The organism is Pseudomonas fluorescens (genome assembly GCF_900636825.1).
Taxonomy (GTDB): Bacteria; Pseudomonadota; Gammaproteobacteria; order Pseudomonadales; family Pseudomonadaceae; genus Aquipseudomonas; species Aquipseudomonas fluorescens_BG.
On record NZ_LR134318.1, the window covers coordinates 3,245,567 to 3,303,237 of the forward strand.

A 57,671-nucleotide genomic window follows, 5' to 3' on the forward strand; every position below is an offset into this window, starting at 1 on the left:
TGGCTGCAACCGCAGCAGGCCGACATCACAACTGCGGTCGGCAGCATTTTCCAAAGTACAACTGTCGACATCCCAGCCTACCGCGCGTAATCCAGGCAGGAGGCGATGACAGTCGTCGCATGGGTCCACTACTAGTAAACGTCTTGATGCAGGCGCTTCACTCATGACTGTTCCTTGGCGCCAAATATTAGAAATGATTGTAAAAACAGTCATTTGGCAGACCCGACTGTAACATTAGCAAGATTTTGACAGCGCCTTGTATCGATTGCTTATAGGCATACAATCAAACTCGTTATAAGAAACACGGTTATTAGTTAGCTATCGATTAATTCGCTGGCTTCCACCTTTCGCGCAGCTTTCAAAACCCGTGTGAATAACGCCAAAACGAAAGAAACTTGAAATTTCTTTTAATCATGTGTGACCTGTCCCCGGGTTGCGTGCATCAGTACAAGTAACCAGCCGAACGGTAAGCCCAACCGACGGCAGATCATTTGATTGGGCACGACAGAGAGAAGAACCATGACCGCCCCGCTCCGTTTCAACGAAGCTCTTCTGATTGCCAACCACGCTTTCAAACCTTTTCAATGCGTGGCCTGGGCGCCACAAGACGGCAATGGCGAACTAAGCCTGACCGTCGTCGACCGCACCAATTCCCACATTGGCCGCAAACAGATTCCAAGCAGCGCTTATTCCGATCCGGCGCAGCTTGAACAATTGTTGCAACAGGCTCGCGCCGAACTCAGCGAAGAAGGTTACAACCTGCAATCGTGGTCGATGCCGCACTAATAATGACAAAGCGCGGATAACCTCAGTGTTATCCGCGCTTTTTTATTAGTTGCGTGGCAAGTGCTTGGCAAGCTTGCGACTGGTTCAAAAAGACATTGTTCTGGCACAGTGCGACTCGTTAACCCGGTTGTACTTCACCGCCTACAGGGATTGAATGTTCGGCTCATGCAGTTGCCGCCCGCTTCGGGTTTCGGTCGACTCGCAAGGAGACGCGTGCATGTCTAACCTGAATGCGACTGCGCTACCGCAGCCAACCCACAACGCCGGCCAACTAGACACTGGTTTCGCCGGTACCGGCATCGCCCAAGTCTACTTTGCCGGGTGCATTTCCAGCATGACCCAAGGGGTCACTCTCGATCAGCAAGGTCGCGTGCTGGTCGCCGCCAAGGTCACGACACCAAATGGCAGTTGTTTTGGCCTCGCACGCCTGCTGGACGACGGTTCCGCTGATCTGCAATTCGGGCATCAGGGCAGCGTCATCGGCCAGTTTTCACACGGTTTCGAAAGTATGGCCGGCAGAGTCCGTGAGTTGCCGGACGGTCGAATTCTGCTGGCGGGCCTGCATTATGAGAACGCCCATCGCACCCTGCCCGCTCTCGCTGTTTTCGATGCCCTCGGCCGCCCGGATCGCACCTTCGGCGACAACGGCTTTGTCGTCGTGCGTTTGCCCGGCGACTTGTCGATGGGCAATCGCGATATCTGGCTGCCACCCGGTGTCCCGGGCGCTGAGGCTTGTGACATCGTGGTGCAGGACGACGGTTGCATCCTGCTCATCGCCAATCATCATTTCGAACTCGCCGATCACGCCGGTCTGCTGATCCGCCTCACGCCTGATGGCAACCTTGACGAAACATTCAATGGCCGTGGCTTTGTGATGATCCGTCATCTGTTGCTCAACACCTGGCTAAGCAGCCTGTTGGTGCAGGAGGATGGGCGAATCGTCGTTTGTGGTTCAATCGATCTGCCACAGGAAGGCCTGCTGGCGCGGTACCTGGCGGATGGCCGGCTCGACGAAACGTTTGCCATCGATGGCTTCATGGCGTTCAAGGCACATGGGCGCAGCGTGCTGGTCAGTCAGGTGCTGGAATCCGCGGGGCGTCTGCATTGTTTCGGCAGCAGCCGCGACCCGATCCGTTGCCTGGCCTTGAGTCTGCACGGCAATGGCCGCGCGGACTTCCACTGCAATGCCGGCCATCCAAACATCCTCGATATCGGCCACAGCGGTTGCCAATGGAACGCTGCACAGCGCACCGCCGACGGTGACCTGATCGCCGTCGGCTCGACCATTGGCGGAGTCGAAGCCGATTTCATCGTCGCGCGTTTTCGCGCCGACGGTCATCTCGACGATACGTTCGGCAATGGCCTTGGCTGGTTGCGCACACGCCTGGGCCGCAGTCTGGACACTGCGACCTGCGTGGACATGCAAGCCGGCGGCAAGATTGTGGTGGGTGGCTATTCGCTCGATGGCTGTTATCGCGCAGTCGTGGCGCGTTATCTGACGTGATCGAGAGACGCGTCCTACACTTGATCTTCTTCGACACATCCGGCAACTTGCGCGCTTCTTAATACAAGGAGCTACCGATGTCCGGTTCAATGGCCCAGGCGTTCGCGCAAAACTTTCTCGGACACTCCCCACGCTGGTACAAGGCGACCATCGTCGGGTTTCTGATCCTTAATGCCCTGGTGCTATTTACCGTCGGCCCGGTGGCTGCCGGCTGGTTGCTGGTCATCGAATTCATCTTCACCCTCGCCATGGCGCTTAAGTGCTATCCGCTGATGCCCGGCGGATTGCTGCTGGTGGAAGCGCTGCTGTTGAAGATGACCACACCGCAGGCGCTTTACGATGAGTTGGCGCACAACTTTCCGGTGATTCTGCTGCTGATGTTCATGGTGGCCGGCATCTACTTCATGAAGGATCTGTTGCTGTACCTGTTTTCGCGGTTGCTGCTGGGCGTACGCTCGAAAGCGATGCTGGCCTTGATGTTCTGCTTTCTGTCGGCGTTTCTCTCGGCGTTTCTCGATGCGCTGACGGTGACGGCGGTGATCATCAGTGCGGCGGTGGGTTTCTATTCGGTGTATCACCGCGTCGCGTCCGGCAACGATCCGCGCCAGGACAGTGAGTTCGGTGACGACCAACAACTGCCAAAACTGCATTACGAAGACCTTGAGCAGTTCCGCGCATTTTTGCGCAGCCTGTTGATGCACGGCGCGGTCGGAACTGCGCTGGGCGGCGTTTGCACGCTGGTCGGCGAGCCGCAGAATTTGCTGATCGGCCATGAAATGGGCTGGCATTTTGGCGAGTTCTTTCAGAAAGTCGCCCCGGTTTCAATGCCGGTCCTCGCGGCGGGACTGGTAACTTGCGTCCTGCTGGAGAAACTGCGCTGGTTCGGCTACGGCACGCTGCTGCCCGACAACGTTCGCGCCGTGCTGGCCAATTACGCTGCCGAAGACAACGCTGAACGTACCCCGCGTCAGCGCGCCGCGCTGTTGGTGCAAGCGGGCGCCGCTCTGGTCCTGATCGGCTGCCTGGCGTTCCATTTGGCCGAAGTCGGCCTGATCGGATTGATGGTGATCGTATTGATTACGGCGTTTACCGGCATCACTGACGAGCATCGCCTGGGCAGCGCATTCAAAGACGCCATGCCGTTCACCGCCCTGCTGGTGGTGTTTTTTGCGGTGGTCGCGGTGATTCACGATCAACAGTTGTTCGCACCGCTGATTCATTGGGTGCTGACGTTGCCGGTCGAGCAACAACCGGGCATGTTGTTCATTGCCAACGGCGTGTTGTCGGCGATCAGCGACAACGTATTCGTGGCGACGATTTACATCACTGAAGTGAAACAAGCGTTTCTCGCCGGGCACATGAGCCGCGAGCACTTCGAGACTTTGGCAATCGCGATCAACACCGGCACCAACCTGCCGAGCGTCGCGACGCCGAACGGTCAGGCCGCGTTTCTGTTTCTGCTGACCTCGGCGATTGCGCCGCTGGTGCGTTTGTCGTACGGGCGCATGGTGTGGATGGCGGTGCCGTACACCGTGGTGATGGGCTTGCTTGGTTGGTATGCCGTGAGTTACTGGCTGTAACCACTGCCCACTGTAGGAGCTGACGAAGGCTGCGATCTTTTGATCTTGAACTGCCAAAGCACAATCAAAAGATCGCAGCCTCGTTTCACTCGTCAGCTCCTACAAAGCCCAGTCGAGGTAGGAGCTGCCGAAGGCTGCGATCTTTTGATCTTGAACTGCCAAGGCACAATCAAAAGATCGCAGCCTCGTTTCACTCGTCAGCTCCTACAAAGTCCAGTCGAGGTAGGAGCTGCCGAAGGCTGCGATCTTTTGATCTTGAACTGTCGAAGCACAATCAAAAGATCGCAGCCTCGTTTCACTCGTCAGCTCCTACAACGTCCAGTCGAGGTAGGAACTGCCGAAGGCTGCGATCTTTTGATCTTGAACTGTCAAAGCACAATCAAAAGATCGCAGCCTCGTTTCACTCGTCAGCTCCTACAGAGCCCAGTCGAGGTAAAAGCTGCCGAAGGCTGCGATCTTTTGATCTTGAACTGTCGAAGCACAATCAAAAGATCGCAGCCTCGTTTCACTCGTCAGCTCCTACAAAGTCCAGTTGAGGTAGGAGCTGCCGAAGGCTGCGATCTTTTGATCTTGAACTGTCGAAGCACAATCAAAAGATCGCAGCCTCGTTTCACTCGTCAGCTCCTACAACGTCCAGTCGAGGTAGGAGCTGCCGAAGGCTGCGATCTTTTGATCTTGAACTGTCAAAGCACAATCAAAAGATCGCAGCCTCGTTTCACTCGTCAGCTCCTACAACGTCCAGTCGAGGCAGGAGCTGCCGAAGGCTGCGATGTTTTGATCTTGAACTGTCGAAGCACAATCAAAAGATCGCAGCCTCGTTTCACTCGTCAGCTCCTACAACGTCCAGTCGAGGCAGGAGCTGCCGAAGGCTGCGATCTTTTGATCTTGGCTGCCGAAACACAATCAAAAGATCGCAGCCTCGTTTCCTCGTCAGCTCCTACAAAGTCCAGTCGAGGTAGGAGCTGCTGAAGGCTGCGATCTTTTGGTCTTGAACTGTCGAAGCACAATCAACAGATCGCAGCCTCGTTTCACTCGTCAGCTCCTACAGAATTCAGTCGAGGTAGGAGCTGCCGAAGGCTGCGATCTTTTGATATTGAACCGCCAAAGCACAATCAAAAGATCGCAGCCTCGTTTCACTCGTCAGCTCCTACAAAGTCCGGTCGAGGCAGCTCCTACCAAGGTTTCAGTGCACAAGGATGTATTTTTCGATGGCCTGGGCCACGCCGTCTTCGGTATTCGGCGCGGTGACGACGTCGGCCTGGCGCTTCACGGCCTCTTCGGCCTGGCCCATGGCAATCGACAATCCCGCACAGTTGAACATCGCCGGGTCGTTGCCGCCGTCGCCGATGGCGGCGGTTTGCTCCAGTGGCACGCCGAGGTATTCGGCGATGGTGGTCAGCGCTGTGCCTTTGTTGGCCTCCAGCGCCGTCACGTCGAGGTACACCGGTTGCGAGCGCGAGACCTGCGCCATGCCGTTGACCTTAGGCAACAACTGCGCCTCCAGCTCAATCAACAAATCGGTGTTGTTGCTCGTCGCGACGATCTTGTCGATATGTTCCAGATACGGTTCGAAGCTCTCCACCACCACCGGCGGATAGCCTAGCCCGTGCTGCTCACGCGGCACCATCGGCCCGTGCGGGTCCTTGAGCAACCAGTCGCCGCCGCTGAACACCCAGATTTCCACGTCCGGCTGATCGGCAAACAATGCCAGTGCGATCAGCGCAGTGGTCGCCGGCAAATAATGCGCCGCCAACAGCGTGCCGTCAGGATTGACGATAGTCCCGCCATTGAATGCCGCCGTCGGCAGATCGACGCCCAGGGCCTCGATCTGCTGCAACATGGCTTTCGGTGGCCGGCCCGTGGCGAGGCTGAACAATACGCCCGCTTCGCGTAACGAACGCACGGCGTCTATGGTGCGCTGACTCAGCGTGTGATCGGGAAGCAACAGCGTGCCGTCCATGTCGCTGAGCAGAAACCGGATGGGTTGTTTCGGCAAGTCACTCATCCGAGGCCATGCCAGACGCGACCGTCGCGCGTCAGCAGGTCTTCGGCAGCCTGCGGGCCATCTTCACCGGCAGCGTAAGTCTGCACGCTCGCATCCTGTTGCCAGGCGTCGAGGAACGGCTGCACCGCGCGCCAGCCGTTCTCGATGTTGTCGGCGCGCTGGAACAGGGTCTGGTCGCCGGTCAGGCAATCGTAGATCAGCGTTTCGTAGCCGGTCGATGGTTGCATCTCGAAGAAATCCTTGTAGGCAAATCCCAGTTCGATGTTGGCCATGTTCAGCGCCGGGCCCGGGCGCTTGGCCAGCAGGTCGAACCACATGCCTTCGTTCGGCTGGATCTGGATGCGCAAATACGTTGGCTGCAACTCGTCCACTTCAGTGTCGCGGAACTGCGCGTACGGCGCCGGTTTGAAGCAGATGACGATCTCGGTGTCGCGCACGCTCATGCGTTTGCCGGTGCGCAGGTAGAACGGCACGCCGACCCAACGCCAATTGTCGATCATCACCTTCAGCGCCACATACGTTTCCGTGGTGCTGTCAGGCGAAACATTGGCCTCTTCGCGGTAACCCGTTAACGGCTTGCCATCACGCTCGCCGGCCGTGTACTGACCGCGAACCGAATTGGCCCGCGCCTCTTCCGTCGTCCATGGACGGATAGCGCCGACCACCTTGGCCTTCTCGCCACGCACCGCGTCGGCGCCGAACGCCGCGGGCGGCTCCATGGCGACCATGGCCAGCAACTGGAACAGGTGATTGGGCACCATGTCGCGCAGTGCGCCGGTGTGTTCGTAAAAACTGCCACGGGTTTCGACGCCGACGGTTTCGGCAGCAGTGATCTGCACGTGGTCGATGTAGTGGTTGTTCCAGAAGGCTTCGAACAGGCTGTTGGAGAACCGGCTGACCAGAATGTTCTGCACGGTTTCCTTGCCCAGGTAGTGGTCGATCCGATAGATCTGTTTCTCGCTCATCACTTTGAGCAGGCAAGCGTTCAAGGCCTCGGCGGTGTGCAGATCGGAGCCGAACGGCTTCTCGATCACCACCCGTCGGAATGCTTCCGGTGTTTCTTCAAGCAAACCGGCGCTGCCGAGGCGGCGAACCACTTCACTGAAGAAACGCGGCGCGGTGGCCAGGTAGAACACCGCATTGCCGGTGCCGCTGTCGGCGATTTTCGCCGCCAGGGCTGAATAAGTGCTGTCGTCGAGGAAATCGCCCTCGACGTAGCTGATGCCTTTGGCGAGTTTGGCCCACAAGGCCGGATCAAGCATCTGATCGGCCTTGCCGACTTTCGCCGCCACTTCGCTGCGGATGAAGTCTTCGAGCTTCAGCGCGAAGGCTTCATCGGTGATTGCGTTGTGGTCAACCCCGACGATCCGCAGATTTTCGTCAAGCAGGCCGTCGCGACTGAGGTTGTACAGCGCCGGCATCAGCAAACGCTTGACCAGGTCGCCGTGGGCACCGAACAGAAACAGCGTGGTCGGTGGTGCGGGTTCTGCTTTGGACTTTCTGCGGATCGTACGGGTCATTTCTTGGCAATCTCCACGTGGCCACCGAAGCCGAAGCGTTGTGCAGAAAGGATCTTGTCGCCGAAAGTGCCCTGGCCGCGCGAGCGGTAACGCGAGAACAGCGAGTTCGACAGCACCGGTACCGGCACCGCTTGCTCCATGGCGGCTTCGATGGTCCATTGGCCTTCGCCGCTGTCAGCGACGGAGCCGGAGAAACCGTCGAGTTTCGGATCGCTCGCCAGTGCATCGGCCGTGAGATCCAGCAACCACGACGAAACCACGCTGCCACGACGCCAGACTTCGGCAATGTCGGCCACATTCAGATCGAAACGCTGATCTTCCGGCAGGCGTTCGCTGGATTTGGTCTTGAGAATGTCAAAGCCTTCGGCAAACGCGGCCATCATTCCGTACTCGATGCCGTTGTGGATCATCTTCACGAAGTGGCCGGCGCCAGCAGGACCGGCGTGGATGTAGCCATGTTCGGCGCGATGATCATCGGACTTGCGATCCTTGGTGCGCGGAATGTCGCCCATGCCCGGTGCCAGTGCGGCAAACAGCGGATCGAGGCGCTGCACGGTTTCGGCGTCACCGCCGATCATCATGCAGTAGCCGCGCTCCAGACCCCAGACGCCGCCGGAGGTACCGACGTCGATGTAATGCAGGCCCTTTTCGTTGAGGGCTTTGGCGCGACGAATGTCATCCTTATAGTTGGTGTTGCCGCCGTCGATGATGGTATCGCCGGGTTCAAGCAAAGTGCTCAGGGTGTAGATGGTGTCTTCGGTCGGTGCGCCAGCGGGCAACATGACCCAGATGGCGCGCGGCTTGTCGAGGCCGGCAACCAGTGCTGGCAGATCGGCTACGCCGGTGGAGCCCTCGGCGACCAGGTTATCGATGAAAGCGGTATTGCGGTCGTAAACAACGGTGGTGTGACCGTTGAGCATCAGACGTCGCGCAATATTGCCGCCCATGCGGCCCAGTCCAATAATCCCGAGTTGCATGTGCTGATGCTCCTTACTACAAATAAATGTGTGTCATTGGTTATAGCCCAACGCGACTGTTGGAGGTTAGTCCAGAGCGTTGCGATGAAGTTTCCGGGCATTGTGCCCGATCCAGAGTGATAACGCCCCGAATCCTGCCGAAGACACACCGACCATGAAAAATAAAAAAGTTCCCTTCCAGGGCAAAAGAAATCAAAATTGGCGCCGATAGTAAGTCAAGCGCCTCGGAACGAGGAGTGACTTACAGTTGATGCACGCCATTTGCGAGGTGAGCAATGGGCACAGTACACACAGCAATGCCGCCACAAACCCTTTACGTCACAATTCGCCGCGACGAACTGCGCCAGTTGAAAGACGAGCGCGATCAGCTCAAGCAAGAGTTGGCGCAATTGCGCGCGCTGACCCAGGGCGCCCAGCCCAAGCCGTTCCCGGTTGTCCAGCGTCAACCCCACGCCTGATCCCTCGCCAGCTTCGGGAGCGACCTGCGTCGTTCCCGACATGATCCAGCCCCCCTGCGAAACTAACAAAGTTTTCACATTGCCTTAGCGATACTCCCGCGCATTCTGGCCGGGCGTGTGCGTTCGGCCTCCGTTCGTCGGTTTCATGGATGCGGTCCGGCGGTTGATATGACGACACGCTGGAGTGCTGAATGGCATTGTTCAAACGCAGCAAAACGACTGCGACAGGTTTCGACTGGGCCGGTTTTCTCTGGCTGTTCGTGTTCTTCTGGTATTTCTCGGGCATTACCCAACTGCTGATCCAACTGACCGGTACTTCCGGTTTCACCGGGTTCCGCCAGGCGTTTGTGATGAGCGCAATCTGGCTGGCGCCGATGCTGCTGTTTCCCAAGCGCACCAAGGTGCTCGCCGCCGTCATCGGCATTGTCCTGTGGGCCTGCTCCATGGCCAGCCTGGGTTACTTCTTCATCTATCAGCAAGAGTTTTCCCAGAGCGTGATTTTCATCATGTTCGAATCTAACGTCTCGGAAGCCGGCGAGTACATGACCCAGTACTTTGCCTGGTGGATGGTGCCGGCATTCCTCGCGCACACCTTGTTCGCTTATTTCCTCTGGACCCGTCTGCGTCCGGTGTATCTGCCGCGTGGCCGCGCGCTGGTGGCGGCCACGGCGATCGTGGTGGCCGTCGTCGGTTACCCGCTGGTCAAGCAAACCATGCGCACCGGCAGTTTCGCTGAAGGGTTCGAGAAATTCGAAACCCGTATCGAACCGGCCGTGCCGTGGCAAATGGCGGTGGCTTACCACCGTTATCAGGAAACTCTGGCCGACATGCAGGGCATGCTGCACAACGCGAGCAAGATCGCGCCGCTGAAAAATCTCAAGGACGTTGCGGCCAATCAACCGGCGACGCTGGTGCTGGTGATCGGCGAATCGACAAACCGCCAGCGCATGAGTCTCTACGGCTACCCGCGCAAAACCACACCTGAACTGGACAAGCTCAAGGATCAGCTGGCGGTGTTCGACAACGTCATCACGCCGCGTCCTTACACCATCGAGGCGTTGCAGCAGGTGCTGACGTTTGCCGACGAAGAACATCCAGACCTCTATCTTTCCACGCCGTCGTTGGTCAGTGTGATGAAACAGGCCGGCTACAAGACGTTCTGGATCACCAATCAGCAAACCATGACCAAGCGCAACACCATGCTCACGACATTCTCTGAACAGGCCGACGAGCAGGTGTACCTGAACAACAACCGCAACCAGAACGCCGCGCAGTACGACGGCGACGTGATCGAGCCGTTCAACAAGGCGTTGACCGATGCGGCGCCGCGCAAGCTGATCGTTGTCCACTTGCTCGGCACGCACATGAGTTATCAATATCGTTATCCGCCGAGCTTCGACAAGTTCCAGGATCGCGAAGGCGTGCCTGCCACCCTGCGTGACGATCAGGTGCCGACATACAACAGTTACGACAATGCCGTGCTGTACAACGATTTCGTGGTGTCCAGCCTGATCAAGGACTACGCCAAGTCCGATCCGAACGGTTTCCTGCTGTACCTCTCCGATCACGGTGAAGACGTGTTCGACTCGGTCGGCCATGGCACGCTGGGTCGCAACGAAAACAAACCGACCGCGCCGATGTACACCATCCCGTTCATGGCCTGGGCCTCGCCGAAGTGGAAGGAAAACCATGACTGGAGCTTCGCCGCAGATTTGAGCCGCCCGTACAGCAGCTCGCAGTTCATCCATACCTGGGCGGATCTGGCTGGATTGAGCGCGGATGAGCTGGATCGCAGTCGCAGCCTGGTCAGTGACAGCTTCACGCAGCGCCCGCTGATGATCGGCAACCCCTACGAACGCCAACAGCGACCACTCATCGACTTCAGTTTGATGAAGCCGAAGAAACCGGCCGCCAACGCAACAGAAGTCGTGCAGCAATAAACGCCCTCAAGACCTGCATACGCTGATCAGCGTATGCAGGTCTTCAGCCGATGTTCGCAGTGGAAACACCTTGTAAAACCTCCGCGATTCGGATGTTAACCCCCTGTTAATTCCTCCCGTTGAAACTCGGCTTTCGAGTTTTGCTTCATGGACGAAACGACTCCCACTTGTTCAGTCGGAGGCACCATGAAAATCATCACCGCTCTGCTCACCACGTTAATTGCCCTTGGCTCCGCCAGCGCTTTTGCTGAAGGCGGCGCCGAACGCATGCGTTACTACTACGACAATTTCCCGGTTCACCACGCGCAAAGCGAACAGGCCAGCGACGCCAACGCGAAAGGAATCCGCGTTCCCGCCGATCAGACCGCGCAGGTCACCGAGTCGTATCGCGACTGAGATTCATCGAGCAACCGATGGACCTTTCGCGGCTCCGCTCTGGCCCGAAAGACGACAGTTGGGCGCCCTACCGGGCGCCTTTTTTTACGCCTGCAGTTCCTTGATCCAGAACAGCATGCGCCCGTGATCCGGGTCGAACATGCCTGGCGCGAAGCCGAATTTGCCGTAGGCATTCTGCGCAACGGCATTGCCTTCGAGCACTTCCAGCGTGATCTTGCAGCAGCCGCGCTGGCGGGCAATATCTTCGACCTTGCGCAGCATTTTCTGGCTCAAGCCCAAGCCGCGGAATTTGCCCACCACGGCGACATCGTGCACGTTGATCAGCGGTTTGCAGGCGAGGTGGAAAACCCTTCGAAACAATTGACCAATCCAGCCGGCTCGCCATCGACGAAAGCCAGCACACTGAACGCATGGGGGCGTCGCGCGAGTTCTTCCGGCAAGCGCCGCAGCAACTTCGGGGCGATCGGATGGCCACCGCCCATGGGGTCTTCTGCGTAATGGTTGAGCACAATACCGATGGCCTCGGCGTGCGTTGGATTGCTGTAGCTGGCCTGAATTACAAGAATTTCTGCGGAATCCATTTCCATCCCCGAACACATGAGCCCCGGCGCGCAAAGTGCGCGCTGACAGGCTGCTCGACCTTAGCGCGGCGGTGATCGGCCAGGCAACCCACTGCACGCTAAAGATCAAAAGATCAAAAGATCAAAAGATCGCAGCGTGCCGCAGCTCCTACGCGATCATCGCGAGGCTGAGGTTTATGTAGGAGCTGTCGAGTGCAACGAGGCTGCGATCTTTTCAAGATCAAAAGACCGCAGCGCCCACACGATCATCGAGAGGCTGAGGTTTGCGTAGGAGCTGTCGAGTGCAACGAGGCTGCGATCTTTTCAAGATCAAAAGACCGCAGCGCCCACACGATCATCGCGAGACGGAGATTTGTGTAGGAGCTGTCGAGTGCAACGAGGCTGCGATCTTTGCTTTTCAACGGCCCCAGATCAGTTCTTCAGTCCAGCCCAGTTCGGCGAAATCCTCGGCGCGCAACGCCGCTTCACCCGCACAGAAAAATTCATCCAGCTGCGGCGGTTTTACCGACGTATCGCTGAGCATCGCGTGCACCTGTCCACGATGATGAATCTGGTGTTCAAACAGATGCGAGAGCAAACGCAAACGGCTGTCGTGCTGCGGTGTCTCGCGGGCGATGGTGACGATGCGCGACAGGTCGGCGTCGCGCAGCTGCTCGCAATAGGCGATCAGGCGCCGATCAACATGAGCCTGTTCGTCGCGCAACGGGCGAGCAGCGGTGAACGGCTCATCCAGATTGAAGAACACGTAGCAATCGGGATGCGGTTCGGCGCCGCGCAGCTCCCGTCCCAGCGCATCAACGTAGAACCAGTCGCAGGTCAGAATGTGATTGAGGGTCAGGCGAATGCTCGGAAAGAAACTCACCCGCGGCGCCGTCAGTTCAGTGTCGTCGAGTTGCGTCCAGGCCTTGGCCAATCGGTGATTGGCCCAGGCATTCTGATAGGCCATGGTCAACAAATGGTGGGACAGCGGTTGATTCATGGTTGCGCCCTCTTCCCTCACTTTTCGGCGAAGCGCTGCAGCTGCATCTCCTGCAAACGGCTGAGCGTACGGCGAAACGCAAACTCCAGATAACCCTCGGTATACAGCGCAGCCATCGGCACCTGCGCCTCAACGTAAAGCGGCACCTTGCGGTCATAGCACTCGTCGACCAGAGCAATAAAACGCCGCACGCCATCGTCATGCACTGACAATTGCGGCAGTTCGCGATCCCCGGCGACCACCCGTTCAGCGCCGTCTTCGGTGCCCCGGGCGATGCGCCCTTCGCGCTTCTGTGCGCTGAGATTCGGCACATCGCTCAACAGAATAGCCCGGTACGTGTCGCACAGCGTGATGAAATCCATGGCGGCGAATGGCTGCTCGCACAGATCGGCATAGCGGCACCACAGCACCGATTCGCTGGCCTTGATGACATTGAGCACGCGATGCCCGACCGATACGGGTTGCTGGCTGGCCGCGCATCCCTGCGTCAGCGTTTGAAACACTTCTTCGAGTGCGCTGACCGAGCCCGGCATCGCCACAAAGAAGCGCTGCTCAATGGCGCCCGGATGCAAACGATGATCCTCGGCGCCATTGACCGGCACAACTTGCATATGTGCCTTGATCGCCGCAATCGCCGGGGTGAACCGGTCGCGATTGAAGCCGTCAGCGTAGAGATCGTCCGGTGGCAGATTCGAGGTGCAAACCACCACCATGCCCTCCTCGAACATCACCTGGAACAAACGGCCAAGAATGATCGCATCGCCGATGTCATTGACGAACAGCTCATCGAAACACAACACACGCACTTCGGCGGCCAGTTCCCTTGCCAGCGCCCGCAATGGGTCGGCGATCCCGCTCAACTGGAACGAGCGCTGGTGCACCCAGCCCATGAAGTGATGGAAATGCTGACGCCGCGACGGCACCCGCAAGCTTTGGTAGAACTGATCCATCAGCCACGTCTTGCCGCGTCCGACCGGGCCCCACAAGTAAACGCCGGCAACCGAACGTTCGCCAGCGTGCAAGGCTTCGTGACATTTTTGCAACGCCCAGACGGCGTGCTCCTGAGCTTCATCCTGAATGAAGCCGTTGTGCTCGATGGCATGCTGCCAAGCGCTGAGGGGGGAGTCGAAAGTCATGCGCGGCAGTATGCCACGGCCGCAATCAACGGGGGCTTCGACCGTTTGGCAACTATGGCTTGACGATAAATATTACCGGCATCATATTGAGTAATATTTCGCCCATAATTTTCTCCAGGAGTATCGCCATGCACTACAAAGTCTTCGGCCGTAAAACCGGCTTGCGCGTCTCGGAACTGGCGCTGGGCGCTGGCAACTTCGGCACGGGTTGGGGCCATGGCGCCGAGCGGGACGAGGCCAAACGTATCTTTGATGGCTACCTCGAGGCGGGCGGCAACTTCATCGACACCGCCAATGGCTATCAGGGCGGGCAATCGGAATCGATGCTCAGCGAGTTCATCGCCACGGAGCGCGATCGTCTGGTGATCGCCACCAAATACACGATGGGTACTACACCGGCAGACGGTATTTCCCACACTGGCAACAACCGCAAGAACATGGTGCGTGCCGTCGAGGAAAGCCTGAAGCGCCTGAAAACCGATCACATTGATCTGTTCTGGGCGCATATCAGCGATGGCGTGACGCCCATGGAAGAAATCCTGCGCGGGCTTGATGACCTGGTTCGCGCGGGGAAAATTCACTACGCCGGACTGTCGAACTTCCCGGCATGGCGCATCGCCCGTGCCGACGTGCTTGCAGAGGTGCGTGGGTTTGCGCCGATTGCAGCGATTCAGGTCGAGTACAGCCTGGCCGAACGCAGCGCTGAACGCGAATTGCTGCCGATGGCTGAAGCGCTCGGTTTGGCCGCCACACTGTGGTCGTCACTGGGCGGCGGCTTCCTCACTGGCAAATATCGCAACAGCGACGACAACACCCGCGCCGCCAAACTCGGCATGTTGGTGCATGCGGAAAAAAGCGCCCGGGAAACCGCCCTCCTCGACACCCTCCTTGCCGTCGCCAGCGAAATCGGCGTTAGCCCGACCCACGTCGCCATTGCCTGGTTGCAGGAAAAAGCCAAACGCTCGACCACCGCGCTGATTCCGATTCTCGGCTCTCGCACTCGCGAACAACTCGATGCCACTCTAGGCGCACTCGACGTGCAGTTGGATGACGAGCAACTGGCCCGGCTCGATGGCACCAGCAGCACGCCGGCGGGTGTTCCACACGAGACGATTCTCAGCTCTGCGCCGCGTTATACCGGTTCGCAGAGGCTGGATTTGCCTAAGGTTCCGGTGGCGTAAGACGGTTGGAGTCTGCTCACGAAGGCGCTAGGTCAGTCAGAAACAGGTTGGCTGAACTGGCGTCTTCGCGAGCAAGCTCGCTCCCACAGGGGTTCTGCACGGGGGTTTTAACAATCGACTTTGTGTCGGGCGGCGTAGAGGCATAGCATTTCCATCGCCAATGTCGCAGCCGCCAGCGACGTGACGTCGGCATGATCATATGCCGGCGCCACCTCAACCACGTCCATGCCCACCAGATTGATCCCCCGCAAACCACCGAGGATCTCCAGCGCCTGCACCGTGCTCAAGCCCCCGCACACCGGCGTGCCTGTGCCGGGCGCAAACGCCGGATCGAGGCAATCAATATCGAACGTCAGATAAACCGGGTTATCCCCGACCCGTGCGCGGATGGCTTCGACAATTGCCTCACAGCCGCGCCGATGTACTTGCCGGGCATCGAGGATCTGGAAACCCATCGGGTCGTCATTGGTGGTGCGCAAACCGATCTGCACCGAGCGCGCCGGGTCAACCAGCCCTTCCCGCGCGGCATGCCAGAACATGGTGCCGTGATCGACGCGTTTGCCCTCTTCGTCCGGCCAGGTGTCGCTGTGCGCATCGAAGTGGATCAGCGACAGCGTGCCATGTTTGCGCGCGTGCGCCTTGAGCAGCGGGTAGCTGACGAAGTGATCGCCGCCAAAGGTAAGCATGGCGCTGCCGGCACTGAGAATGCGCTCGGCGTGGGCTTCGATGCTGTCGGGGATTGTCTGCGGCGAGCCGTAATCGAAATCGCAGTCGCCGTAGTCGATCACGGCTAAATGATCGAACGGGTCGAAGGTCCATGGCCAGTGGCGTTCCCAGGCGATGCCGGTGGACGCGGCGCGAATCCCGCGCGGCCCGAAACGCGCGCCGGGACGATTGCTAGTGGCGGTGTCGAACGGTACGCCACTGACCGCCACGTCGACGCCGCGCAAGTCACGGCTGTAACGCCGGCGCATGAAACTGGTGATGCCGGCATAGGTGCTTTCGGCGGCGGTGCCGTAAAGGCTGTCACGGGTCATCGCCTGATCGTTTTGCATTGGCACGTCCATCGATGTGCTCCTTCTTATTGTATTCAGGGCTATTGGTGGCTACGGAAAGTGGTCCAGAGGCGCGTGCGCTGGCGCATGTCCTTGAGGCTCATGCTGCGGTCGGCGTACAACCGTGCCCGCACATCGCTGGCTGGGTAGATGTCCGGATCGCCGCGCACGGCTTCATCCACCAGCGGCGTGGCGGCCTGGTTGGCAGTGGCGAAAAACAATGTGTTGGTCAATTCAGCCACCGAATCGGGTCGTAGCATGAATTCGATGAAGGCTCGGGCGGCGTCCGGGTGCGGCGCATCTTTGGGAATGGCGAGGTTGTCTTGCCAGATCAGGGTGCCTTCCTTGGGGATGCGATAGGCGACCTCGTACGGCTTGTTGGCCTTGCGCGCCTGATCAGCGGCCATGCTCGCATCGCCGTTGTAGGTCAGCGCCAGACAAACGTTACCGCTGGCCAGGTCGTTGATCTGCCGGCCGGTAGCGACGTACAGCACGGAAGGTTGAAGTTTGTGCAATAACGCGCTGGCGGCGGCCAGATCCTGTTTGTCGATGCTGTAAGGATCCTTGCCCAGATAATGCAGCGCCAGGCCAATGACTTCCTGCGGCGAATCGAGGATCGCGATGCCGCAGTCCTTCAGCTTGCTGGCGTATTCGGGCTTGAACAGCAAGTCGAGGCTATTAAGCGGCGCGTCCGGCAGACGCTGCTTCACTGCTTCGACATTCATGCCCAGCCCCAGCGTGCCCCACGTATACGGCACGCCGTAGCGATTGCCAGGATCGACGGCGGCGAGTTTCTCCAGCAAATCAGGATCAAGATTGGCGTAACCCTTGAGCTCTTCGCGGGGAATTTCTTTCAGCGCACCTGCGGCCAGCGCGCGGGCCAGAACGCTGGATGATGGCACCACCACGTCATAACCGCTGCCGCCGGTGAGCAGTTTGGTTTCCAGTACTTCCGAGGTATCGAAAGTGTCATAGCGCACATGAATGCCGGTCTCCTGCTCGAAGCGTTGCAGGGTTGACGGCGACACATAATCGGCCCAACTGTAGAAATTCAGGGTTTTGTCTTCCGCCTCGGCGGTGATCGCCATCGACAACAGCAGCGCGGAAAAACACAGCTTGAACACGGGAGCCATGACGAACACCTGAGCGGAGGAAGTGGTGGCAGGATGCGCCGTCGGATACATTAGAAAAATAGCGCGTTAATTATCCTGACTTTATCCCGGAGTAATGTGATGCTCGGCCAACTCCATGACGTCGATTTACAGTTGTTGCGCCTGTTCGTCCGCGTGGTCGAATGCGGCGGCTTCAGCGCTGCGCAAGGCGATCTCGGCCTCAGCCAATCGAGCATCAGCCAGCAAATGGCGAAACTGGAAACGCGCCTGGGTTATCGCGTCTGCCGTCGCGGCAAGGGTGGATTCAACGTAACGCCCAAGGGCGAACATCTGCTGACTGCCGTGCGCGCGTTGTTCGAATCGATCGAGGTATTTCGTCATCAATCCAACGGCGTCGCTGGGCGCTTGATCGGTGAGGTGCGGCTGGGGATTTCCGAGTCGGTCGATCAGTCGGTACTGCAACGCGTCGCCGAGGCTATCCGGCGTTTTCGCGAGCGCGACGAATCGGTGCGTATCGAATTGATCAGCGCCATGCCCGGCGAGATGGAACGTTTGTTATTGCAACAGAGACTGGATCTGGCGATCGGCTATTTTTCGCAAGTGCAAAGTGCCTTCGACTACCGCCAACTGTTCAGCGAGACCCAGCATTTATATTGCGCGAAGGGACATCCACTGTTCACAGAAGCGGTGCCCGGCGATGCAGCGCTTGAGGCCTGCGACCGGGTTGATCACCCCTACCGTTTTCTGCGCAGCGACGAGCCATTTCAGGGCAAGGTCTGCTCGGCCCGCTCTGAACAGGTTGAAGGCACCCTCGCCTTTATCTTGTCGGGCAAGCATGTCGGCTATCTGCCTGACCATTACGCACGGGGCTGGCAGGAAAAAGGTTTGTTGCGCACCGTGCGCGAAGGTGAACTGAGCTTCGAGGTGGCTTTTCATCTGGCCAGGCATCGCGCGCAAGTGCCGGGGGATGCGCAGAAAGCCTTCGAAGAAGACTTGTTGGCAGCTTTCAAACCTGTGTAAAAGCTTCGGAGGCTCGGGCCGCGTTCGGATGATCTTTTGATGTTGCTTTGCAAGATCAAAAAATCGCAGCCTCGTTTCACTCGACAGCTCCTACGGGGATTAGGTTGGCGCCCAATAAAACCTGACCTTTCGGGCAGTTATTGCTCGTTGCCCTCGCCGTCCGCTTGCGGCATTCTGCGCGTCCATTTTTTGACCCGGCCCCGCCTCGCGGCGCGCAAAAACCATGACTGCCTCCAACAAACTCCCGCGCAACAACGATCTGATCTACGGCCTCAACGACCGTCCGCACCTGACTGCCACCGTATTTGCCGCACTGCAACATGTGCTCGCCAGCTTCGTCGGCATCATCACCCCGACGTTGATCATGGGCGGCGCGCTGGGTTTGCAGAGTGAAATTCCTTACCTGATCAGCATGGCATTGTTCGTTTCCGGCCTCGGCACGTTCGTGCAGGCCAAGCGTTTCGGCCCGGTCGGTTCAGGTTTGCTCTGCCTGCAGGGCACCAGTTTTTCCTTTATCAGCGTGATCCTCAGCGCCGGATTCATGGTCAAGGCGCGTGGCGGCGGCACCGATGAAATCCTCTCGACGATCTTCGGCGTGTGCTTTTTCGCCGCATTCATCGAAGTGGTGTTGAGCCAGTTCATCGGCAAACTGCGCATGCTGATTACTCCGGTAGTCACCGGCACGATCATCACGTTGATGGGCCTTTCGCTGATCAAAGTGGCGATGACCGACATTGCCGGCGGTTTCGGCGCGCCAGACTTGGGCGCGGCCAGCCATGTGTTCCTCGCGGCGCTGGTGATCGGCACGATTGTTGTGCTCAACCGCGTCGACGTACCGTTCCTGCGCTTGGGTGCGATCGTCATTGGCCTGACCCTCGGTTACTTCGTCGCCTGGCTGATGGGCACGGTGGACTTCGCTTCGATGCCTGAAGTGCCTTTGGTCAGCGTGCCCGTACCGTTCAAGTACGGCTTCAATTTCGACTGGGTGGCGTTCGTCCCGGTGGCCGTGATTTTCCTTGTCTCGCCACTGGAAGCCGCCGGTGACCTGACTGCCAACTCGATGATTTCGCGGCAACCGGTGAAAGGCCCGTTGTACATTCGCCGGATCAAGTCCGGGCTGCTCGCCGATGGCCTCAACTCGGCGATGGCGGCAGTGTTCAACAGCATGCCCATGGTGACCTTCGCGCAGAACAACGGCGTGATCCAGCTCACCGGCGTGGCCAGTCGCTACGTGGCGTTCTTCATTGCCGGTCTGCTGGTGCTGCTGGGTTTGTTTCCGATGATTGGCGCGGTGCTGCAGTTGATGCCCAAACCGGTGCTCGGCGGCGCTGAGCTGGTGATGTTCGGCACGGTTGCCGTGGCCGGGATCAAGATCCTCGCCGAAGCCGGCCTGCATCGGCGCAACATGCTGATCGTGGCGATTTCCCTGGGCATGGGCCTGGGCATCGCCGCCGTTCCGGAAGTGCTGCGCGAACTGCCGCAAGCCCTGCGCAACATCTTTGAATCGCCGATCACCGTCGGCGCGCTGTGTGCGATCGTGTTGAACATCTTTCTTCCGGAAGAATTCATCGAATTGGAAGAAGACGACTTCGACCCGGAAGCTTCTATTCTCCAAGTCATGGAAAATCCGGACATGGCCGCCAAGGCTGAACCTGCCCAACCAGCGGCTGTCGCACAGTTGAACCGTTAAACGTTGCGCCACAAAAAAAGGGCTGCGCCGGCGACGGTTCAGCCCTTTTTTGTTGAGAGTGTGTTTATGCGCCGCCTTCAAGCCATCGTTCTATCGTTATTGTTGCTGTCGCTCAGCGCCTGCGCCCTGTTTCCCGACCGTGATCCGGTGAACATCAATGTGGTGGGCCTCGAACCGCTGCCAAGCCAGGAGCTTGAGGTACGTTTTGCGATCAAACTGCGCGTGCAGAACCCCAACGACACGGCTATCGATTACAACGGCATCGCCCTGGACCTGGACGTCAATGGCCATTTACTGGCGTCGGGCGTCAGCGATCAGAGCGGCACGATTGCGCGTTTTTCCGAAACGATCGTGAGCGTGCCGGTCAGCGTTTCTGCGTTCTCGGTACTGCGCCAGACCCTCGGCCTGAGCCAGACGCAAACCCTCGACAATCTGCCCTACGTCTTGCGCGGCAAACTCGCCGGCGGCGTGTTCGGCACCCGGCGATTTGTCGACAGCGGCACGTTGAGCCTGCCCAAGGCCAGTGCGGCAGCGTGGTAAACACAGCAAAGTTGCCACCTTCCTTGTAGGAGCTGCCGCAGGCTGCGATCTTTTGATCTTTGAAAACCAAAAGATCGCAGCCTGCGGCAGCTCCTACAGGGTAGGCAGAGGTTCAGGTGTTGAAACGCACGCCAGGTCTGGCGCGCTCGTCGACCGACAGCTCGAACACATCCGGTCGCGCATAGTGGCCGACCACGTCGTAGTCGTAGCGGGCGCGGATCAGTTCATCGGTGTCGATATCGGCCGTCAGCAGCCCCGCTTCCCCACGCAATGGGCCAGCCAACACATCGCCCATTGGCCCGACAATCACGCTGCCACCGGCAATCAGCGGGCGATCCGCCGGCCAGTTGGCGATCTCGACGCCCAGTTCCTCAGGCGATGCCTGCACCTGACAGGCACTGACGACAAAACACCGTCCCTCGTGAGCAATATGGCGCATGCTGACTTGCCACATTTCCCGCTCGTCGACGGTCGGTGCGCACCACACTTCAACGCCTTTGGCGTACATCGCCGTGCGCAGCAGCGGCATCATGTTTTCCCAGCACACTACCGCGCCGAGCTTGCCGACTGGGGTATCGAATACCGGCAGCGTCGAGCCGTCGCCCTTGCCCCAGATCAGTCGTTCAGTGCCGGTCGGCATCAATTTGCGATGTTTGCCGGTCAGGCCGAGTTGCGGGTCGAAATACAGCGCGGTGCAATACAACGTGCTGCCGGCCCGCTCGATCACGCCAATTACCAGGTTGGCGCCAGTGCGCGCCGATAGCCCGGCCAGCGCGTCGGTCTCCACGCCCGGCACATCAATCGCGTTGGCAAAGTAATGTGCATAGGCCTCACGGCCTTCGGGCAGGCGATAACCCAATTGCGTGCCGAAGCCCTCGCCCTTCGGGTACCCGCCGAGCAGCGCCTCGGGCATGACCACCAGCGCCGCGCCGGATTCGCTGATCGCGCTTTCCCAACCGAGAATCTGTTCCAGGGTTTCACTTTTGCCGCCGGGCAAAGCACCGATCTGCAGCGCAGCAACAATCGACTTGGGCATCGCATTGACTCCATCAGGTTCAAAGGTTGCTGATTGTGTTGCGTCACGCGATCATGAATAAAGCCCGAAACACTGCTGAATGATATGAGCCAAATGAATATCGCCAATGTCGATCTCAATTTATTGAAAGTCTTCGAAGCCCTGCATGAAGAATCCAGCGCCAGCCGCGCGGCACTGCGCCTGGGCGTCACGCAATCGGCGGTGAGCGCTGCGTTGCGGCGTTTGCGCGATGTCTACGGCGACCCGTTGTTTGTGCGCACCGGACGCGGCCTCGCGCCCACGCTAAGGGCTAACCAGTTGAAACCGGTGGTCAGTGAGGCGCTGAACAAATGCCGGCAAAGTCTGGCGATGGTCGACCCGGCGGCCAATCAATACGAAGGTCGCTCGGTCACGGTGGGGCTATCGGACGACTTCGAGATTGCCTACGGTCGCCGCTTGATCGAAGAAATCGCCCGCAGTGCGCCGAAGCTGCGACTGATTTTTCGCCAGACCCACAGCCAGATCGTCGCCCGCGCGCTGATGGAGCGCAGCATCGATCTGGCAATCACTGCAGGTGGGTTTGCCGAACGCTTGCTCAGCCGGCAGGTGTTGGGCGAAGGCGGCTACGCGTGTCTGATCGATCCGGCGAGTCTTGCGCGCGGTCAGCAGGAAATCGGTCTGCAGGAGTTCGTGGCCCGCGAGCACATTCTGGTGTCGTCCGGCGGGTTTATCGGGATTACCGATGAGGGGTTGGCGGCGCTCGGGCTGAGTCGGCGGGTCTGCGCCTCGACCACGCATTTTGCGGCATTGCCTTACCTGCTCAAGGGCAGTCAGGCCGTGGCGACGATTCCGGCGCACGCCGCTGAGGGGATCGCGGCGCACAGCGGGCTGGCGCTGCTGCCCTGCCCGCTGGCCCTGCCACGCTATCCGATCGAGCTGGGCTGGCGCACCAGCACCCAGATCGATCCGGTGATAGTCAAAGTCCGTGAGGTGATTGCCGCCAGTTTCGGCTGACGCTTACTTGTTTGCCGCCATCAAGCGGTTGACTTCGCTGCGCACCATATTGGCGAACTCAGGGGGCGACATGCCGTCCAGCTCCGCACGGACCCATTCGGCCCATTTGCCTTTGCGCTTGCCGCGCTCGCCAAACAAGCGCGCGGCCTCGCCTTTGGCTTTACCGAGGTTGTTTTGCCAGAGTTCGAACAGACGGGATTTCTCATCCTCCAGCGCCGCGCGCTCTGCGAGGGGTTTGTCGGCCAGATTGAAACTCATGGGAAATTATCCTGCTGCGTAAAATGCCGACATCTTACACGCTCGGCTGAAATCTCCCGCGCAGGTTTTTCTGTCTGCCAGACATTCATGCAACTTTTTGCCTAGCGCTACACTCCATTGTTCACTGTTCATTCACCTGCAAGGAGATCACCAATGGCCCGCAAATCCGCCGTGCAAGCCGCTCAGGAGCAAATCAAGGATCAAGCGTTCAGCGAGCTTCAGGCCCTGATCGAAGAATCGGAGAAACTGCTCAAGAGCAGCGCCTCGATGGTCGGCGAAGAAGCGGAGACCCTGCGCGGTCAAATCGGCTTGAAGTTGCAGCAGGCACTGGATTCGGTATCCAGCGTGCGCGACCGCACCAAACCCGCAGTCGACGCCACTGAAAGCTACATTGGCGGCCATCCATGGCAAACCGTAGCGATCTCGGCCGGTTTTGGTCTGGTGGTCGGTTTGCTGCTCGGTCGTCGCTAAGCGCAGACCCCGCCAAAAAAAGGCGAGCCATTTGGCTCGCCTTTTTCATGCCTGGCGAAAAGTCACTGCCCGGCCAGATCTCGCAACTGCGCCAGGGTTTGCTCGTCGAGCCCGATGCCGTCGGCCAGTGATCGGGCGCGCTGCAAGTGCCGCCGGTCACCGGGTAAGCGCTTGAGTCCGACGCCGTGCATCTGCCGCACCAATTCCTGACTGCGCTCGGCAAAACTTTGCCCCGCCGATTTGTTCGGATCGATGACGATCAGCAGCTGCCCGGTCCACGGCGTTTTCGCCCCCGGATGATTGGACCAGTCAAACTCGAACGAAAAATTGCCGCCGGTCAACGCCGCCGCCAGCAGTTCGACCATCATCGACAGCGCTGAGCCTTTGTGGCCGCCGAATGGCAGCAGCGCACCGCCCTCGAGGATCGCCTTGGGGTCCTGAGTCGGCTGGCCGAGGCTGTCGACGCCCGTCCCCGCCGGCAATCGCTCCCCCTCACGTGCGGCGATCTGCACATCACCATGGGCGATGGCGCTGGTGGCCAGGTCAAACACAATCGGCGCGCCGCCTGCCCGTGGCGCGGCGAAGGCAATCGGGTTGGTCCCGAACAGCGGTCGATCGGCGCCATGCGGCACCACGCACGTCATGCTGTTGACCACGCTCAACGCCACCAGCCCTTCCTCGGCGAACGGTTCGACATCCGGCCACAGCGCTGCGAAGTGATGCGAGTTGCGGATCGCCAGCACCGCGATCCCCGCGTGCCGGGCTTTTTCCACCAACAGCGGACGTGCCGCCGCCAGCGCCGGTTGCGCGAAACCGTTGGCGGCATCAACCCGCACAAAGCCCGGAGCAACATCCTCGACTTGCGGGACGGCCTGACCGTTGACCCAGCCGCTTTTCAGGGTCGAAACGTAACCTGGCATGCGAAACACGCCGTGACTGTGCGCGCCATCGCGCTCGGCGCCGGCACAGTTAGCCGCCAGCACGCGGGCGACGTCGGCTGAGGTACCGTGATTGAGAAAGATCGTTTCAAGCAGTTGCGTCAGCGCTTGCAGTGACAAAGTAGATGAAGCAGTTGCGGAAACAGCATCGTGTGGCGCAGACATCTGAAGCTCCAGACTGATTATTGGAGGGAACAACAGCGTACGAACAACCGCATCCTGATTAACCATGCCCGCCCGGTGCTGTGTCAACCCTAGCGTCGGCGATGGGCATGCCAGCACACTTTGCCGTCGTCCGTGCCATAACCATGTACCACCTGCGCCGCTTCGTTGACCCGCAGTCTTGAGCTTTCATCTTTCGGCGCCTGTGCGCTTTGCTCGAGACTTGACGATGACTGCCACCGCACCGCTGTTGTTTCCGGAAACCCTGAATTCGCCTGGCCTGTGGAAAGCTCTGGGCAAAACCCACGGTCTATCGGAGAAGGATTTCAGATGGCTTGGGCACCTTTCCCTGGCGACCCACACTCTGCGCAGTGAACAAACACCGGCCATGCTCGCCGAGCGCGTTCTGGTCAATGTTGATCAAGCGGCACCGGTACCACTCGCCGGCGCCTTCGTTCTTAGTGCCACTCCCGACGAACACGCCCATATCCTCTACACCCCCTATGCAGGCATCAAGAAATACGACAGCCGCGCCAGCCTGAAAACCGCCCTGCAAAAACTCCTCGAGGAGGCTGACGAAGACGACGATCTGCTGGCCTTTGTCGCGTTCTCGCAGCGCCGCCGAATAGTCGAGGCGAAAACCCTCACGCTGTCCTTCGAGACCATCGACGGCGAAGTTTTCGAGATGCAAAAAGACGCGCTGATACAGGCACGGCAAATCAATGCCCAGGCGCTGATGGACGAATTGACGCAGCTTCCGTCGCTGGACACCCTGCTGAATCAATGCCTGGATACATGGCTGCAGGCCGAGTTTGGCCAACTTGCCCATCGCCACAGCCGGGTGAGCTTCTACACGCTGCCGGAACCGGACAGCGAATCCGGTGAAACGAACGCGCGTTACTGGCTCGACTCCATGAGTCTGAGTGAGGCGCTGCTGAGGTTTTATCGCACTGCGCAATGGCCGGCGAACCAGCAACACGAATTTTCCAATCCGGGCAAAACACCCCACGAAGATGATCAGGAGAAATGGGGAAAGGCCGTGGTGCATATTTGCAGCAAGCTCCCCGTTCTGCTGTTCGAACAACTCGAAGCGTTCTGGGATGCCCCGTGTGCCGATGGCTCACCACGCCGTCTGTTATTCGCCAATGCCTTGACCAGCCAGGCCCGCACCGAGCTGTTGCTCAAGCGCGAAGCGCAGATCATCAGCGCAGACCAGTTCGACACGCTGCATCTGATCGTCAGACCGATTGCCGGCAGTCGCCGCCCGACGATAGAAACGCTGCAGGTCTGGGAGCATGAGGCCAACTACATCGAACCCGCCGGCTCGCTGATGCTTGGTGACGTCAACGCCTTCCTGTACACCCCGTCCTCGGGGCTGTAACGGCTCACGGATTACGCAGACCTCAAGGACACGGTGCTGAGCAAGTTCAGCCAACCGGGGCACGAAGATGAAATGTACGCCCTGCTGAGCCTGGAAGAGCGCCTGCGCTATCAGAGTTTCGAACAACCGAGCGTGCGCGGGGAAATGGTCGGAGGGGAAATTTTCAAGGTGCTGTTTGAGTTCATTCTCACCAAGCAGCGGCAGAATATTTTGTATGCCTTGCAGGTATTCCGGCATAGCGAGGGGGCTGTAGACATTGACGCCTTATGTGATCAGGCGCTGGATATTCGCGCGATGATTCATGAACAACTGCTGAGCCTCGACAGCAACGGCCGCTGGAGTACCCGTCCGGTGATTGCCAGCAATCAACAGCCATCCAGCGTGCTTGCCGACGCCGCCCTGCTGGCCAGCAAAACCTGTGACAGCATCGCCGCACCTCTTGACAACGAATTCAGCGCCCAGCCCACTGCGACACAAAGCGAGCAGCGCACCTACCTGCAAAACCTCAAGGCAAAGTGGGTGGATGCTTTATCGATGGGCATTCGCACCGAAGCACGAATGAGGCACATGCAAGGCAGTTTCGCCGCGTGCGACAAAGCCATCGTTGACACCGTTTTCAATTCCACTGACCGCAGCCGACGGGAGCGCAAGGCGCTCAATGGTTTTCGTCCCGATGCTTATGCGATCACCCTTCAAGTCCCCGGCGAACAGTCATTGATGCCTCTGGCTGGTTGTTTCCTGTTGACGGAACGGGGTGGGCTCGATGACCGGCATTCCGGCCGGGTACTGACGTGGACACCCGCCCTGGGGCTGGAAGCTTTCGACCATTTGAGTAGTGCGCGCCTGGCGTTGAGCCGCCTGCTTGAAGACAGTGCCAAGCGCCAGGTGCTATTGGAAAATCTGCCCCCCGCCCAATGGCGTCAGGCCCGGAATTACCAACTCGGGCCCTTTCGACTGATCGAGGACGACCTGCTGGGCAACCGTATCGAATCGGCCATCAGCCATACGTTGGCGCACTCGGAATACTTGCGCGGACGCATCACTGACTCGAACAAACTGGCCGCGGCTCTGAAACGGCTGACGCGCACGGCCGACTTCACCAATCTGCTGCGCGCTGCTGCAGTTTCGAGGGCTATTCACCAACAGCAAACGCTGCCCGCGTGGCTCGGCATGGCGCCCGTCAAAGAGCAGCAATTGCATCTTGAACTGCTGGAGCAATGGCACAACAACGTCAGCGACAACAAGGATTACCTTGACGGCGTTCCCGACTTGCCCGGGTACATCAAACAACGCCTTAAAACGTTGCTCAACGCACGGTTTCCCGGGAACAGTCTGGATCCGGAACTGATCGAAATCACCCCCGTTCTGGCGCTCGCAGGGCCGACACGCAGCCTGACCGAGTTTGCTCTGGATCACATCAATGTCAGTCAGGGCACCGGTTTCAACATTGCCGTGAAAACCTTGAAAGCGTTGCCCGCCGGCCTGGATCAACAGGCGGTAAAGCAATTGCTGCTGTCGCTGAACATCGCGTCGACCTATGCGACGAAAGTGCTTGAGAAATTATCCGACACAGGCGCTGACGGAACAGCCCGAAAACAGCGCTTTACCAGGCAATTACCGTGGCAACTGTTGCAACATGCCCACGGATTGAAACTGCAACGACAACTGTCCGAGACTGCATTCGACTTTATCTGCCAGGTGCTGGACATCCCCGACGGCATTGCCCGCGCCACAGTCTCTGGTGCCGATGCCGTCGTCTCGCCCTTGGCATTGATCAAGACCTCAGGCGCCGAGGTCGTGAAGTCGCTGGGGCTGTATGTTTTTGGCCCGGGCAACGGGCAAAAAGGTCCGTCAGTCCTGTTCGCGCCTTACTCCGACACGGTTTTTCACGAGTTTGAAAACCCCACAAAACTTATCGCCGCGTTGAACACTCCCGGGGCCTTGCAGGAGCTGCTGCTACGGCGTTTACCGGTAACGCACCAGGCCGGGTTCCGTAGCCTGTTGCAGTCCACTGTCGGTGAAACCAGTGAAATGACCCTGGTCACGCAGGCGATTACAGGCAACTTGTTTGAGCAACTGTTCGCCGACAACCGCAGCCTGCTCAAGCAATTTCTCGGCAGTCAGGCGCAGAGCACCGCGCAAGCGGACTGGGAGGCGGCGAAGCATGTATTCAGTGAGGGAGTGCAACGGGTAGCCGGATTATTGCCCGGCAAACTGGCTTATGTGCCGTTCCTTTGGCAGGCCTATAAAGACTTCAAGGCCTCGGCGGAAAACCTGCAGAACCATCACTGGAAACGCGCTTTGCGGTCATTCATCGATGGCGCGGTGGAAATGGTCAGCCTCGGGCGACTGGCGCTGGAGGACAATTCGCCGAAGCCAGCATCCACAGAGTCGCCCGCAGAATCGCTTGAAGAGTCGCCCAAAGAGCCGCCCACAGAAGAGGCGAAGAAAACGCCCGAGAAGGACCCGGAAAAATTCACCCCCTCTTGGAAGAACATCAGCCCCACTGCGCCGGCGCGGACTCAATTACAGTCTTTTGAAGCCCAGGACGTCGCCCTCAAGGATCTGCGCCACAACGCCAGCAAAGGCACCTACCTCGACGCAACCGACAAAAAAACCTACGCCGCGATTGATGGCAAGGTTCTGCGCGTGAAGAAAAACGGTGCCGCCCTGCATATGTACGATGGCCAGACGTTCGGCCCGGGCCTGTGCAAGAAAGACAACGTGCTGGTGCTGGATCCCAACGTACGCGCCATCCGTGCAGGTAAAGTCCTGTCGACCTTCGGGCGGCGGAAAAAAGCCAGCCCTGAGGCGCGCGAGGCGCTGAACATTCAAGCGCAAGGCATGAAAGAGATTCGTCGCAAACATCCGCTAAGGGCGTGGATGCTGGTGCAGGCGATCGACGTCGCCCGCTTTTACGCGTTCAACAGTTTGCATAATCTCGCGCAGCTGAAAAACAAGGTCAGCAATCCCCGGCTGGAAACCTTCCTCAAATCCTTTTTCGATGTGCCCACGGTGGACGCCGACCTGCTGGGCAACATTCACAATGCGATCGTACCGATCTGCAACGCATTGGTGGATCCGACCGAAGACCTGATGAATACCGATCGTTTCGTCATCGGCACCAACAAATACCCTGAGGGCCGAATGTCAGCCTTCGTACTCGATGGCGATCCTGAGAGGAAGGTCCACTTCTCCGAGCTGTTTTTCGAACCGCACCTGGACTGGTACAAGACCGGAACAACCGAACCGTTCAACGTCGACGGGCACGCCCAGGCCGCGCTGCTGATCCATGAGTTTGCCCACATTGTGAGCAACGCCATCGATATCACCATGGTCGAATCGCGCCGACCATTCGCCGACCTGATTTCGGTGACAACGCCGCAAGGCCAGGAATTGAAGCAGGCGCAGCAGGCATTTCAACGTGAGGCCTTGTCATTGGCCACGCCCCGAGAACAGTTGTTCGGGCGCTGGGACAGTGAAGATGAAGACTGGGTTGGCCTGGACCAGATTGAAGGCCTGGATGCGTCGTCCGCCTGCAAAGGCATTCTGAAAGCCACTTCAAGCCTGACGCTGGCCGAAGCACGCAATGCCTTTCTCGACCAGAACAAAGCGCAGGCGCGGATCAAAACGATCCTGATCAACGCTGACTCGCTGGCGATGCTGATTTGCGAAATGGGCCGAAAACTCGACGGGTGATTGCTGCGACAGGCAAAAAAATGCGCAGCCTCAAGCTGCGCATGTTGCTGAAAGCACCGGGGCGATCAGTCTTTCTGATCGCGCAATACGTTGCCCGACGCGCCATCGATGCGGAATTCATACACGACACCATCGGCCTTGCGCCCTTCGCCTTCCCAATAACCATCGTTGTCGGCGCCGATCTCGTACACTTCAACGTAGCCAGCCTTGGTTTTGGCGACTTCGATGGCCTTTTCGATGCTGAGCCACCCGGCACCCGGCTTATCGGCCAATGCCGCGCCTGCACTGAACAAACCGGCCGCGGCCACCAGGGCTACAAAAGTTTTCTTGATCATTTTTTCACTCCATTTGTGGATAGTGGTCTTTGACGTCCTGTTTTTTGGGCGCTGACGATGAAAATAAGTTCACTTTGATGGGTAAATGCCATGACGGTTGTTCTCGGCGGAGACTGTCCGAGGTTAGAATGCGCGAAATCAGGACGAGTCGATGACCCAAGACATTCTTTCGGAAGCTGAATACGATGCCATCACCGATGCGGCCGCGCATTGGTGCATGCGTCTGCACGCCGTCGATTGTTCTGCCGCGGAACGGCTGGAGTTCGAACGATGGTATGACGCGCATCCTCTGCATGCGTTCGAGTACGAGGCCATGCTGGAAATCTGGGACGTCGCCGAGCACTTGCCGCGGCCAGATACCGGCGCGCCGCTGACGTCGCCGAATGCAAACAACCTGCAATTGCCGATCGGCAAACCCCAGCGCTCGTGGCGCCAGTACGTGGTCACGGCGGGCATCTGCGCGCTCGCCCTGCCTCTGGCGGCCTACGCCGGCTGGCAGCTCAACTTGTTGCCTGACAGTTACGAACATTTCGAGGCTACCGACAATGTTCGCCACGTCACGCTTGAAGACGGCAGCCAGCTCGAACTGAACCTCAACACCGAGCTGAGCTTCAGCAACTACAAGGATGAGCGCCGCGTCACCCTGAACAAAGGCGAGGCGTTCTTTACCGTCAGTCACAACACTCGTCATCCTTTCATTGTCCGTGCGGGCGAAGGCAGGATTCGCGTGACCGGTACCCGCTTCAATGTCTGGATGTATGAGGATCAGGTGCGCGTGAACCTGATCGAAGGCTCGGTGCTCGTCACCAGCAATGCCGGAACCCCCGGTGACGGCGTGCGACTCGGCCCTTCGATGCAAGCGCGTTACAAGCGCGGCGATTACATGCCGCAGATCAACCAAACCTATCCCAACGACAATTCTCTGGCCTGGCGCAGCGGCAAACTGGTGCTGGACAATCTTGCACTGCACGATGCGCTGCCCCTGATCAATCGCTATCTGGACAAGCCGTTGATGCTGGCTGACAACAGCACCGGTGCGATCCGTGTGGGGGGCATCTACAACATCAAAGAGCTGAATAACCTGGTCAATACATTGCCCAAGGTGTTGCCGGTTTATCTGACCCGCAACAAGGAAGGCAGCCCGGTAATCAACTCGATGCCGCAACAACCAACGAAAAACTGAAGGCCGCGCCTCTTGCGAGGAGCGGCCTTCGTTTTGCTGCCAGTTGTGCGCGCTTACTGCGCCGCCATTTGCCCTTTCCCGTTCACAACCTCGCGCACTGTCTGCAGTTGATACTGTGGGTCAGCCTTGATCTGCTGCTCGGTGAACGGCAGCACGCTCCACTGTTTCTTCGAAAACGCTTCAGTCTGATCGCGCGCATATTTCGATGCCGGATCACTGGACAGCGAAAACGCCAGCAAGCCCTGTGCATGCGGCCCCTTGTCATCGAACGTCACCACCTGCAGATAGCTGGTGCCGCTGACGACTTCCAGTTTGCCGTCTTCACGCGGCACATTCTGGATCGCGTTGTAGATGCCCAAGGTGCCGGGCCCGCCATGAATCGGCGTCTGCTGGCCGCCGCTGCTGACCACCTGAATGTCACCCCATCGCGTGCCAGACTTGAGGCCCATTTTCGCTGTCGTTGTCGCTGATGCCAGCATCGCATCGCGCACCACCTTACTCACCGCCGGCTGCTCAACGGCGAGGCCACGCGGTGTGTTTTGCGCATCGTTGGCATCGAATGCCACACGCCAGACGTCGGGCGCTTCCTGCAAGGCTTGCATGATGTTCTGGAAATGCACCAGACCCGGGCCGGCATCCAGATTGGCCCGGCCATCCCACTGTTTGAGACTCACACAAACCGGTTTCAATGCCTGCGCGTCGGCACCCAGATCCGTGGCGCAAAATTTCAGCAGATCCGGCATGACCTGTTTCGCCAGATAGACCTGATCGTCCATGACCATGTGTTGCAGGTCTTTCACCGACAGCGTGCCTTTCGCGCCCAAGGAACTCAGACGATCCAGGGCAAAACGCGACCGTAACCCGAGCGGTTGGCCATCCTGACTGATCAACGGAGAGAAGCCAGTCAACGGTTGCGCCGGGTTGGCCAGCCACGCCGAGTCATTGGAATGCTGAACGAAATCCTTGCGCAACAACTGCGGCAATTGGCTCGAGGCATAGATGCCCTTTTGCGCCGCCTGCGGATCGATGTCCCAGGCACAAGCGCTATCGGAACCGTCCAGCACAATCATGCGCAAACCGGCGCGGGGATCGCTGCACTTGGCCAACTTGTCGGCGTTGACGTTGGGCACCACCGACAGATTCATGTACAGCGTCTGGCCCTTGTCATCCACCGCCAGGGTATTGACCCACGGGATGCCCTGAATCGTGTGCACCGATTCCTGCAGATCCTTGAGTGTCGAGGCCCGATTCATCGCGTACCACTGTTTGAGGACGCGATCGTTTTCCAGATTGGCATCGCGCAGGCTGTAGGCAAACTGGTTGTCCCAGTCGAGCTTGCCCGGCCATTGCACGATCGGGCCGAACTGCGAGCTATAGATGTCGCGTGTCACTGGAACAACCTGACCATCAGCCTGTTTGACCTGAACGGTCACCGTTTGCTTGCTCAGCGGCAACGACTTGCCGTCGAGCAGGTAACGGGTCGGATCCTTCGGATCGAGTTGCAGACGATACAGGGTGAAATGTTTGGAGGCATCGACCGTGTGAGTCCACGCCAGATGCTGGTTGAAACCGATATTGATCATCGGCAACCCCGGCAATGCCGCGCCCATTACATCGAGCTTGCCCGGAATGGTCAGGTGCATCTGATAAAAACGCATGCCGCCGACCCAGGGAAAATGCGGGTTGGCCAGCAGCATGCCGCGGCCATTGAAGGAGCGCTCGCTGCCAACCGCCACCGCGTTGCTGCCACGATCCAGCGCGAAACGCTGCTGGCGTGCTTCAGCCAATTGGTAAGCGCGACCCTCATTGCCCGATTGCGCTGTGGCGTGCGGCGGCGTAGCACCGGCCAATGCCTCGGCGAACTGCCCGACGCCGCCTTCGACCAACAGACGACGGGTCAGCTTGAGCAGATCTGCAGCGGCGATGTCGCGCACCCATTCGCCCTGGCATTGCTGAGGTAATCCCTGTTGGCGGCGTTCAGCGAGCAACTGGTTGTAACCGGCAGCGTAGCCTTCGACCAGATCGCGCACCTCGCGTGGTTGCGCTGTCCAGAACGACTGGATCGCCTCTGGGGTGTTCAGCCATTTGAAGAACACGTCGCTGACGCGGTTTTCACGCTCTTCGACCGTGAACTGATCCGGCCCGAAAAACCGCGAGCGCTCGCCGTTGACCGTGACGATCTCATTCGCGAGCAGGCACAGGTTGTCCTGCGCATAGGCGTAGCCGATACCAAAGCCCAGCCCGCGTTCATCCTGAGCGCGGATGTGCGGGACGCCAAACTGGGTACGCCGGATATCCGCGCCTGTCTCAGTGGCAGGACTTAATGCATGCGCCGCCATGCTCAGCCCGAGAAGTACGCTGGCAAGTGTCAGTCCGGTTAACTGCCTGGAAATAGTCACGCTTGCTCCTGATCGAAATAGTCGAAGACGCCCGCGCGATCATGCGCAAAGGGCCTTTCCGATAAACGAATCAGGCGAAAAAAAATTAGACCGCCGACCGCTGAAAGAGCGGCGAATTACAAGGATTGGACGAATTGACGACAAATTTTCTACATATTTTCTTTCATGATTTGCCGAGCTGAAACGTCTTGTTATGAGAGCGCACAAAAACCTTTCCTGCTCAGGCTCTGAAAAGGAGTAACCGCATGTACAACTCGCAACTACCAACGGACGGTAGCCAGGCCCCAAAAGGAGCTTCGATGAGCAACCACGCGAGCGATTACCCGCAGCCGGCCGAGCGTCATGGCAATGAGCGAATTCGTTTGCTGCTGAAAAGCTTCGGTCTGCGTACCAGCCTGATTCGACTGAAAGTCATCGATGCCTTGCTGGTTGCCGCGCAGAGCGACCGCCGGCTGGGGGTGCGTGGTGTCCACAGCCAATTGCTGGATCTGGACATTCCTTTGTCCTTCCTCAGCGTGCGCGAAGTGCTCAAACGCTTGTGCGCCGAAGGGGTGATCACCTTCAATGCGGACAAGAGCTACAGCCTGCATCCGCAAGCGGCGGCCGTTCTCAATAACGAATGAAGTGCGCGACGAACGCCGTCAGGGTTTGACCTTGCGGCGCATCACGCCGTTGATCACCACCACGACCACCGCGACGCCGATGGCGACGTACTGGAACGTCTTCTCCGTGATCATCCCGGCGTTTTGCGCCCACGACAGGCCAAGCATGATTGCGAGTACAGACAGGGCAATCAGAATCGAATAGATCAAGCGTTGTTTCTGAGTCATTGCGGCTTCCTGAAACTTGGAATGTATCCGTGTGCATGTCCTGTGCGGACCCTTCTGCGGGGTTGCACCGGAGAGCAAACGGGGTCTCATGTTACAGCCGCCGGAGAGTTTTGGCTTTATCGCGGCGCCACCATGAGGATTTTTCAACTGCTGCATCCAATCACCTGGCTAACTGCCGTTCTTGCCCAGCTCACGCATTGTTTTTCCCTCGGCTGGCGTAGACGACCATCATCGTTATTACCAGAGGGGTCCCGGCGTTTATCGGGATCGTTAGTACGCCCAGCAGCTGACCATATGTATCCGTTTATATCCAGGCAACCAATGCGCTTATCGCAATGTAAGCGATTTCTGTAGGACTTGTTACACCACGATGTAAGCATTTACTTCCTCAGGCGTAGCGATTATTCACTTGGTAATATCACCGAACATTTGGATGCATTCCGCTACATTAATAAAATATCTGACGGATCATTCCTGCCTCTACTCTCTGCATCCCTTCTTCACTCGCAATCCGAACTCGACATGCAGAGAACTCTCATTGATATCCGACCGATCACTGCGCTCGGATTCTGTCTGGGCATAACACTTTTCGAATTGATGACTTATATGGCCAGCGACATGGTCATGCCCGCGATGCTGCAAGTTACGAAGGATTTCAACGCCCCTTCCAGCCATGTATCCAACGCTTTCAATCTTTACTTGCTGGGGGGTGTTTGCCTGCAATGGCTGATTGGCCCTTTGTCCGATCAACTGGGCCGACGAGGCATGTTACTGGCCGGATGTGCGCTGTTTAGCCTGGCGTGCACTGCCGCCTTCGCGGCAAACAGCATCGAAGCCTTCAACCTGTTGCGAATCGTCCAGGGAATGGGGCTGGGTTTTGTTGTGGCGGTCAGCTATCCCGCTCTGCAAGAGGTGTTCTGCGAAGCCGATGCGGTGCGTTTGATGGCACTGCTTGGCAACGTTGCACTGCTGTCGCCGTTGCTCGGCCCAATGATTGGCAGCCTGCTGCTGGAATGGATGAGTTGGCGGGAAATGTTTCTGCTGTTAGGCGTTGCAGCAGCGGGGATCTGGTTGGGCCTGTATGGGTTCATGCCGGAGACTGTCGGGGCACTGCGCCACGATGGGCAAACGCAGGCCCCTGTGCCCTTCTCCTGGCGGCAAACCCTGCAACGTTATCGGGCGTTATTGCGCCATCGCCGGTTTCTCGCTGCAAGCATTGCTCTGGGCCTGATGAGTTTGCCCCTGATTGCCTGGATCGGCCTCGCGCCGGTGCTGTTGATCCAACTGCTGGGCTTGACGCCACGGGAATACGCCTTGTGGCAAATCCCGATTTTCTCGGCAGTGATGCTCGGCAATCTGATCCTTGATCGTTTGCTGACCACCCTTGCACTTCCTCGCCTGGTCCAGTTGGCATTGTTGCCGTTTTGTCTGGGCCTCCTCACCTTGGCGGGCAGCGCGCTTCTCGGCGCCGGCCTGCAAGCACTGATTGCCAGTCTTGCGCTTTACGCCGTCGGCTTGGGCATGAGCAACGCTGCTCTGTATCGAATGGCGCTGTTTGCAACGGACGACAGCAAAGGCTTGGTCAGCGCGATGATCGGCGTGATTTCGATCAGCGTGATGGGAGCGGGAGCCTCGTTCATCGCTGCGAATGGCGGCGCCATCAGCCTCGCCGGGTTCGCATTGTGGGCCGCCTGCGGCGGTTCACTGTGCTTGCCGCTGCTGTATGGATTCTTGCGAAAAGACCAACCCGCATCCACCCCCTCCAACAAATAGGTTCACCCATGACAGCTTTACCGCTAAGCGATGCGCTCTGCGCGTTGGCGCAGCCCTATTGCCCGGATTCAGTGCCGGAGGGCCTGTTCAGCCGCGCCATGGCCGAAATCACTCGCTTCCATTGCGAACACACACCCGGTTATGAGCACTGGCTGCAAGCCCATGGTTTACAGGCCGAGCAGCTCGACAACCTGGATGACTGGTCGCGTCTGCCACCGATCTTCGCCAACTATTTCAAACGGCAGTTGCTGCTGAGCACGACCGGCCACATTGCGTTGGAATTAACGTCGTCCGGAACCACCGGCGAGAAAAGCCGCATGCGTTACGACGAACGCAGCATGGCTGCGGCGCAGTTCATGGTTCGGCGCATCTTCGCCCATTACCACTGGAACGCCCCGCACACACCGTGCAATTACTTGATATTGGGCTACGAGCCGGAGGATCGCATCGGCCTCGGCACCGCCTACACCGATCAGTTTCTGTGCAGCTTCGCCCCCGCTAACCGCGTGGTTTATGCCTTGCGACGCACCGGGGACGGCCACCAGTTCGACGTGTTCGGCGTGATCGCCGCCCTTCAGGCTTTTGCGGAAGAAAATCTGCCGGTGCGGATTTTCGGGTTTCCGGCCTTCCTCTGGCAAACCTTACAGCGGATGCGTGCGACGGGAGTGGCCGATGTTCAGTTACCCGCGCAGTCACTGGCGCTGTTCGGCGGCGGCTGGAAAACCCAGTCTGCGCAGGAAATCCCCAAGCCACAGCTGTACGCCAGTATTCACCGGCAACTCGGTATCGAACTCGCCAACTGTCGCGATGGTTTCGGAGCTGTCGAGCATGCAGTGCCCTACATCGAATGCGCCCACCATCATTTTCACGTGCCGGTGTACTCGAAAGTTTTTATCCGTGATCCGGTTGATTTTTCCGTGTTGCCCTATGGCCGCCGGGGATTTCTGGGATTCGTCTCGCCATACATTTCTTCCAGCCCGGCGCACGCAGTGGTGATGAGCGATCTGGCCACCTTGCATCAGGGCGCAAGTTGCGGCTGCGGGCTCGCCAGCGACTGGTTTGAACTGCACGGCCGGGCCGGCACCACGGCGGGCAGAAGTTGCGCAATGGCCGCGGCTGACTTATTGGGAGCTCACTGAAATGTTTTTGATCAATGGCCGTTTATCCAGCTTTGATACCTTGGAAGAAGCACTGGTACTTTTGCGTCAGGACTTGCCGCAGCGCCTGAACACGCCGCTTGCAAGTGCCACGGTGATCGACGCCGTGAGCCGGTTCGCCGAGCACCTTCGCAGCGCCATGTCGCCACTCGGGCTCGACGCCGAACAGGCGCAAACGCTGATCGACTTTTGTCAGGCCGACGGGCTGCGCGCCAAACTGCAACGCGAACTTGGCGACACGCCGCAATCGTTGCGACGTATCGATTATCGACAGTCACGTTTTGAGGGCTGGAATTCGCTCGGGCTGGTGGTGCACATCACACCGGGCAATGCGCCGCTTCTTGCCTTCTGTGCGGTGGTCGAGGGTCTGCTGGCCGGAAATATCAATTGGTTGCGCCCCAGCAGCAGCGACGAAGGTCTGACGGCCCGTCTGCTTGAAGCGTTGGTGGCGTGCGATGGAAGTGGCCAACTCGCCGGTTACGTCGCGGTGCTGCCGGTGGCGACAGCAGACATCGGCCAACTGTGCGCACACGCCAACGGTGTCTCGGCCTGGGGCGGGGAATCGGCGTTGCAGGCGATCAGGCAACAACTTCCTCCCGGTTGCCGCTGGATCGATTGGGGGCATCGCATCAGTTTCGTCTACATGACGCCGGATGCCGCCACTGACCAGGCACTGGACAGCGTCGCCGATGAGGTTTGCCGCCTCGATCAACAAGCATGCTCCAGCCCGCAATGGCTGCTGATAGACAGTGAAGAACCGCGCGTTTTGCGTGAGATCGGCGCAAGGCTCGCGGCGTCCTTCGGGCGGCGCGCCGCGCAATGGCCAGCCCTGGCGCCAACGCTTCAAGAAGCCGCTCAAATCACTACTCAGCTGCAGATGGCCCGACTAGGACAGAGTTTCTCCGGGCAAACCGGTCATATATGGAATGCGCCGGGTTGGCGAATAATCTGGACACACGACCACGAACTCAGCCCTTCTCCCTTGTTTCGCAGCGTCATGCTCAAACCGCTGCCGCGCTCGCAGCTCGCCTCGACGTTGCTACCTTGGCGCAATGTGCTGCAGAGCTGCGGGCTGCAATGCGCAGCCGCGGACACCACAGAGCTGGCACACACGCTGATCAACGCCGGGGTCACGCGCACTGCCCCGATCAACGGCATTCACGATGGTTACGAAGGCGAACCCCATGACGGTGTTTACGCCTTGCAGCGCCTGAGTCGACGTGTTTCGGTGAGCCTGGCGCCGACAGTGCTGGCGACCCACGCCAGCCTCGACCCACAGCCCAAACCGTTGCCGCACGCCGCGCAACCGATCATGGACAAACAGGCGCTCACCGCGCAGCCGTTCAATCCCAAAGCCCAGCTGTATTTCCGCTCCGGCGGCAGCAGCGGCACGCCAGTCCTTGCCGGCTTCAGTTACCGGGATTTCCAGCGGCAAATGCGCGCCACCGCAGACGGCCTGTTCGCCGCTGGGCTCGATCCACGTCAAGATCGGGTAATGAATCTGTTCTTCAGTGGCGGGTTGTACGGTGGCTTTTTCAGCTTCGCCAAAGTCCTCGAACTGCTGGACGTCACTCATCTGCCGATGGGTGCTCCCGCCGATGATGACTATCGCGAGATCGCGCAACTGATCATTGATCACCGTGTGACGGTTTTGATCGGCATGCCCAGCACGCTTCACCGTCTGTTTCTCGATGCCGGCGAACAACTGCGTGCCTCGGGCTTCGTAGAAAAAGTCTTCCTCGGCGGCGAACACGTCAGCGAACAGACGCGCCGCCTGCTGCAAGACAACGGCGTCAAAAGCGTGCGCTCGGCGATCTACGGCAGCGTCGACGCCGGCCCTCTCGGCCACGCCTGCAAAGCCACCGCTGATGGCGTATTTCATTTGATGGAGACGATCCAGACTCTGGAGATCGTTGCGTTCGATGAGGATGTCCCGGCAATCGGCAATGAACCCGGTCGGCTGCTGTTTACCTCGAAAGCCCGGGAAGGTCAGGACGTCACGCGTTATGACGTCGGCGACAGCGGACGCTGGATTCCCGGCGTATGTGAATGCGGATTGACCTCTGCGCGCTTCGAACTGCTGCAACGTCACGGCAAGCTCATTCGTATAGGCACCGATTTCATTTCCTTGAGCGAGTTGGCGCAGCGCCTGCAAACGCCGTTTCAGTTGGTGCTGGATCACGCGCCGGACGGTCTGGAACGACTGCGGTTGCGTAGCGAGCGCTCGTCGCCGGATATCCACGAGCGGCTGGCTGACTACTCAACGTTGATGACGATTATCGAAACGGGCCTGCTGGAGATGGAAGTCGAAGTGTGTTCAGCCGGCGACTTCATGCGCAATAAACACAGTGGCAAAACACCGACCGTGGTTGATTCACGCCGCTGACCTGCCACCGCTTATGTCTTATTCAGAATAACGAGATACACACCGTGACAACTTCAGCCCCCTTACATGAGCTAATTGATTTTGCGCGCCGGCACTCACCTTTTTACAGAAAGCAACTAGCGCACATTACTGACCCTGCGATACCACTTGATCAACTGCCTGTAATCAACCCGGTTGAATATTGGCGTAACAGCCACTCGATGAACGAATGGCCGGTATTGACCGGCCCGGTTGCACACGCATTGGTATTCAGAACCGGCGGTTCAACCGGCGCCGGAAAACTTTCGGTCTATACCCGTCAGGAATGGCAGACGCTGGTCAGAGACTTCGGCGCCAGTGTGACGGAGCGATTCAAACCCGGTGATCGCGTTGCCAATTTGTTTTATGCAGGCGATTTGTACGCCAGTTTCCTGTTCACTCACGATGCCCTGGCGCATGTCGATACCGACATCACCGAATTTCCATTCACCGGCAACGTGGCCGACGACACTCTGGTCGAATCGATCACTGCGCAGCGGATCAATGTTCTGACGGGGTTGCCGGCTCGCCTGCTGACGCTCGCCAATGAGCTGATTCGGCGCGGGCAAACGTTGCCCGAGGTGCGGGCGCTGTTGTACGCCGGTGAAAGTCTGTTCACCTCGCAACGCGAAATGCTCTGGCAGGTGTTTCCCAATGCGCGGATCGATTCGCTTGGCTATGCGAGTGTCGATGCCGGGTATCTCGGTGCCAGCTCGGCTGATTGCGCTGATGGTGAACATCGCGTGCGGGACGGGCAAAGTCTGCTGGAAATCATTGACGAAGAATCCGGTGACGTCATCGACGAATGTGGTCGCATCGGCTTGTTGGTGGTGACCAGCCTCACCCGCCGTTTGATGCCACTGCTGCGTTACCCGGTTGGCGACCGTGCCTGCTGGCTCGAAGCCCAAGGCAGCCCCCGGCGCAAGTTCATGCTCAAAGGTCGCAGTGCCAGCAGCCAACGCGTGCGGGTCGGGATCCTGTCGCTGATGCCGGATGAAATCGGCCAACTGGTCAAAGGCAGCGTAGGCAGTGATGACTGGCAATTGGTCATCGAGCAAGCCGGGCACAAGGACGTCGTCAGTCTCAAATGGGTGCCGACCGGCCAGTCTCCCGCCATGGACGAAGGCAATCGCGCGCTGGAAGACGGATTGCTCGAGCAACTGCCGTTGATCAAGCATTTGCGTGCAGAGCAGCTGCTGGAATTGCATGTCCGGCGCTGCCGGGTCGACGAGCTGCCACGCCATCCACGCTCCGGCAAATGCCTGCGGGTGCTGGATCTGCGTGTCTATGAACCTGCCGCGGAGCCTGCCTGATGAAAACACTGTGCTTGCGCAATTACCGCGCTGGCGATGCCTCGGCTGTCAGCCAACTGATTCGGCAGGTTTACGGCGATTATTATGCTCACCCGCATGTTTACCTGCCGCACATGATCAGCCAGAACCACAGCAGCAGCCGTTGGCATTCACTGGTCGCTGAGGTTGGCGGGCAAATTCTCGGGCACGCTACGTTGTTTCGCCAAACCGCATCGCGCAGCGCAGAGCTGGCGTTGACTGTGGTCCATCCGCAATCTCGCGGGCAAAACATTGCCACCCGCCTGAGCCAGCAGTTGTTGACTCACGCACAGGCTCTGGGCTGCCACGCCGTGTCCATCAAGCAGGTCACGCATCACCCGTACACGCAGCGCATGGCGCTCAAGCTGGGATTTCACAACACCGGATGGCTGCCCGATCACGTTCCTTCACCCTACGATACCTCGGCACGTGAACCCCTCATCATTGGCTGCCAGAACCTCTCGGGCTATCAGCAGCCGTTGCCAAACGTGGAGTGGCCTGCGCGCTTCGAAGACTTCAAGCAACATTTGTGCAGCGTGTTCGGGGTCCGCGATCAGCCATCGCGCTGGCGTGGAGCATCGGTGAAAATCGCTCAGAACGCGCACCGCTATGACATTGTCCTAAAAAACCTCGACCCCGCCATGCTCAGGCAACTCCAAGAACTGCCGGCACATTGGCTGGTTTCAGTGCAACTGGGGTTGTCTCGCCACTTCGCCGCGGATTGCGACAGGCTGGCGCAGATCGGATTCCAGTTCACTGGGCTGGCGCCGGGGGAAAGTCACTGTGAAGGATGGCTGGCGTTGTTTCATCGAGGTTTCGTCCCGCGACGCCTGCAGCTGTACTGCCCGCACATGCAAGGTCTACACGACAGTCTGGCCAATCCAGCCGCCGACAACTGAATGGAAAAACGGCCCGATCCATTAAGAATCGGGCCGCTGGTTGATTCAGGCCTTGGCTTGCACGCCTTTGTCCGTCGGTATCGGCGCGTTGCCTTCACCGTAGGCTTTGAGGTTCTGCAGCACATAGATGGCTTTCTTGTACTCGGGAATCAGGCCTTTGCCATACAGGTTGCCATTGAGCCCGTTGGTCTCGATGGCATCGAGCTGGGTGGCAAAATATTCCAACGCGTTGAAGCGCGCGTCGGGGTCTTTCTGCACGCCGAAACGGTCGAACTTGTCGCCGGCATTGAGCAGCGTGAACGAGGTCACCTCGGAGATCAGGCCGCGGCCACGGAGAAATTCGCTCAGCTTGCCCAATTGTTTGACCGAAACATCCGCAGGGTTGAAGCCCTTGATCTGCTTGCGCAGACCTTGCTTGTCCATTTCCGCCGTGTTCAGTGCATTGGGATCGCTACCGACCCGCGAAAGCATCTGCTGGACTTTGGCACTCTGTCCGACCTGTTTCTTCGCACCGGTATCGCGCACCAGAACGCCTGCCTTGCTCTGCCAGGTACCGGTGTAGCCGATAGTCATGAGAAAAATCCTTGTGAGATGACCATGAAAAAATCCATGTTCTGCGACTGAATGGCCGCGAGTATCAGTCGGCACACGGAATCGCACCAAGCAGTTTCTGCACTTTTTAACAATTCTTGTACATTCCCGATACAAACGCCCATCGCCAGAAAAACCGGGCGCTAGAGCGGTTGCGTATCTGCCGGAGAATGCGCCCACACGGCCTGCTTGCAAGCGTTTCAGGCAGTTTGTATCGAGACGGTTACCAACCGGCCATCGGCGCGGCAACTATTAGTACGTCTGTACCTCAAGCTTCCGGTTTTTGCGACGATACGCTGGGATAACCGCACTTTTCTGCCATCGCCCTCCTATAAGAAACACTGCTCAAGGACCGGTTTCCATGCCCGCATTCCGCACCATTCAGGCTCGCTACACGTTGTTTCTGGTTCTGTTCATCCTGTTGCTTTCGGTTCTGACTGTGGCCGGAATCAGCCAGTTGGTCGCACCGAAGCTGCGCCAAACCGAGGAGCAGGTGGTGCTCAACCGTATCGCGGAGGTCGCCGAGCAGATTCAGGGCGAACTGAACAAGGTTCAGGCGCAACAACGCAGCATCACCCAGACCATCCCGCTGCTGGACAGCGCAGCAATCGACACGGTGCTGCCGGGTTTGGTGGATCAGTACGGTGAACTCAAGGTGTTCGGCGGTGGCATCTGGCCCCTGCCGGGTCAACGCGAAGCCGGGCGCAACAAATTCAGCACGTTCTGGCACCGGGATGCCTCAGGCAAACTGGCGGTAAACACGTTCTGGAACAGCGACGCCGCACCCAATTACTACGATCAGAGCTGGCACAAGGGCGGCATGGCCACCCCGCGCGGGCAATGCGCCTGGGCCGCGGCTTACAAGGACGATGCCAGCGCCGAACCGCGCACCAATTGCGCGATGGCCATTTACAAAAACGGATCGGCCTGGGGCGTGTCGACCATCGACGTGACCCTCGGCTTCTTCAATGATCTGGTGGCGCGCAAGGAAAAGGACCTCACGGCCGAAATGCTCATCGTCGAGGCGGACGGCAAGATCATTAGCAACAGCTCGCGCATCAGCGGTCCGATCGTGTTGAAAAACATCAGCGAACTGGCCAGCAGTTCGCCTTTCGCCAGCCAGGTCAAAAACGGCTTGCAAAACCGCGATCAGGCGCAGCGCATCGAATTCGACAACAGCGGTGAAGCCAGTACCTTCTTCATGCGTCCGATCGAAGGCACGCCATGGTTCCTCGCCACCGCCCTGCCAACCAAAATGCTCACCGCACAGCGTGACGATGTGCTGAGCAGCCTTAGCCTGATCCAGATCCCGCTGGTGATTCTGCTGGTGCTGTTGCAGGTTTATGCGATCCGCAAACTGGTGCAGCGCATGAAGGCCTTGAAAGCCAACATCGATTTGCTGTCCAGCGGCGACGCTGACCTGACCCGGCGTATCACCATTCGCGCTGAAGACGAACTGGGCGCCATCGGCCATTCGGTCAACACCTTTATTGCCTATCTGCAAAACATGATCGGCGAAGTCACCCAAGCCACCGGCGCCATGGCGTCGAGCCTGGACAATCTGCAACGTACCTCGGCACACACCAGCCAGATTCTGCTGCGCCATGCTTCGGAGACCGATCAGACCGTCACCGCCATCACCGAAATGAGCTCGACAGCGGAAAGCGTCGCGCAGAACGCTGCCGAAACTGCCGCATTCACCCAACGTGCCAACGAAAACGCCGACCGTTCGCGGGTGGTCGTCGGTGAAGCAACCAACAGCGTGGTCGCGTTGATCGACGAGGTCGCCAGCGCCACCCATAAAGTTGAAAACATGCAGCAGGACGCTCAACGCATCACCGAGATTCTCGGCGTTATCGGTGCGATTGCCGGACAGACCAACCTGCTGGCACTCAACGCCGCCATCGAAGCCGCCCGTGCCGGTGAACAGGGCCGCGGCTTTGCCGTGGTAGCCGACGAAGTCCGCGCACTCGCTGCCCGCACCCAGGCCAGCACATCGGAGATCAACGAAATGTTGACCCGCCTGACCCAAGGCGTGAGTTCCTCGGTCAGCGCGATGGAAAACACCCAGGCGAGCTGCCAATCCGCCGCCGACGCCACCGCACGGGTCAATTCCGGGCTGGACGAAATGGCCGGCTCGGTCAGCCACATCAACAGCCTCGGCACGCAGATCGCCACCGCCGCCGAGCAACAAAGCGCCGTGACCGAAGAAATCAACCGCAGCATGGTGCAGATCCGGCATATGGTCGATGAACTGGTGCAAAGCGGCCATGCCAGCGAAGTCAACACACGGCAATTGCTTGAAGCCAACACCCAGGTCAGTGCAATCATGGGCCGCTTCAAAGTCCGCTGATCCCGCGTTACCTTGTAGGCGCTGCCGCAGGCTGCGATCTTTGATCTTTTTTTCAAGATCAAGATCAAAAGATCGCAGCCTTCGGCAGCTCCTGCACAGGTGTTCGCCCTCGCCCTTCTCGTAGCAACTGGAAACACTCCGTTGATGTCTGGCCGAAAAAACCGGTCAAAATGCGTTCTTTGCTGACCGCCATCCAAGTCGAGAGTCCGTTATGCGAACCCAATTGCGTCTGGTTGCCCTGACCGCCCTGTTCATTTCCTCCCTGGCCCAGGCCGCCGACCCGATCCCGATCGAAGTCCACCGCGATGCCAATTGCGGCTGCTGCAAAAAGTGGATCAGCCACCTCGAAGCCAACGGTTTCAAAGTCGACGATCACGTCGAGAGCGACATGAGCGCTTTCAAGCAGCAACACGGCGTGCCACCGCGCCTGGCGTCGTGCCACACGGCAATCATCAATGGCAAATTCGTCGAGGGCCACGTGCCGGCCGACCAGGTGCTGGCGTTGAGCAAGCGTGATGATTTGCTCGGCATGGCCGCACCGGGCATGCCGATGGGCTCGCCGGGGATGGAAATGGACGGCATGAGCGATGCTTATCAGGTGATCGGTCTGACCAAGGCCGGCACGGACGTAGTGGTGGCGGATTACCCGGCCCATTGATCGGCGCAGCTTATTTCGGGCTGTTCTTTGCCGCGTTCGGCGCCGCGACCCTGTTGCCGTTGCAATCCGAGGCATTGCTCATCAGCTTGATTGTCAGCGACCGCTATTGGCTGTGGGGTTTGTTGGCGGTGGCAACCATGGGCAACGTGCTCGGTTCGCTGGTCAACTGGTGGCTCGGCCGAGGGATCGAGCGGTTCCAGAATCGACGCTGGTTTCCGGTCAGCCCTCAGCACATGGCCAAGGCGCGCAAGCATTACGAACGCTACGGGCATTGGTCACTGCTGCTCAGTTGGCTGCCCGTGATCGGTGACCCGCTGACGTTGATCGCCGGCGTTATGCGCGAGCCACTTGGCCGTTTCCTGCTGATCGTCACCCTTGCCAAAGGTGCGCGCTATGGCGTGCTGGCGATGTTGACGCTTGGCTGGCTGGGTTGAACGATCAGTCGCGGTGATTGCCTGTGGTTAATGTCGCCCTAATCCTGCCGCTTGAGCATCAATCTTTTTTAAATGGAGTTTGCGCTTATGTCCGTGACGATTTCCCGCTGGCTGCCAGGCTTGTTCCTCAGCGCCGCCCTGCCAATGTTCGCGCATGCCGCGACCGATGCAGCACCGGCCGAAGGCCCGGCGTACGGTCCGCAATTGGAGGGGTTCGAATACCCCTACACGCTTAAACACTTCGCTTTCCAGTCCCAGGGCAAATCCTTGCAAATGGGTTACATGGATGTCGCTGCGCATGGCAAGGCCAACGGGCGCACCGTGGTGCTGATGCATGGCAAGAATTTTTGCGCCGCCACCTGGGACAGCTCGATCAAAGCCTTGAGCGAGGCCGGTTATCGTGTGGTCGCGCCGGATCAAATCGGTTTCTGTACCTCCAGCAAACCTGACAATTACCAGTACAGCTTTCAGCAGTTGGCCACCAATACTCAGCAATTGCTCAAAGCGCTGGGTATCCAGAAGGCCACCCTGCTCGGCCATTCCACCGGCGGCATGCTCGCCACCCGCTACGCACTGCTGTTCCCGGAGCAGGTCGACCAACTGGCGCTGGTCAATCCGATCGGTCTGGAAGACTGGAAAGCCCTCGGCGTGCCCTATCGCACCGTCGATCAGTGGTATCAGCGCGAGCTGAAAGTCAGCGCTCAGGGCATTCGCGACTATGAGCGCACGACCTACTACGATGGCCGCTGGAAACCCGAATTCGATCGTTGGGTCGACATGCTGGCGGGTCTCAGCAAAGGCCCGGGCAAGACTCAAGTCGCCTGGAACTCGGCGTTGATCTACGACATGATTTTCACCCAGCCGGTGTACTACGAGTTCAAGGATTTGAAGATGCCAACGCTGCTGCTGATCGGCACCTCGGACACCACCGCAATCGGCAAGGATCTGGCCCCCCCGGAAGTGAAAGCGAAAATCGGCCACTATGAAGTGCTCGGCAAACAAGTCGCCAAGCTGATCCCGCAATCGACGCTGGTGGAATTCCCCGGCATGGGCCACGCGCCGCAGATGGAAGAACCGGCGAAGTTCCACCAGGCCTTGCTCGGCTGGCTGGGCAAATCCAATTCCGTTCCTTGATGAGGTAAGGCTGATGGCGGTGCAGATTGCAGTAATCGACGACTGGCAGGATGTTGCCCGCGACGTGGTCGACTGGTCAGCGCTCGATAATCTCGGTGAAGTGACCTTCGTCCACGACTACCCGGCGGACAACAGCACGCTGGCTGCGCGTCTGGGCCGCTATCAGGTGATTTGCGTGATGCGCGAGCGCACACCCTTCGACGCAGACCTGCTCGAACGTCTGCCCAATCTGAAACTGCTGGTCACCGGTGGCATGCGCAACGCAGCGCTGGACATGCAAGCCGCGGCGACACTTGGCATCCGCGTCTGTGGCACGGACAGTTACAAACACGCAGCGCCGGAGTTGACGTGGGCGCTGATCATGGCCGCCACGCGAAACTTGCTGAATGAAGCCAACGCTCTGCGCGCCGGCCAATGGCAGCAGGGACTGGGCGGTGACCTGCATGGCAAGACGCTGGGGATTCTCGGGCTTGGCAGCATCGGCCAGCGCGTGGCGCAGTTCGGCCAGGTGTTTGGCATGCGCGTCATTGCCTGGAGCGAAAATCTCACGGCGGAACGCGCCGTTCAGGTTGGCGTGACGTATGTGAGCAAGCAGGAACTGTTCGAACAGGCCGACGTGCTCTCGGTGCATCTGGTGCTCAGCGAGCGCAGTCGCGGCCTGGTGGATGCGCAGGCGCTAGGCTGGATGAAGCCAACGGCGCTACTGGTCAACACCGCGCGTGGGCCGATCGTCGATGAAGCGGCACTGATCAAGGCTCTGCAGAAACAACAGATCGCTGGTGCGGCACTTGACGTGTTTGAACAAGAGCCGCTGCCAGCCCTGCATCCGTTCCGGACCCTGGAAAACGTTCTGGCCACACCGCATGTGGGCTATGTCAGCCGGCAGAATTATCAGCAGTTCTTTTTGCAGATGATCGAGGATATTCAGGCATGGGCCGCGGATAGCCCAATACGTCTGTTGAATTAAGCCACGCCCCCTGTAGGAGCTGCCGAAGGCTGCGATCTTTTGATCTTTATATTTATCTAGAAAAAACAAGATCAAAAGATCGCAGCCTTCGGCAGCTCCTACACGTCACCGCATATTGTTCGCACCAATATAGTGCAACCCTCCCTCCCCCTAGCACGAAATCGTGACCGACCGGTCACCGTTTTGGCCCCTGCGCTACGAAAAAGCTGCACTTCGTCGGTGCGCTTACCCTCCCCACTCGCCGTTTCGCTTAAGCAGAAACCGATTGTCGAACAATTTACCCATTTGCTCTGGCCCGCTCTAGGATCTGGCCTAGACTGATTTTCGCAGGGTCCGACCGGTCGGTAATCTCGCCGAAAAAAAGTCGAAACTTTTGCGCAAAGCCGCAGGTCATCAGGTAGGCAGGGCCGAAGTGACTGGTGCAATCCTTGCAACAGCCCATCCACCCATTCTGCTAGCGCGTGTTGGGTAGCGTTTGCTCACCGATGCGTGGCGCGTTTGCGCCCGGCCACAGGACTTGGCCATCGACATCGATTGTCAGAGACAAGAATCAGATCAAAGACACGGGAGATACATATGATCAGTGCGGCATTGGATATTCAGGGAGAGTGTGCTCAGCAGTTGGTAGGCGAAGCGAGCACCGTCAGCGTTCCCGGCAGCCGACAGATCAACGTCCCCGGCACCAAGACGCTGACTCCGGTAGCGAGTCAGAATCCCAACAAGAAAAAAGTTCTTTTCGTCACTTCGGAAATTGCCGACCTGGTCAAGACCGGCGGCCTGGGCGACGTGTCCGCCGCTCTGCCCCGTGCCATGGCGCATCTGCATGATGTGCGTGTGTTGATTCCCGGTTACCCGCAGGTGATGCACAGCGAGAACCCGATCCACATCATCGGCGAACTCGGCGGCCATGCCGCATTGCCCCCGTGCAAGATCGGCCGTATGGACATGCCGGACGGTCTGGTCATCTACGTCTTGATCTGCCCTGAACTCTACGAGCGTGAAGGTTCGCCTTACGGTGCCAACAATGGCCGCGACTGGCCGGACAACCACATTCGCTTCGCCCGCCTCGGTCTCGCGGCTGCCGATATCGCCGCCAACCTCGCGCAAATTCACTGGTGCCCGGATCTGGTGCACGCCCACGACTGGCCCGCGGGTCTGGCACCGGCTTACATGCACTGGCGCGGGCAGCGCACGCCGACGCTGTTCACTATTCACAACCTGGCGTATCAAGGCGTGACCAGCCTCGGTTCATGCCCGGAGCTCGGTATTCCGGCCCATGCCCTGCAACAGGAAGGCATGGAGTTCTACGGCAAAATGTCGTTCCTCAAGGCCGGCATGGCCTATTCGAGCCATATCACCACGGTCAGCGCCACATATGCGCAAGAAATCACCACTCCGGATTTCGGCTGCGGTCTCGACGGCTTTCTCGCCGCCAAGACCCAGCAAGGCTTGCTCAGCGGTATTCCCAACGGCATCGATGAGAGCTGGGACTCGGCCACCGACCCGCATCTGTTCGCGCCCTTCGCCATCGGCGACTGGGAGGGCAAGGCCGTCAATGCCGCCCACGTCCGCGAGCTGTTCGGCCTCGATGATTCAACCGGCCCACTGTTCGCCGTTGTGTCGCGTCTGGTTTATCAGAAAGGCCTGGACCTGACCGAAGCCGTTTCCGAGTTCATCGTTCAGAACGGCGGCCAGATCGCGATCATCGGTCGCGGCGAGCCTGAAGAAGAACAAGCCATGCGTGAGTTGGCACTGCGCTTCCCCGGCCAGATCGGTGTACGCATCGGTTTCAATGAAACCGACGCTCGCCGCATGTTCGCCGGTAGTGATTTCCTGCTCATGCCTTCGCGTTATGAACCCTGCGGCCTGAGCCAGATGTATGCGCAGCGCTTCGGTTCCTTGCCAGTCGCGCGCAACACCGGCGGCCTGGCCGACACCATCGAAAACGGCATCACCGGGTTCCTCTTCGACGAATCCACCGTCGACAGTTACAAAGAAGCCCTGAGCCGCGCGTTCAAGGTATTCGCCTATCCGGATCTGCTCAACGCCATGCGCTGCCGCGCAATGGCTGCGCCGTTCAACTGGTGCAAAGCAGTTGAACCCTATGCCGAACTCTACGAACAACTGGTGGCTAAAGCGCTGGGCAAAGCGCACCACAAATAACCAGGGAGGTTCACCAAAATGCCGTTACGGTCTACTGAAACCTGGCCCCACGGCGCGATCATGCTGGATGCCGAACACGCACAGTTCGCGCTGTGGGCACCGGACGCTTTTTACGTCAGTGTCGAGCTTGAAGATGGCCAGTCGCTTCCAATGCTTGCACAAGCGGACGGCTGGTTCGTGATAAAGGCGCGTTGCCCGGCGGGCACGCGTTATCGCTACAACATCGACGGCGAACTGGACGTGCCCGACCCGGCATCCAGGGCGCAGGATGGCGACGTTGACCGCCACAGCGTGGTGGTCGATCCGCTGAGTTATGAGTGGCGAAACAGCGATTGGCGCGGTCGACCGTGGAGCGAAGCGGTGATCTATGAGGTGCACGTCGGTGCGCTTGGTGGCTTTGCCGAGGTCGAAGAGCATTTGGCGCGCCTGGCCGCTCTGGGTATTACCGCGATTGAACTGATGCCGCTGGCGCAATTTCCCGGCGAGCGCAATTGGGGTTACGACGGCGTTCTGCTCTATGCGCCGCAAGCGTCATACGGCACGCCGGACCAACTCAAACATTTGATCGACACGGCGCACGGCCTCGGGCTGGCGGTGATTCTCGACGTGGTTTACAACCATTTCGGCCCGGACGGCAATTACCTGCACCGCTACGCCAAAGGCTTCTTTCGCGAAGACAAACACACGCCTTGGGGCGCCGGGATCGATTTTCGCCGTCGCGAGGTGCGCGAGTTCTTCATCGAAAATGCGCTGATGTGGCTGCTGGAATATCGCTTCGACGGTCTGCGCCTGGATGCCGTCCACGCTATCGGCGACTCGGATTTTCTCAGCGAAATGGCGCAGCGCATTCGTCAGCAGATCGACCCGACGCGGCATGTCTGGCTGACCCTGGAAAACGAGCTGAATCAGTCCAGCCTGCTCGAAACCGACTACGACGCGCAGTGGAATGACGATGGCCACAACGCCCTGCACGTGCTGTTGACCGGTGAAACCGACGCTTACTATGCCGACTATGCGATGCAACCGACCGAGCAATTGGTGCGTTGCCTGAGCCAAGGCTTCGTCTTTCAGGGCCACATCACCCGTCACGGCGAGCCGCGCGGGGAGCCCAGCGAGCATCTGCCATCGACGGCGTTCGTGCTGTTTTTGCAGAACCACGACCAGATCGGCAATCGCGCCTTTGGTGAACGTCTGCACCACCTCGCCGACCCTCGCGCGCTGCAGGCCGCCACGGTGTTGCTACTGTTGTCGCCGATGATTCCGCTGATGTTCATGGGTGACGAGTTTGCCGCCGAGCAGCCGTTCCTGTTTTTCACCAGCCACCACGGTGAACTGGCGAAACTGGTGCGGGAAGGACGGCGCAACGAGTTCGCCGCGTTCAGCGCCTTTACCGATCCGCACAAGCGCGAGCAGATTCCCGATCCGAATGCTGAACAGACCTTTGACGACTCCAAGCCTCAACTCGTCGGCAATGGCACCGAACCGCAGCAACAAATGCTCGCGCTGTATCAGCAACTGTTGCAGCTGCGCCATCAATACATCATCCCGCATCTGTCCGGAACCCAGGCGCTTGGCGCGCACATGCTCGGTTATGGCGCGGTCAGTGCGCGCTGGCGTCTGGGCGATGGCAGCGAGCTGCGAATTGACCTGAACCTCAGTGATACGCCAGTGGTCAACCCTGCACAGACCAACACGACGTGGCTATGTCAACAGCCGCCCGCCGTTGCCCTGTCGGATCCGGGCCTGCTGCCCGCGTATTGCGCGCTCGTCAGCCTCACAGCCGCAACCCCTACGCAACTTTTGGATGGAGAGCGCCTATGAGCGATGCGCAACTGGAAATACTCGCCAGCCGAGCCGGCCTCGCCGTCGACTGGATCGACGCCAACGGGCGTCAGCAAAAAGTCGCCCCAGCGGTGCTGCGCAATGTTCTTATCGGACTCGGACACCCGGCCAGCACCGCGCAGGAAATCGATGCCAGCCTGCTCGAGTTGCAAGCCGTTCAACAAGACCGCCATTTGCCGCCGCTGTTGACTGCCGATGTCGGCGTCGGCGTTGACCTCGGCCGCTATTTCGCCCCGGAAACACCCTGCGAAATTCACTGCGAAGACGGCTCGCGTCTGAACCTCAAACTCGATTCCGAAGCGGTACTGCCGGGGCTGATTCCTGTCGGCTATCAACACGTGCAGATCGCTGACCAGTCTTTCACCCTCGCCGTGGCGCCAGAGCGCTGCTTCAGCGTCGGCGATGCCGTCGACAATCCGATCCCCCGCGCCTGGGGCCTGAGCGCGCAGTTGTATTCCCTGCGCCGCCCCGGCGACGGCGGTTTCGGTGATACGCAGGCGCTGGAAGAGCTGGTGCGCGTGGCCGGTGAACGTGGCGCCGATGCAGTGGCGATCAGTCCGCTGCACGCGATGTTCAGTGCCGACAATGGGCGTTACAGCCCGTATTCGCCGTCCAGTCGCCTGTTCCTGAATTCTTTGTACGCCGCCCCGGGCGCGATTCTTGGCGAACGGGCCTTGCGGGATGCGATTGATGCAGCAGGCCTGGCCGGCCAATTCGCGCAACTTGAAGATCTCAAGCTGATCGATTGGCCGAGCGCCGCCGCGGCTAAACAAAAACTGCTGCAAGCCTTGTACGACGGCTTCGTCGCTGGCGACCACCCGCTGCACCCCGATTTCGCCAGTTTCCGCCACGCCGGTGGCGAAGCGCTGGAAAACCACTGTCGCTTCGAAGCCATTCAGGAAATGCGCGCCGCACGCGGGGAAGACCTCGACTGGCGCCAATGGCCGGAGCACTGGCACGACCCGCGCGGTGCCGCGCTTGAAGCGTTCGCCGAAGAATATGCCGAGCGCATCGGTTATTTCGCGTTTTGCCAATGGCTGATACACCGCTGCCTGGAACGCGCGCAAACCGCGGCGCGCAGTGCCGGCATGAGCATTGGCCTGATTGCCGATCTCGCCGTGGGCGCGGATGGCGCGGGCAGCCAGGCCTGGAGTTTTCAGGACGAGTTGCTCGCCTCGCTGACCGTCGGCGCGCCACCAGACATTCTCAACCGTACCGGGCAAGGCTGGGGCATTTCTGCGTTCTCGCCGGAAGGTCTGATCCGCAACGGCTTCCGGGCCTTCATCGATATGCTGCGAGCGAATTTCGCCCATGCCGGCGGGTTGCGCATTGACCATGTCATGGGCCTGCAACGGCTGTGGGTGATTCCCAACGGCGCGGCGCCCGCCGATGGCGCCTATCTGTATTACCCGTTTGATGACCTGTTGCGTCTGCTGACCCTCGAATCCCACCGCCATCAGGCCATCGTCCTCGGCGAAGACTTGGGCACCGTGCCTGAGGGCCTGCGTGAAAAGCTCGCGGCTCGCGCAATCCTCGGTATGCGCGTGCTGTTGTTCGAACAGGACAACACTCATTTCAAACCGATTCTCGATTGGCCGGACAATGCGCTGGCCACCACCAGCACCCATGACTTGCCGACGTTGAACGGCTGGTGGCACGGGCGGGACATCGACTGGAACGCGCGATTGGGTTTCGTCGATCCCAACGGTGAAATCGACTGGCGGCATCATCGTCAACGCGAGCGCGAAGGTTTGCGCAGCGCCTTGAGTCAAGACCCGCAGAACTTTCGCGAGGAATCCCACGAAGCCGATCAGGTGGTCGACGCAGCCGTGCGTTTCCTCGGCCACACCCGCGCGCCGCTGGTATTGCTGCCGCTGGAAGATGCCTTGGGCATCAACGAACAAGCCAACCTGCCCGGCACCATTGATACCCATCCGAACTGGTCGCGCCGCTTGCCCGGCACCAGCGAAGCCCTGCTCGACAACGTCGATGCGGCGCGACGCCTGGAACTGCTCGCCTGCGCGCGACTTCAGGCTACCGAGCGTGACCAATGAATCAAATGCTTATCCAGCCTCTGCGCGCGACCTTGCGCCTGCAATTCCATAAAGGTTTCACCCTCGAACAAGCGGTACCGCTGGTGCCGTATTTCGCCAGCCTCGGCATCAGTCATATCTACGCATCGCCATTGTTGGCGGCGCGGGCCGGTTCCATGCACGGCTACGACGTGGTCGACCCGACGCGGGTTAACCCGGAACTGGGGGGCGAGCCCGCCCTGCGCCATCTGGTCAGCACCCTGCGCGAACATGGCATGGGCCTGATCCTCGACATCGTGTCCAACCACATGGCGGTCGGTGGCAGTGACAATCCATGGTGGCTGGACCTGCTGGAATGGGGACGACTGAGTCCCTACGGCGAGTTCTTCGACATTCAATGGCACTCCCCCGACCCGTTGATGGAAGGCCAATTGCTGTTGCCGTTTCTGGGCAGCGATTATGGTGTGGCGTTGCAGGAAGGCACGCTGAAACTGCAATTTGATGCGCAGGCAGGCCGCTTCTACGTCGAGCACTACGATCATCATTTTCCGATCTGCCCCAACGACTACGGCGAGTTGCTCAAGGCCGAGCCAGCGCTGAAAGCCTTGGCTGACCGTTTTAGCGCGTTGAGCTATCAAACCGATGCCCATTCGCTGGCCATGCCGCTGAAAGCGGAATTGCAGCAAGTGGCGCGCGACCCGCAGATGCTCGAAGCGATTCATCGCAACCTGTCGGCTTACGATTCGACCCAGGAAGACGGCTTTCACAACTTGCATCAGTTACTCGAACGCCAAAGCTACCGCCTCGCCAGTTGGCGCACGGCGGCGGACGACATCAACTGGCGACGCTTCTTCGACATCAACGAACTGGGCGGTCTGCGCGTCGAGCGTCCGGCCGTGTTCGAGGCGACCCACGGCAAGATTTTCGAACTGGTCGCTGAAGGCCTGATCGATGGTTTGCGCATCGATCACATTGACGGTCTTGCCGACCCGCGCGGCTATTGCCGCAAGTTGCGTCGGCGCGTCGACCTGCTGGCGCCAGGCAGGCATTTGCCGATCTATGTCGAGAAAATTCTCGGGGCCGGCGAAACCCTGCATCGCGACTGGTCGGTGGACGGCACTACCGGTTATGAATTCATGAACCAACTGTCGCTGCTGCAACACGACCCGGACGGCGAACATGTACTCGGCGAACTCTGGCAACGGCGTACCGAGCGCCCGGCGGCGTTTATCGAAGAGGCGCAACTGGCGCGTCAGCAAATCCTCAACGGTTCGCTGGCCAGCGATTGCGAAAGCGTCGCCCACGCGCTGTTGCAGGTGGCGCGCGACGACCTGATGACCCGCGACCTGACCCTTGGCGCTATCCGCCGGGTCTTGCAGGCATTGATCGTGCACTTCCCGGTTTATCGCACGTATATCAGCGCGATGGGCCGTTCGGCGCAGGATGAGGCGTTTTTCCAGCAGGCCATGGACGGAGCCCGGCAAACCCTCGGCGAATTCGACTGGCCGGTGCTCGATCACGTCGCCGCCTGGCTCGGCGGTACGCCTTGGCGGCGCAAACCGCGTGGACGCTCACGCAAGATCCTCAAGCATGCCTGCGTGCGTTTTCAGCAACTGACCTCCCCGGCTGCCGCGAAAGCGGTGGAAGACACGGCGCTGTATCGCTCGGCGGTTTTGCTGTCGCGCAACGATGTCGGCTACAACACCGAGCAATTCAGCGCACCGCTCAGCGATTTCCATGAAGTCACTCAACGGCGCTTTGCCGAGTTCCCGGACAATCTGCTCGCCACCGCCACCCATGACCACAAACGTGGCGAAGACACCCGCGCGCGGCTCGCGGTGCTCAGTGAGCGAAGCCACTGGTACGCCGAGCAGATCGAACTGTGGCGCGCCCTCGCCCGGCCGGTGCGCAGCGACGATCAATTGCCGTCGACCGGCGATGAGCTGATTCTCTACCAGGTATTGATCGGCAGTTGGCCGCTGGATTTGCGCGATGACGATCAGGCCGGGTTCGCCGACTACGCCAAGCGCATCTGGCAATGGCAACAGAAAGCCCTGCGCGAGGCGAAACTGCAAAGCAGCTGGAGTGCCCCCAACGACGCCTATGAAAACGCCGCGCAGTCATTCACGGAGAAACTGCTGACTGGCGACGAGGGCGAACTGCTGCGTGCCGCGTTGAGCAAGACAGCCAACAGCATCGCCGCTGCCGGCGCGCTTAACAGTCTGGCGCAAACCTTGCTGCGCATGACCGTGCCTGGCGTGCCGGATCTGTATCAGGGCAATGAGTTCTGGGATTTCAGTCTGGTCGATCCGGACAATCGCCGGCCGGTGGATTACACCGCCCGCGAGCAAGCCCTGCAACAAGCTTTGCCGGTTGCACAACTGCTGGCGGACTGGCGTGACGGACGCATCAAGCAAGCGTTGATCGCCTCCGTGCTCAACCTGCGCGTCGAACATGCCGAGCTGTTTCGCCGGGGCACCTATCAGCCGCTGGAGGTATTGGGCAGTCAGGCGCACAACGTGCTTGCGTTCGCGCGCGAACTTGAAGGCAAACGAGCCATCGTGATCGTGCCGGTGCGTTGCGCCAACCTGCTGGAAAACAGTGCTGTGCCGCAGGTCGATGCCTTGCGCTGGGGCGATACGCGGGTGGTTTTACCGTTTGCCGACTCTGACACAAACCTGAAGGGACTTTTTGCCAGCGCCGCAGTCACAAAAGGCAGGGAGCTGCAAGTCAGCGAGGCGCTGGGGGATGTCCCGGTCAATCTCTTTATCCAACACTTAACGTAAGCATGAGTTCAGTTCAGGAGCACTGCGATGAGCACCGACGATAAACGCATTCGCGAATTCGCCTATCAGATCTGGGAGTCCGAAGGGCAGCCGGAGGGCCAGGAAGCCCGTCATTGGGAGATGGCACGCAAACTGGCTGAAGCTGAAGCACTGGCGCCGAAGAAGCCGCCCAAGGCTGCTGGCAGTAAAGCCGCAGGCAAGAGCGCCCCGGCGAAAACTGCCGGCGACAAAGGCGTAGACAGCAAGCCCCCGGCCGCCGTCAAAGCGAAACCGGCTGCCAAGGCCAAGCCAGGCGTGACACCGAAGGTCGTTCCGCCGGGTGAAAAAGCCCCCGAGAAAAAGCCTAGAGCGCCGCGAAAGCCTTCGGCAATCTGACTCAACCTCGATTATTGAACTGAACAACCGGGTGGCGGACTTGCTCGCCACCAAGGGTGCACTCGCCCTGAAGAAACACCTCAACCCCTGTAGGAGTGAGCCTGCTCGCGATTGCCGTCTGCCAGTCTAGATTAATGTCGATTGACGGACCGCTATCGCGAGCAGGCTCACTCCTACAGGGGATTTGTACTCACCCAGAATTTCCGAGTTTTGCAGGAGCAATCATGACCCGTCCAAAAAAAGCCGAGCCCGCCGCCGCGCACGCTGAACCGTCGAGAATCCGCGAGGGCCTGCCCTTCCCGCTCGGTGCGACCTGGGATGGTCTGGGGGTAAACTTTGCGCTGTTTTCCGCCAACGCGACCAAGGTCGAACTGTGCATTTTCGATGACACCGGCGAAGTCGAGCTCGAACGCATCGAGCTGCCGGAGTACACCGACGAGATCTACCACGGCTATCTGCCTGACGCGCATCCGGGCCTGATCTACGGCTACCGCGTCTACGGTCCTTACGACCCGGCCAACGGCCACCGTTTCAACCACAACAAATTGCTTATCGACCCGTACGCGAAGCAACTGGTCGGTGAACTGAAATGGTCTGAAGCGCTGTTCGGCTATACCATCGGCCAC

General features: G+C 59.2%; 47 protein-coding genes and 1 pseudogene (2 of these 48 running past the window's edge). 32 read left to right on the top strand and 16 right to left on the bottom strand.

What is annotated here, in order from left to right:
* On the bottom strand, nt 1-165 hold the start of the coding sequence (locus EL257_RS14610; RefSeq protein ID WP_126363669.1) for a sigma-54 dependent transcriptional regulator. Its footprint begins 1,161 nt before the window's first position; 165 of the gene's 1,326 nt are visible here — the first part of the coding sequence; the start codon lies at nt 163-165; the stop codon falls past the left edge of the window.
* A gap of 354 nt (nt 166-519) precedes the next feature.
* Between EL257_RS14610 and EL257_RS14615 the strand changes: the two genes are divergently transcribed.
* The 3 genes from EL257_RS14615 (at nt 520) to nhaB (ending at nt 3,870) form a co-directional block, all read left to right on the top strand.
* Complete coding sequence (locus EL257_RS14615; protein WP_126363671.1) at nt 520-786, top strand: hypothetical protein; 267 nt, start codon at nt 520-522, stop codon at nt 784-786.
* Between the two features lie 217 nt (nt 787-1,003).
* A complete protein-coding gene (locus tag EL257_RS14620) occupies nt 1,004-2,290 on the top strand; it encodes a hypothetical protein (protein ID WP_126363673.1) in 1,287 nt (428 codons plus the stop codon).
* 77 nt (nt 2,291-2,367) lie between these two features.
* On the top strand, nt 2,368-3,870 hold the full coding sequence (gene nhaB / locus EL257_RS14625; RefSeq protein ID WP_126363676.1) for a sodium/proton antiporter NhaB: 1,503 nt from the start codon (nt 2,368-2,370) through the stop codon (nt 3,868-3,870).
* Nucleotides 3,871-5,053: 1,183 nt separating this feature from the next.
* Here the strand turns inward: nhaB and EL257_RS14630 are convergent.
* From EL257_RS14630 to gnd, 3 genes are read right to left on the bottom strand one after another with little or no spacing between them, the layout of a single operon-like run.
* The gene (locus EL257_RS14630; protein ID WP_126363678.1) at nt 5,054-5,875 is read right to left on the bottom strand and encodes an HAD family hydrolase; all 822 of its coding nucleotides are present in this window, start codon (nt 5,873-5,875) and stop codon (nt 5,054-5,056) included.
* Complete coding sequence (zwf, locus tag EL257_RS14635; protein WP_126363680.1) at nt 5,872-7,395, bottom strand: glucose-6-phosphate dehydrogenase; 1,524 nt, start codon at nt 7,393-7,395, stop codon at nt 5,872-5,874. The genes EL257_RS14630 and zwf overlap by 4 nt, the downstream gene beginning before the upstream one ends.
* Nucleotides 7,392-8,372 carry a phosphogluconate dehydrogenase (NAD(+)-dependent, decarboxylating) gene (gnd, locus tag EL257_RS14640; protein WP_126363682.1) on the bottom strand — a complete coding sequence of 327 codons (981 nt, stop codon included), beginning with the start codon at nt 8,370-8,372 and terminating at the stop codon, nt 7,392-7,394. The genes zwf and gnd overlap by 4 nt, the downstream gene beginning before the upstream one ends.
* Nucleotides 8,373-8,647: 275 nt before the next feature.
* On the opposite strand from gnd, the gene EL257_RS14645 reads away from it, so the two are divergent.
* From EL257_RS14645 to EL257_RS14655, 3 genes are all read left to right on the top strand, one after another.
* Nucleotides 8,648-8,830: a DUF6026 family protein gene (locus EL257_RS14645; protein WP_126363684.1), complete on the top strand. Its 183-nt coding sequence runs from the start codon at nt 8,648-8,650 to the stop codon at nt 8,828-8,830.
* Between the two features lie 191 nt (nt 8,831-9,021).
* Nucleotides 9,022-10,770 (top strand): phosphoethanolamine transferase CptA, encoded by a 1,749-nt coding sequence (locus EL257_RS14650; RefSeq protein ID WP_126363686.1) that lies wholly within the window; start codon nt 9,022-9,024, stop codon nt 10,768-10,770.
* 186 nt (nt 10,771-10,956) lie between these two features.
* Entirely contained in the window at nt 10,957-11,166 is a 210-nt protein-coding gene (locus EL257_RS14655) for a hypothetical protein (RefSeq protein ID WP_126363688.1), read from the top strand.
* Nucleotides 11,167-11,250: 84 nt separating this feature from the next.
* Here EL257_RS14655 and EL257_RS14660 read toward each other — a convergent pair.
* From EL257_RS14660 to zapE, 3 genes and pseudogenes are all read right to left on the bottom strand, one after another.
* Nucleotides 11,251-11,747 (bottom strand): annotated as a pseudogene (locus EL257_RS14660) (GNAT family N-acetyltransferase).
* A gap of 397 nt (nt 11,748-12,144) precedes the next feature.
* Nucleotides 12,145-12,726 (bottom strand): DinB family protein, encoded by a 582-nt coding sequence (locus tag EL257_RS14665; RefSeq protein ID WP_126363690.1) that lies wholly within the window; start codon nt 12,724-12,726, stop codon nt 12,145-12,147.
* Nucleotides 12,727-12,743: 17 nt separating this feature from the next.
* Complete coding sequence (gene zapE, locus EL257_RS14670; RefSeq protein ID WP_126363692.1) at nt 12,744-13,862, bottom strand: cell division protein ZapE; 1,119 nt, start codon at nt 13,860-13,862, stop codon at nt 12,744-12,746.
* Between the two features lie 128 nt (nt 13,863-13,990).
* Between zapE and EL257_RS14675 the strand changes: the two genes are divergently transcribed.
* Nucleotides 13,991-15,043, top strand: coding sequence for an aldo/keto reductase (locus tag EL257_RS14675; protein ID WP_126363694.1), 1,053 nt, complete (start codon nt 13,991-13,993; stop codon nt 15,041-15,043).
* Between the two features lie 107 nt (nt 15,044-15,150).
* On the opposite strand, the gene speB is transcribed toward EL257_RS14675, so the two are convergent.
* Together speB and EL257_RS14685 are read right to left on the bottom strand one after the other, a co-directional pair.
* The gene (speB, locus tag EL257_RS14680) at nt 15,151-16,110 is read right to left on the bottom strand and encodes an agmatinase (protein WP_126363696.1); all 960 of its coding nucleotides are present in this window, start codon (nt 16,108-16,110) and stop codon (nt 15,151-15,153) included.
* A 29-nt stretch (nt 16,111-16,139) separates the two neighbouring features.
* A complete protein-coding gene (locus tag EL257_RS14685) occupies nt 16,140-17,231 on the bottom strand; it encodes an extracellular solute-binding protein (protein WP_126363698.1) in 1,092 nt (363 codons plus the stop codon).
* Nucleotides 17,232-17,330: 99 nt separating this feature from the next.
* Here EL257_RS14685 and EL257_RS14690 point away from each other — a divergent pair, with 99 nt between their 5' ends.
* The 3 genes from EL257_RS14690 (at nt 17,331) to EL257_RS14700 (ending at nt 20,460) form a co-directional block, all read left to right on the top strand.
* A complete protein-coding gene (locus EL257_RS14690; RefSeq protein ID WP_126363700.1) occupies nt 17,331-18,230 on the top strand; it encodes a LysR family transcriptional regulator in 900 nt (299 codons plus the stop codon).
* 223 nt (nt 18,231-18,453) lie between these two features.
* A complete protein-coding gene (locus EL257_RS14695; RefSeq protein WP_126363702.1) occupies nt 18,454-19,920 on the top strand; it encodes a nucleobase:cation symporter-2 family protein in 1,467 nt (488 codons plus the stop codon).
* A gap of 66 nt (nt 19,921-19,986) precedes the next feature.
* Nucleotides 19,987-20,460, top strand: coding sequence for an LEA type 2 family protein (locus tag EL257_RS14700; RefSeq protein WP_126363704.1), 474 nt, complete (start codon nt 19,987-19,989; stop codon nt 20,458-20,460).
* Between the two features lie 112 nt (nt 20,461-20,572).
* Here EL257_RS14700 and EL257_RS14705 read toward each other — a convergent pair whose 3' ends face one another.
* Nucleotides 20,573-21,496: a carbon-nitrogen hydrolase family protein gene (locus tag EL257_RS14705; protein ID WP_126363706.1), complete on the bottom strand. Its 924-nt coding sequence runs from the start codon at nt 21,494-21,496 to the stop codon at nt 20,573-20,575.
* 84 nt (nt 21,497-21,580) lie between these two features.
* Between EL257_RS14705 and EL257_RS14710 the strand changes: the two genes are divergently transcribed.
* Nucleotides 21,581-22,489 carry a LysR family transcriptional regulator gene (locus tag EL257_RS14710; protein ID WP_126363708.1) on the top strand — a complete coding sequence of 303 codons (909 nt, stop codon included), beginning with the start codon at nt 21,581-21,583 and terminating at the stop codon, nt 22,487-22,489.
* A 3-nt stretch (nt 22,490-22,492) separates the two neighbouring features.
* Here EL257_RS14710 and EL257_RS14715 read toward each other — a convergent pair whose 3' ends face one another.
* Nucleotides 22,493-22,747: a hypothetical protein gene (locus EL257_RS14715; RefSeq protein WP_034155999.1), complete on the bottom strand. Its 255-nt coding sequence runs from the start codon at nt 22,745-22,747 to the stop codon at nt 22,493-22,495.
* A gap of 153 nt (nt 22,748-22,900) precedes the next feature.
* Between EL257_RS14715 and EL257_RS14720 the strand changes: the two genes are divergently transcribed.
* The gene (locus EL257_RS14720) at nt 22,901-23,218 is read left to right on the top strand and encodes a DUF883 family protein (RefSeq protein WP_126363710.1); all 318 of its coding nucleotides are present in this window, start codon (nt 22,901-22,903) and stop codon (nt 23,216-23,218) included.
* A gap of 62 nt (nt 23,219-23,280) precedes the next feature.
* On the opposite strand, the gene EL257_RS14725 is transcribed toward EL257_RS14720, so the two are convergent.
* Nucleotides 23,281-24,321, bottom strand: coding sequence for an Ldh family oxidoreductase (locus tag EL257_RS14725; protein ID WP_126363712.1), 1,041 nt, complete (start codon nt 24,319-24,321; stop codon nt 23,281-23,283).
* Nucleotides 24,322-24,547: 226 nt separating this feature from the next.
* Between EL257_RS14725 and EL257_RS28275 the strand changes: the two genes are divergently transcribed.
* Together EL257_RS28275 and EL257_RS14730 are read left to right on the top strand one after the other, a co-directional pair.
* Complete coding sequence (locus tag EL257_RS28275; protein WP_331852492.1) at nt 24,548-25,699, top strand: hypothetical protein; 1,152 nt, start codon at nt 24,548-24,550, stop codon at nt 25,697-25,699.
* A 72-nt stretch (nt 25,700-25,771) separates the two neighbouring features.
* The gene (locus EL257_RS14730; RefSeq protein WP_331852493.1) at nt 25,772-29,398 is read left to right on the top strand and encodes a dermonecrotic toxin domain-containing protein; all 3,627 of its coding nucleotides are present in this window, start codon (nt 25,772-25,774) and stop codon (nt 29,396-29,398) included.
* Between the two features lie 65 nt (nt 29,399-29,463).
* On the opposite strand, the gene EL257_RS14735 is transcribed toward EL257_RS14730, so the two are convergent.
* Nucleotides 29,464-29,733, bottom strand: coding sequence for a PepSY domain-containing protein (locus EL257_RS14735; protein WP_126363714.1), 270 nt, complete (start codon nt 29,731-29,733; stop codon nt 29,464-29,466).
* 151 nt (nt 29,734-29,884) lie between these two features.
* On the opposite strand from EL257_RS14735, the gene EL257_RS14740 reads away from it, so the two are divergent.
* Nucleotides 29,885-30,916 (top strand): FecR family protein, encoded by a 1,032-nt coding sequence (locus tag EL257_RS14740; RefSeq protein WP_126363716.1) that lies wholly within the window; start codon nt 29,885-29,887, stop codon nt 30,914-30,916.
* Nucleotides 30,917-30,969: 53 nt separating this feature from the next.
* Here EL257_RS14740 and EL257_RS14745 read toward each other — a convergent pair whose 3' ends face one another.
* Nucleotides 30,970-33,315: an acylase gene (locus tag EL257_RS14745; protein WP_126363718.1), complete on the bottom strand. Its 2,346-nt coding sequence runs from the start codon at nt 33,313-33,315 to the stop codon at nt 30,970-30,972.
* A gap of 245 nt (nt 33,316-33,560) precedes the next feature.
* Here EL257_RS14745 and EL257_RS14750 point away from each other — a divergent pair, with 245 nt between their 5' ends.
* The gene (locus EL257_RS14750; RefSeq protein WP_126363720.1) at nt 33,561-33,938 is read left to right on the top strand and encodes a fe2+ zn2+ uptake regulation protein; all 378 of its coding nucleotides are present in this window, start codon (nt 33,561-33,563) and stop codon (nt 33,936-33,938) included.
* Between the two features lie 18 nt (nt 33,939-33,956).
* Here EL257_RS14750 and EL257_RS14755 read toward each other — a convergent pair whose 3' ends face one another.
* Complete coding sequence (locus tag EL257_RS14755; protein WP_126363722.1) at nt 33,957-34,145, bottom strand: hypothetical protein; 189 nt, start codon at nt 34,143-34,145, stop codon at nt 33,957-33,959.
* A 522-nt stretch (nt 34,146-34,667) separates the two neighbouring features.
* Here EL257_RS14755 and EL257_RS14760 point away from each other — a divergent pair.
* The 5 genes from EL257_RS14760 to EL257_RS14780 are packed head-to-tail and all read left to right on the top strand — an operon-like array spanning nt 34,668 to nt 41,709.
* Nucleotides 34,668-35,918, top strand: coding sequence for an MFS transporter (locus EL257_RS14760; protein ID WP_126368133.1), 1,251 nt, complete (start codon nt 34,668-34,670; stop codon nt 35,916-35,918).
* 8 nt (nt 35,919-35,926) lie between these two features.
* On the top strand, nt 35,927-37,057 hold the full coding sequence (locus EL257_RS14765) for an acyl-protein synthase (protein ID WP_126363724.1): 1,131 nt from the start codon (nt 35,927-35,929) through the stop codon (nt 37,055-37,057).
* 1 nt (nt 37,058) lies between these two features.
* Nucleotides 37,059-39,461: an aldehyde dehydrogenase family protein gene (locus EL257_RS14770; protein ID WP_126363726.1), complete on the top strand. Its 2,403-nt coding sequence runs from the start codon at nt 37,059-37,061 to the stop codon at nt 39,459-39,461.
* 44 nt (nt 39,462-39,505) lie between these two features.
* A complete protein-coding gene (locus tag EL257_RS14775) occupies nt 39,506-40,792 on the top strand; it encodes a phenylacetate--CoA ligase family protein (RefSeq protein WP_126363728.1) in 1,287 nt (428 codons plus the stop codon).
* Complete coding sequence (locus EL257_RS14780; protein ID WP_126363730.1) at nt 40,792-41,709, top strand: GNAT family N-acetyltransferase; 918 nt, start codon at nt 40,792-40,794, stop codon at nt 41,707-41,709. Before EL257_RS14775 ends, EL257_RS14780 begins: the two co-directional genes overlap by 1 nt.
* 45 nt (nt 41,710-41,754) lie before the next feature.
* Here EL257_RS14780 and EL257_RS14785 read toward each other — a convergent pair whose 3' ends face one another.
* Complete coding sequence (locus tag EL257_RS14785) at nt 41,755-42,282, bottom strand: hypothetical protein (RefSeq protein WP_126363732.1); 528 nt, start codon at nt 42,280-42,282, stop codon at nt 41,755-41,757.
* Nucleotides 42,283-42,661: 379 nt separating this feature from the next.
* Between EL257_RS14785 and EL257_RS14790 the strand changes: the two genes are divergently transcribed.
* The 11 genes from EL257_RS14790 to glgX all read left to right on the top strand — a co-directional run.
* Complete coding sequence (locus EL257_RS14790) at nt 42,662-44,653, top strand: methyl-accepting chemotaxis protein (protein WP_126363734.1); 1,992 nt, start codon at nt 42,662-42,664, stop codon at nt 44,651-44,653.
* A gap of 211 nt (nt 44,654-44,864) precedes the next feature.
* Nucleotides 44,865-45,311 carry a DUF411 domain-containing protein gene (locus EL257_RS14795; RefSeq protein ID WP_126363736.1) on the top strand — a complete coding sequence of 149 codons (447 nt, stop codon included), beginning with the start codon at nt 44,865-44,867 and terminating at the stop codon, nt 45,309-45,311.
* Nucleotides 45,311-45,745: a YqaA family protein gene (locus EL257_RS14800; RefSeq protein ID WP_126368135.1), complete on the top strand. Its 435-nt coding sequence runs from the start codon at nt 45,311-45,313 to the stop codon at nt 45,743-45,745. The genes EL257_RS14795 and EL257_RS14800 overlap by 1 nt, the downstream gene beginning before the upstream one ends.
* A gap of 87 nt (nt 45,746-45,832) precedes the next feature.
* On the top strand, nt 45,833-46,879 hold the full coding sequence (locus tag EL257_RS14805) for an alpha/beta fold hydrolase (protein WP_126363738.1): 1,047 nt from the start codon (nt 45,833-45,835) through the stop codon (nt 46,877-46,879).
* 13 nt (nt 46,880-46,892) lie between these two features.
* Nucleotides 46,893-47,846 (top strand): D-2-hydroxyacid dehydrogenase family protein, encoded by a 954-nt coding sequence (locus tag EL257_RS14810; RefSeq protein WP_126363740.1) that lies wholly within the window; start codon nt 46,893-46,895, stop codon nt 47,844-47,846.
* Between the two features lie 576 nt (nt 47,847-48,422).
* Nucleotides 48,423-50,009 carry a glycogen synthase GlgA gene (gene glgA, locus EL257_RS14815; protein ID WP_126363742.1) on the top strand — a complete coding sequence of 529 codons (1,587 nt, stop codon included), beginning with the start codon at nt 48,423-48,425 and terminating at the stop codon, nt 50,007-50,009.
* Between the two features lie 18 nt (nt 50,010-50,027).
* A complete protein-coding gene (gene treZ / locus EL257_RS14820; RefSeq protein WP_126363744.1) occupies nt 50,028-51,830 on the top strand; it encodes a malto-oligosyltrehalose trehalohydrolase in 1,803 nt (600 codons plus the stop codon).
* The gene (malQ, locus tag EL257_RS14825; RefSeq protein WP_126363746.1) at nt 51,827-53,905 is read left to right on the top strand and encodes a 4-alpha-glucanotransferase; all 2,079 of its coding nucleotides are present in this window, start codon (nt 51,827-51,829) and stop codon (nt 53,903-53,905) included. Before treZ ends, malQ begins: the two co-directional genes overlap by 4 nt.
* Nucleotides 53,902-56,670, top strand: coding sequence for a malto-oligosyltrehalose synthase (locus EL257_RS14830; protein WP_126363748.1), 2,769 nt, complete (start codon nt 53,902-53,904; stop codon nt 56,668-56,670). The genes malQ and EL257_RS14830 overlap by 4 nt, the downstream gene beginning before the upstream one ends.
* 27 nt (nt 56,671-56,697) lie before the next feature.
* Nucleotides 56,698-57,045 carry a DUF2934 domain-containing protein gene (locus EL257_RS14835; RefSeq protein ID WP_126363750.1) on the top strand — a complete coding sequence of 116 codons (348 nt, stop codon included), beginning with the start codon at nt 56,698-56,700 and terminating at the stop codon, nt 57,043-57,045.
* 224 nt (nt 57,046-57,269) lie between these two features.
* A protein-coding gene (gene glgX / locus EL257_RS14840) for a glycogen debranching protein GlgX (protein ID WP_126363752.1) crosses the window boundary here: on the top strand, nt 57,270-57,671 show its beginning. 1,761 nt of this gene lie beyond the right edge of the window; 402 of the gene's 2,163 nt are visible here — the first part of the coding sequence; the start codon lies at nt 57,270-57,272; the stop codon falls past the right edge of the window.

What these genes read in the sequence shown, in the direction of transcription:
- EL257_RS14835 (WP_126363750.1), top strand. Translation starts at nt 56,698, where the DNA reads ATGAGCACCGACGATAAACGCATTCGCGAATTCGCCTATCAGATCTGG.
- EL257_RS14735 (WP_126363714.1), bottom strand. Translation starts at nt 29,733, where the DNA reads ATGATCAAGAAAACTTTTGTAGCCCTGGTGGCCGCGGCCGGTTTGTTC.
- EL257_RS14795 (WP_126363736.1), top strand. Translation starts at nt 44,865, where the DNA reads ATGCGAACCCAATTGCGTCTGGTTGCCCTGACCGCCCTGTTCATTTCC.
- EL257_RS14765 (WP_126363724.1), top strand. Translation starts at nt 35,927, where the DNA reads ATGACAGCTTTACCGCTAAGCGATGCGCTCTGCGCGTTGGCGCAGCCC.
- EL257_RS14760 (WP_126368133.1), top strand. Translation starts at nt 34,668, where the DNA reads ATGCAGAGAACTCTCATTGATATCCGACCGATCACTGCGCTCGGATTC.
- EL257_RS14615 (WP_126363671.1), top strand. Translation starts at nt 520, where the DNA reads ATGACCGCCCCGCTCCGTTTCAACGAAGCTCTTCTGATTGCCAACCAC.
- EL257_RS14720 (WP_126363710.1), top strand. Translation starts at nt 22,901, where the DNA reads ATGGCCCGCAAATCCGCCGTGCAAGCCGCTCAGGAGCAAATCAAGGAT.
- EL257_RS14725 (WP_126363712.1), bottom strand. Translation starts at nt 24,321, where the DNA reads ATGTCTGCGCCACACGATGCTGTTTCCGCAACTGCTTCATCTACTTTG.
- EL257_RS14770 (WP_126363726.1), top strand. Translation starts at nt 37,059, where the DNA reads ATGTTTTTGATCAATGGCCGTTTATCCAGCTTTGATACCTTGGAAGAA.
- EL257_RS28275 (WP_331852492.1), top strand. Translation starts at nt 24,548, where the DNA reads ATGACTGCCACCGCACCGCTGTTGTTTCCGGAAACCCTGAATTCGCCT.
- malQ (WP_126363746.1), top strand. Translation starts at nt 51,827, where the DNA reads ATGAGCGATGCGCAACTGGAAATACTCGCCAGCCGAGCCGGCCTCGCC.
- zwf (WP_126363680.1), bottom strand. Translation starts at nt 7,395, where the DNA reads ATGACCCGTACGATCCGCAGAAAGTCCAAAGCAGAACCCGCACCACCG.
- zapE (WP_126363692.1), bottom strand. Translation starts at nt 13,862, where the DNA reads ATGACTTTCGACTCCCCCCTCAGCGCTTGGCAGCATGCCATCGAGCAC.
- EL257_RS14645 (WP_126363684.1), top strand. Translation starts at nt 8,648, where the DNA reads ATGGGCACAGTACACACAGCAATGCCGCCACAAACCCTTTACGTCACA.
- EL257_RS14685 (WP_126363698.1), bottom strand. Translation starts at nt 17,231, where the DNA reads ATGGCTCCCGTGTTCAAGCTGTGTTTTTCCGCGCTGCTGTTGTCGATG.
- EL257_RS14690 (WP_126363700.1), top strand. Translation starts at nt 17,331, where the DNA reads ATGCTCGGCCAACTCCATGACGTCGATTTACAGTTGTTGCGCCTGTTC.
- EL257_RS14650 (WP_126363686.1), top strand. Translation starts at nt 9,022, where the DNA reads ATGGCATTGTTCAAACGCAGCAAAACGACTGCGACAGGTTTCGACTGG.
- speB (WP_126363696.1), bottom strand. Translation starts at nt 16,110, where the DNA reads ATGGACGTGCCAATGCAAAACGATCAGGCGATGACCCGTGACAGCCTT.
- EL257_RS14630 (WP_126363678.1), bottom strand. Translation starts at nt 5,875, where the DNA reads ATGAGTGACTTGCCGAAACAACCCATCCGGTTTCTGCTCAGCGACATG.
- EL257_RS14740 (WP_126363716.1), top strand. Translation starts at nt 29,885, where the DNA reads ATGACCCAAGACATTCTTTCGGAAGCTGAATACGATGCCATCACCGAT.
- EL257_RS14730 (WP_331852493.1), top strand. Translation starts at nt 25,772, where the DNA reads ATGTACGCCCTGCTGAGCCTGGAAGAGCGCCTGCGCTATCAGAGTTTC.
- EL257_RS14805 (WP_126363738.1), top strand. Translation starts at nt 45,833, where the DNA reads ATGTCCGTGACGATTTCCCGCTGGCTGCCAGGCTTGTTCCTCAGCGCC.
- EL257_RS14785 (WP_126363732.1), bottom strand. Translation starts at nt 42,282, where the DNA reads ATGACTATCGGCTACACCGGTACCTGGCAGAGCAAGGCAGGCGTTCTG.
- EL257_RS14750 (WP_126363720.1), top strand. Translation starts at nt 33,561, where the DNA reads ATGTACAACTCGCAACTACCAACGGACGGTAGCCAGGCCCCAAAAGGA.
- EL257_RS14700 (WP_126363704.1), top strand. Translation starts at nt 19,987, where the DNA reads ATGCGCCGCCTTCAAGCCATCGTTCTATCGTTATTGTTGCTGTCGCTC.
- EL257_RS14675 (WP_126363694.1), top strand. Translation starts at nt 13,991, where the DNA reads ATGCACTACAAAGTCTTCGGCCGTAAAACCGGCTTGCGCGTCTCGGAA.
- EL257_RS14695 (WP_126363702.1), top strand. Translation starts at nt 18,454, where the DNA reads ATGACTGCCTCCAACAAACTCCCGCGCAACAACGATCTGATCTACGGC.
- EL257_RS14620 (WP_126363673.1), top strand. Translation starts at nt 1,004, where the DNA reads ATGTCTAACCTGAATGCGACTGCGCTACCGCAGCCAACCCACAACGCC.
- nhaB (WP_126363676.1), top strand. Translation starts at nt 2,368, where the DNA reads ATGTCCGGTTCAATGGCCCAGGCGTTCGCGCAAAACTTTCTCGGACAC.
- treZ (WP_126363744.1), top strand. Translation starts at nt 50,028, where the DNA reads ATGCCGTTACGGTCTACTGAAACCTGGCCCCACGGCGCGATCATGCTG.
- EL257_RS14705 (WP_126363706.1), bottom strand. Translation starts at nt 21,496, where the DNA reads ATGCCCAAGTCGATTGTTGCTGCGCTGCAGATCGGTGCTTTGCCCGGC.
- EL257_RS14780 (WP_126363730.1), top strand. Translation starts at nt 40,792, where the DNA reads ATGAAAACACTGTGCTTGCGCAATTACCGCGCTGGCGATGCCTCGGCT.
- EL257_RS14830 (WP_126363748.1), top strand. Translation starts at nt 53,902, where the DNA reads ATGAATCAAATGCTTATCCAGCCTCTGCGCGCGACCTTGCGCCTGCAA.
- EL257_RS14655 (WP_126363688.1), top strand. Translation starts at nt 10,957, where the DNA reads ATGAAAATCATCACCGCTCTGCTCACCACGTTAATTGCCCTTGGCTCC.
- EL257_RS14665 (WP_126363690.1), bottom strand. Translation starts at nt 12,726, where the DNA reads ATGAATCAACCGCTGTCCCACCATTTGTTGACCATGGCCTATCAGAAT.
- EL257_RS14755 (WP_126363722.1), bottom strand. Translation starts at nt 34,145, where the DNA reads ATGACTCAGAAACAACGCTTGATCTATTCGATTCTGATTGCCCTGTCT.
- EL257_RS14710 (WP_126363708.1), top strand. Translation starts at nt 21,581, where the DNA reads ATGAGCCAAATGAATATCGCCAATGTCGATCTCAATTTATTGAAAGTC.
- glgA (WP_126363742.1), top strand. Translation starts at nt 48,423, where the DNA reads ATGATCAGTGCGGCATTGGATATTCAGGGAGAGTGTGCTCAGCAGTTG.
- gnd (WP_126363682.1), bottom strand. Translation starts at nt 8,372, where the DNA reads ATGCAACTCGGGATTATTGGACTGGGCCGCATGGGCGGCAATATTGCG.
- EL257_RS14790 (WP_126363734.1), top strand. Translation starts at nt 42,662, where the DNA reads ATGCCCGCATTCCGCACCATTCAGGCTCGCTACACGTTGTTTCTGGTT.
- EL257_RS14810 (WP_126363740.1), top strand. Translation starts at nt 46,893, where the DNA reads ATGGCGGTGCAGATTGCAGTAATCGACGACTGGCAGGATGTTGCCCGC.
- EL257_RS14715 (WP_034155999.1), bottom strand. Translation starts at nt 22,747, where the DNA reads ATGAGTTTCAATCTGGCCGACAAACCCCTCGCAGAGCGCGCGGCGCTG.